Below are 57,671 nucleotides of genomic sequence, written 5' to 3'. Positions count from 1 at the left end.
AGACAGTCGATTCATTGTTGATTGAAAGCAACACTATTATATCTCCAAGCAGGAAAATGTTGTCATTTTATAGAATATGATTGATGAACAATATTATTTCATTCAAGAAGGAGATGGATTCTTGTCCCAGACCTATGTTGACATGAGTTACGGCAGTTTGTATGTAAGCGACTTACAGAACGCGATTAAGTGGTATTACCGAGCGTTTGGTTTTCGTTTATTATCTATCAATCCGAGCTTTGCCACCTTGCAGATTGCACCAGGTCGAATCATCTTTATAAGCACGGACCCCAATTCCCCACGAAGTATTGGATTTGTAAGTCACAATATATTAGCTTTGCGGCGTCAACTTGTTCAAGCTCAGGCTGTTATAGAAGATAATGAGGGAGATATGAATACTTGGTTTTTGGTCCGAGATCCGGATGGGAACGCGATCGATGTGTGGACAGGCGGTTTTGGGATGGAAGTCATGAATCATGTAGTTCCTGACACTTTGGTGCCATTTACGATCTGGTGTAGCTTGGAAAGTAAAGATGAAATGCATATTATCGCTCGAAAAATATCCGATCAAAGTGAGTTCAATCCCCTATCTGACGAGCTGATCTCATGGTGTCGCGAGCAAGGAATACAAACGGAGGGCGTTGCATTCACCATCTCTAAGTATTCCCAGCAAGTAGATGCTCTATATGCTTGTATCCGTCTCACAGAAGCACCAAGCCGGCAACTACCCGATGGAGCGGAATACCTTCATATCCCTGCTCTGGATTATGCTGTGTTCCACAAAGAATACGCGTACGATCCACCCTATCCCCCTGCAGAGGAAATACGGATGAGAACTATTCACCCGTTGGCGGACAACTTTAGAGATGCCTATCAACATCGAAGCAATTGGATGAAAGGTTGTTTTTCCAAAGCAAGCAGCTATTATATCCTTGAATATTATGGTGAGGCATCCATCCAATCGTATTTCCCTTATTCCTGGTGCAGAGAGAACGGGTAAAATGAAAACATAATGGAAAAAGGATCGCCAACGGGGATTACCCCACATTGCGATCCTTTTTGCTACTATTCACTATTCCACTTGCACAGCTTGCTTCTGCGCGATCAAGCATAGTTCGGCCGCCTTGAATACATGAGCTTGTGTCATCGCATTCTCTGTCCGATTCAGACAATCCAGCACCAGCTGCCCGAAGTAGGGGAAGCCTGCCAATAGGCGATTCCGAGGGATCCATGTAGATTGTACATATTATAAGTGCTAGTTCTCCTTACGAAACTCAGGAGGTATTCGCCGAGCTACATTCGTATCAATTGCCGCTTGAATGACCGCTTTACGAACAGCTGGAACGACTTTATCGTTGAATATACTCGGTATGATATACTGGTCGTTCAATTCTTGATCAGTGACTACGGATGCAATCGCCCAAGCTGCTTGCAGCTTCATTTCCTCATTAATCGTGGAAGCTCGGCAATCCAACGCCCCGCGGAATATACCAGGGAAGCAGAGCACATTATTGATCTGGTTCGGATAATCACTGCGCCCTGTGGCGATGACCCGTACATAAGGCTCAGCCAACTCCGGCTCGATCTCCGGCTCAGGGTTAGCCATAGCGAATACAATCGGGTCGCTGGCCATCCGCTGAATATCTTCGATCTTCAGCACCCCTTTCCGGGAAACGCCGATGAATACGTCAGCACCTGAGATCACCTCAGACAGTTGCCCTTGTTTCAATTCCGGGTTGGTTCTCTCTGCGATCCAGGACCACATCGAATTCGAATAGGTGTGGGTCCGGCATAAGGCACCTTCTCGATCCACCGCGATCAGATCCCTTACACCTGCAGCCAACAGCATTTTGACAATAGACACCCCTGCGGCCCCTATACCCGTAACGACTACGCGGATTTGGGCGGTCGACTTGCCAACGATCTTCAACGCGTTAAGAATCCCCGCGAGAACGACGACGGCGGTACCATGCTGATCATCGTGGAACACGGGAATATCGAGCTCGCGCTTCAGACGCTCCTCAATCTCGAAGCAGCGCGGGGATGAAATATCCTCCAGATTGATGCCGCCGAAGGCCGGAGACAGCATTTTCACCGTTCGAATGATTTCCTCCGTGTCCTTAGATGCCAGACATAAGGGGAATGCATCGACTCCGGCAAGCTGCTTGAAGAGCATCGCCTTTCCTTCCATGACCGGCATGGCCGCCTCGGGTCCAATATCTCCTAGCCCGAGTACGGCCGTTCCATCAGAGATGACGGCTACGGTATTGCGCTTGATCGTAAGCGAGAACGCACTGGCCGGATTTTCATGGATCGCCATGCATACTTTCGCTACACCCGGCGTATACACTTTGGACAGATCTTCACGTGTTTTAATCGGCAGTTTGGGCTGCATCTCAATTTTCCCGCCGAGATGAGCGAGAAATGTAGGGTCGGATACGTTGATCAACGTTACACCGGACAAAGTCCGGATCGTATCTGTAATGTCCTTGGCCGGAACCCCCATCACATTCACTGTAATATCCCTTGTGGTGAATTCTTTGCCGGCGTGAATCATATCAACCGCGATAATATCACCGCCGGCTTGGCCGATTGCTCCAGCAATTTCTGCAAAAGAACTTGGCGCTTTGGCCAGCTCGAGTCGAATCACGATACTTGTATTAGAGGCCAAATCGCTCATTCCCTTCAATTGGTTCCAGCACTGTCTCTACAATTTGATGCTGATTAGTTTTAACTCCGTCATTTCCTCTACCGCATATTTGATGCCTTCACGACCGAATCCGCTTTCCTTCACACCCCCGTAAGGCATGTTATCGACGCGGAAGGTTGGAAAATCGTTGATCATCACGCCGCCGACCTCAAGCTGCTCCGCAGCGCGCATCGCGGCTTTGATATTATTGGTGTAAATCCCGGCCTGCAAGCCATAGCGGGAATCATTAACGGCATGAATGGCTTCGTCCAACGTATCAAAACTGGACAGCGTAACAAGCGGACCGAACACTTCCTGACAAGATACCGGTTCCTGCGAGGGCACATTCGTCAATATGGTCGGTGGAAAAACACCGGGCGAAATGGTAGTCCCCCCTGTAAGTACAACAGAACCTTGGGCAACGGCGCTGTGAACCCACTCCTGCATACGCTCGGCTTCCTTGATCGAGATCATCGCGGACATATCGGTATGTTCCGATAGTGGATTACCGACAATGAGCTTCTCGGTTGCCTCCTTGAAGCGCACGGCAAATTCGTTATATCGACTCGCGTGCACGAGAATGCGCTGGATTGATATACAAACTTGTCCGCTGAATGAGAAAGCGCCTTGAACACAGCGGTTGATCAGCTCTTGCGTAATCTCCACCGTCTCATCGATAATCAAGCCGGAGTTGGAGCCAAGCTCAAGGGTAATACGTTTTAAGCCTGCCTTGTTCTTCATGGCAATCCCGACTTCCGGGCTGCCTGTGAACGTAATCGCGGCAACACGGGGATCCTTGACGAGCTTCTCTCCTACAATGGAGCCTTTGCCAGGAATAATATTGAGTGCCCCAGCGGGAAGTCCCGCTTCCGCGAATAGATCAGCGAGAGCAAGAGCGGAAAGCGGCGTTTGGCTGGCTGGCTTCAGCACCACCGTATTCCCCGCCGCAATGGCTGGACCGACCTTGTGAGCCACAAGGTTAAATGGGAAGTTGAACGGTGTAATCGCTCCAACTACACCGATTGGCTTACGCAAAGTAAAAGCGATTCGCCCTTCCCCACCGGGCGCTGCGTCCAAGGGTACAGTCTCTCCATGAATTCGGCACGCTTCCATAGCGGCGAATTTATACGTTTGGATCGTTCGGGCAATTTCCCCCCGAGCGGTTGTAATCGGCTTAGCCGCTTCCGATGCAAGAATGTACGCCATGGCTTCTGCACGTTCTTCCAGCAATGAGGCAGCCTTCTCCAAAATAGCGGAACGTTGATGAGCCGGCATGGCAGCCATTACTTCTGCTGCCGCCTTGGCAGCCTGAATGGCTTCATCTGTGTCCGATTCATCAGCTTGCGCGACCTCAGCAATCACTTCACCCGTATACGGAGAGAGGAGCTTTATATAAGTAGCGGCCTCTTTCCATTGACCGTTGATGTACAAATGTTGTTTCACAGGTCTCCCCCGTTCCTTAATCAGCCGAAGCCATCGATTTGGTAAGATTGCCAATGATAGCAAGCCCTTCGTGCAAATGTTCATCTGTAATGACCAGCGGAGTCAGGAAGCGAATAATATTGCCGTGAACCCCGGCAGATAATAGCACGACACCGGACTGGTAACAAGCTTTCGTTAATTGAGCAACGAACTCTTTGGCCGGCAGCTTCGTATCTGGATGAATGAACTCCACCGCGCACATGGCCCCGAGTCCGCGGACGTCAGCAATGAGGGGAACTTCTTGTTGCAAGGAATGGAAGAAAGTCTGAATCGTTTCTCCGATCACGCGGGAACGCGCCACCAGACCGTCCCGTTCCATCACCTCGAGAACCGCGAGCGCCGCCGCGCATCCGAGAGGACTGCCGCCATAGGTGCCGCCAATTTCACCGGGATTCGGAGCGTCCATCACGTCTGCTCTTCCGACGACCGCACTGATCGGCAATCCGGCTGCAATCGATTTGGACATCGTGATCAAGTCCGGCTCGATCCCGAAATGAGTGGAGGCGAACATCTCGCCCGTTCGGCCGAACCCGGTCTGAATCTCATCGGCGATAAACAAGATGCCATGTTGCTTACATATGTTATAGACTCCGTCAACAAACAGCTTAGGAGGAACGATAAATCCGCCTTCCCCTTGTACAGGCTCCATAATGACTGCGGCAATTTCTTCCGGTGCCACCTCCGTGAGTAGGAAGTCTTCGAACTGACGTACGCAGAACAGCGCATAGTCGGTTTCGGTCATCCCTTCTGGACGATGCAGCGGGTAAGGAAATTGCGCTTTATACGTGGCCGGAGCAAACGGGCCCATTTCGAATTTATAAGGTTTCACTTTACTCGTTAGGGACATACCAAGGAGCGTACGCCCATGAAACCCGCGGGAGAACGAAACGATTCCGGATCGGCCCGTGAATTTGCGGGCGATCTTGACCGCATTCTCCACCGCTTCCGCACCGCTGTTAAGGAACATCGCTTTCTTGGGGAACTGCCCCGGCGTTAGCTGGGCCAGCTTCTCTGCTAATTCCACGTAAGGCTCATACATCGCTACATGGAAGCAAGTATGAATATACTGCTCCGCTTGTTTCTGAATCGCTTGCACCACTTCCGGAGGGCAATGACCTGCGTTAATCGTACCGATCGCCCCGGCAAAATCCAGAAATACGTTGCCATCGACATCGTACAGCAGCGCGCCTTCGGCTTTTTCGACGAAAATCGGAGTGTTATTGCCTACTCCTTTCGGCACGACCTTAGTCCTTCTTTCCAGCAAACTGGCCGATTTCGGACCCGGAACAGAAGTTTGTACAGAAACGAATCTTGGCTGCTTGTCCATTCTCCTACTCCCCTCTACCTTTGTAGAACCCCAAGGGCTTCAGTTCCATATTGACGTTGATTTGCTTCACTTCCGTATACTCGTCCAAGCCGAATGTTCCTAGTTCCCGGCCGAGTCCGCTCTGTTTGAAGCCGCCCCATGGCGCTTCATTATAGGTGGGATGGTACGTATTCACCCAGAGAATGCCGGAACGTACTTTTCTCGCAACGCGCATCGAGCGGCTGGCATCGTTGGTAAATACCGCGCCCGCCAAGCCGAATACCGTACCGTTGGCTAAACGAATCGCTTCTTCCTCGTCTTTGAACCGCTGTACGACAAGCACAGGTCCGAAAATTTCCTCCTGCACGACACGCATGTCGGGTGTTGTATCGGTAAGGATCGTCGGTTCCACAAAGTTGCCTTTTGCGTAATCCCCATCCATCATCCGCCTGCCTCCGGCTGCAACAGTCGCCCCTTCCTGACGGCCGATTTCGATATACGATAATACCTTGTCCATATGCGACCGCGAGGCGAGGGGGCCCATTTCTGTACCGCTATCCATCCCGTTGCCCACTCGAATCAGGTTCGTTCGTTCCACTAACTCTTTCATAAAAGCATCATAGATTTCGTCCTGGATCAATAAGCGGGAACCCGAAGAGCATACTTGACCCGAACCGATATAGATGCCATACATCACATACTCCGCTACAATGGCAGGGTCCGCATCGGCAAACACAATATTCGGCGATTTGCCGCCCAGTTCCAAAGATACCTTCTTGATGTTGCCCGCAGCCGCCCTCATCACACTGCGCCCGGTGTCTGTCCCCCCGGTAAAGGCAACTTTATCCACCAAATGGCTGGCTGCGAGTTCCGAGCCGACCGTCTTCCCGTCGCCAAGCACAAGGTTGGCCACTCCTTTGGGGAAGCCGACCTCCTCGATAAGCTGGAACAACCGAATAGCGGTTAACGGGGTCAGCTCCGAAGGTTTGAATACCGTTACGTTCCCGGCTCCGAGGCAAGGAGCTATTTTCCAGGCCGCCATCATAAGCGGGAAATTCCACGGTACGATTTGACCGCACACCCCAACCGGTTCTCTTACGACCATCGCTTGGATCGGGTAAGGAACTTCATAGGTTTGTCCGTGGGGTTTAGTAATCAATCCGGCATAATAACGGAAGCAGCTGACTGCACTGGATACGTCGGATTCCGCTTCGCCAAGCGGCTTTCCGTTATTCAGCGTCTCTAGTCTGGCAAGTTCATCCGCATTCTCTTCGATTCGATCGGCCAAGGCAAATAACAGTCTTGCTCTTTCGCGGGACGAAGTATCTCTCCAACCTGTCTCGTCAAACGTATGCCGGGCCACTTGAATCGCACGCTGTACGTCTTCCAACCCGCCTTCCGTAACGACGGCAATCCGTTCACCCGTAGCCGGGTTCACAATCTCCCGGGTTTGGCCCGATGCGGCTTCTACCCATTCACCGCCAATGTACATCTTTCCGATATCCTGAGTTGCTGCTGCCATAATGTTTCCCTCCAATGGATTATTCGGCTGCTGTCACGTCGCAGACGTAGATGTATTCGTCCATTCGAGCTTGCCAATTCCACTTTTTGCTTAACCCGTATAGGTCAAATTGCTGGAATAACGGAATCCAAGGCAGCTCGTCGCGGAAGATGAGACAGGCCATACGGTACAATTCTTGCCGGCGTTGCTTATCCAGAATATTGCTGGCTTCCATAACCAAGGTTGCCAGATCGTCATGATGGAAGTCTGTCGGATTCCATGGGTTCGGTGCGATATACGCATTACGGTATACTTCATCGGGATCGAAGGTCGAATTGCCCCACCCTACATAATACATTTGATCGTATTGATGATGGCGGAACCGGCTGATGAATTGCGGCCAAGCTTGAATATCCACATGCAATCGAATGCCGATTTTAGCTAATTGCTCTCCAATCAGCAGACCGATTTCCTTGTCTTGCGTGAACCGACCGTCTGGAACTTCCAACTTCACGTCTACCCCATCCGGGTAGCCGGCTTCTATCATGAGTTGCTTCGCCCGTTCCAAATCATAGGCGATAGGTGCAATACTAGGGTCTACGCCAAAAGCTTGCGGATACACCGGACCGGCCAGAGGAGCGCCGCAACCGCTGAGTTCTTTTTGAATCAACTCGCGAACATTAATGGCATGAGCCATAGCCTTTCTCAACTTCTTATTGCTCAAGATCGGGTGATGGGTATTGATTCCCATGTAAATGACGCCTACACTTGGCGTTCCGACAACCGTAAGTCCCGGATCGGCTTCCACCTGGGCACGCTTCAGCGGAGGGAAGTTGGCGGCCAAATGAATCGTACCGTCGTGTAACCCTTGTACACGGTCGTTTCCTTCAGGTACGGCTCGAAAGGTCAACTTCTGCACGGACGGACTGCCATGCCAATATTCATTGTTTGCCGTCATTTCTACAATGCCATTGGGCTTGTCCCAGCTAACGAACTTGAACGGTCCTGTTCCATTCGGCACGCGGCTGAAATGCTCTTCCCCATGCTCGGCCATATAGTTCGGCGGGATCATCATCAACCCGGTAAGCTGCGCGAGCAGGTTAGGATCCGGACGATTCGTCACTACACGCACTGTCAACTCATCAACAATATCGACATGATCGATGGAATTAAATCGGCCATACGGAGGGAATTTGGGCTCCCGACTAGGATCGACCATCCGTTCCAGTGAGAACTTTACCGTATCCGCATTGAATTGTTCGCCATTATGGAACGTAACACCTGAACGCAAACGGAACTCGATAACCGTATCGGTAAGCACTTCCCAGCTTGTCGCCAACCAGGGCTCGATTTCCATGGAAGGACTGCGTCGGACAAGACCGTCATACACTTGCAGCAATATATTTGCGGTTGTTGTTTCCGAATGCGCGTAAGGATCCATTGTTGAAGCATCTGTTCCTTGTGCGATAACCATTGCTTTGTGATCAGCCATATTATGTTGCCTCCTAAAGTTTTGTGGAACACAACCTGCATCGTAAGGTTGGGACTAAAACACGAGTGTGGAACTAATCTGCCACACAGCATGAACACGATCGCTTTCACGTACTTGAAGATTCGCTTCTCCGTGCATCGGCGTTTTTACAAGAAACGGTTTGTCATACCCTTCTACCTGCAACCCGATCAAATAGGAAGAACCCGTATAGTGGATATATAGTACAGTGCCCGCTATTTGATTGAGATTGTCCCGATCGATCTGCACGCTTGCCGGTTCATCGGCGGCGAATAGCCGAACGGCCTCCGGACGAATCATCGCCGTTGCCTTTTCCGTTGTAGTCACAGTATGTGCAGCTTTAATGCGCTGCCYCCCCGCTAACGTAATAGCCGTGTGATCGCTCTCCGTATGAAGTTCTTTCACCTCAAGTAGATTCGAGTCCCCGACAAAGTCGGCTACAAAGGTATCATGCGGACGGCCGTACACCCGCTCAGGGGTATCCAACTGCACGATATGTCCTTTATTCATGACGGCGATTCTATCGGATAATACCATCGCTTCCTCTTGGTCATGGGTGACGAAGATGGCGGTGAATCCGATCTGCTTTTGCAACTGGCGAATCTCGACACGCAGCAATTGGCGTAATTTCGCATCCAGATTACTGAGCGGCTCGTCGAATAGGACAAGCGGCGGACGCAGGACAAGCGTGCGGGCAAGTGCAACCCGCTGCTGCTGGCCGCCCGATAGCTGAGCAGGCATCCGCTTCTCCAGGCCTCCCAAATGAACCGATTGTAAGGCTTGCAGCACACGGTCCTTGATTTCATGCTTCGGCGTACCATGACGTCGCAGCCCGAACGCCACGTTGTCGAATATGTTCAAGTGCGGGAATAAGGCATAGTTCTGGAATACCAAGCCGACATTGCGTTTGTATGGCGCTAGTCGTGTCAATTCTCGCTCCGCCAAATGAATAGTCCCGCTAGTCGGCTCCAGAAGTCCGGCAATCATCCGCAGCGTAGTCGTCTTTCCGCATCCGCTTGGACCTAAGAGGGACACCATTTCCCCGCTGTGAACGGTCAAATCCAAATTTTCTACAATGACATTGCTGCCATATTGTTTTCTAAGTTCACGCAATCGCAATTCGCTCATAAAGGGACCTCCCTACTATAAAATCTTATTACGCTTAAGCATGCTCATCCCTATCAGCCCAATGCATACGGTACCGAGAATGATGATAGAAGATACGGCAGCAATCGCCGGAGTCATGTTAAACTGAATGTCCGAGTAAATGAGCATCGGCAACGTAACCATTCCTGGTCCGGTTAAGAATAGAGCCATGACCAGCTCATCGAACGACATGATGAAGGCGAAGAAAGCGCTCGCCATTAGTGCAGGGCGTACAAGCGGAATCGTAACGAGCCGAAGCGTCTGCCACGGAGTAGCCCCGAGAATCAAGGAGGCTTCTTCCACCGAACGATCCAGACGGGCGAATCCCGCACTCATCGTCCTTACCACATAAGGAATTGTAAGAATAATATGCGCCAGGACCAAGCGGACGAAATAAGCGCTGATTCCCAAGTTACTATAGAAAATCAACAAACCAATCCCGAACAGCAGCGTTGGTACAGTTAGCGGGGACAAAAATAACGAACGCATAAATTCTTTGGAACGGAACTCGTATTTCTTAAAAGCCAAAGCGATGAACGTACCGATTGGCAGTGCAATAGCAGTTGTCGTCACGGCGATCCATATGCTGTTCCAGAAAGGCTTGACATAACGTCCCCCGGTCAGCACTTCATTGTACCAGTGCAACGTAAATCCTTTTGGAGGAAACACCAGATACGCACTTTCGCCAAATGAAGTAATGACTACTACAACGAGAGGGGCCACAATAAACAGATAGATCAAGAGGTTAACTACATTCAGAAAGGAAAAACGTTTCTTCATCATATACCAGCTCCCTGCGTAGAACTGCGGCTGAGCGCCCGGTTGTACAAGCTAGTAATCACGAACACGGTAACAAGCAGAATAACGGCAAGTGCGGAAGCATACGGCCAATTCATCAAATGAATCGTTTGATTGTAGATCTCCGTTGCCATCACTTGAACCCTCGGACCGCCAATCAAAGCCGGTGTGATATAGAAGCTGATGGAAATCGAGAATACGAGAAGCGTGCCTGCTGCAATACCCGGTAAAGAAAGCGGCAGTGTCACGAACCAGAATACTCTGGAAGGAGACGCTCCTATGTTGGCCGCTGCAGCTTCCAAATTCCGATCCATGCCTTCCAATACGCTGTACAACACTAGAACCATGAACGGCAGCAGTACATGAACCATGGCAATAACGACACCTGTAGAGGTGTATAGCAAGTCAATCGGTTTATCGATCAAACCAATGTTTATTAACAATTGGTTGATTAGTCCTTTTCGGCCTAAAATGACGATCCATCCAAAATTTCTGATCACCGCGCTTGTCAGTAAAGGCAATGCGATGAGAAGCAGTAGCAAATACTTGTGTTTGGGTTCGGAACGTGCTACCCCATAAGCAAGACAATAACCAAGAATCAAGCAGATGACACTGACGAAGAAGCCCATAACTAAGGTGCGCCAAAGAACTTGCAAATAATGAGGGTCCTTAAAAAAAGCAAAATATTGCTCTAATACGAAGGTCTTTTCCATCATTCCTTCTGCAGTGGTATGAAAGAAGCTGAAAAGCAGCAATTGTCCCACTGGCAGTACGAAGAAAAAGAATAGAATCAGCAAGCCGGGCGCCATCAATATCCACTGTGGAGGCAAGCGTCGAAACATAAGGATACGTCCTTCCCCTAGTTTTAGAAAAAGAGATAACGAGTATCGGCAAACAGTACCGTTATCTCTTTCTGGTCCAACTGGATTATTTGCTGATCAGTTTGTTCCATGTCGCTGTCCAAGCGGCTCGGTTCGCGCCGACTACTTCCCAGTCAAGTGGCACTAGGCTGTTTACGGCCGTTTCGCCATAAGGCATGACAGCTGCTAGATCGTCGGAAAGCTTAACGTTTTTATTCGACGGGGCAAATCCGGTTTGCTCCGCAAACGCTTTTTGCACTTCCGGTCTTAGAGCATAGTTGACGAATTGTTGAGCCAAGTCGGCGTTTTTCGTTCCTTTGACAACCTGTGCATTAATGAAGGTGGCCATTGCTCCTTCTTTAGGGACTACGAATTTGATCGGCTGGCCTTTCTTGCGGAAGTTGAAAGCGTATCCGGAATCATAGGCGGCAATCCAAGCTTCTTCCTGGGCGAATAGATTCCCTACGTCTGGCGTAGAGGCTACAATGGCTGCCACGTTGGGCAGAAGCGTTTTGATTTTGTCAAAACCCGGATCCATGTTGCTTTCGTTACTGCCGGCAAGCTTCGCGTTCATCACCGCAAATTGCAGGCCAAACGTATTCGTGAGGTCGACCAGTCCGACGTGTCCTTTGTATTCCGGTTTCCACAAGTCATTCCACGAAGTAGGTGCTGTCGTAATTTTTTTCTCGTTGTAAATAATGCCTAATGCGTCAAACGCGATGCTCGGGCCGTAGCCGCTTTTGTTTAATGCGGTTTTGTATAGATCCTTTGTATTCGTGAGGATTTTCTCATCGGCCGGCAGGATCAACCCTTCCTTGGCAGCTTGTACTTCCTGACCACCGGAGAATTGCACGACATCCAATGTAGGCGCATTCTTCTCTGCGCGCATACGGACCAGAGCATCAGCCGAATATAGCGTAACCACTTCCACTTTGGCATTAAATTCTTTTTCGAAAGGCTTAATTAAGATTTCCTTCTGAGCGGTTTCATAATCCCCGCCGAATGAGGTTACGATCAATTTTTTTGGCGCTTCGGCAGGTTTGTTGTCTGCTGCCTTAGTGTCAGGTGCTTTCGTAGTTGTTGAGCCGCAGCCGGTGATAACCAGCATACTGGAAATAATTGTTGCAGCGGAGATTTTGATCCATGATTTTTTAGCCAACATGTAGACCCCTCCTAGTGTTTGAACAGCTAAATGATTAGTTTTGCCTTACTGTTGCTTCTTTCTGCTTATTCTTTGCTGTGCTGGCCAATTGATTCAGCCACTTGAACGGACGCAGTCCTTCATCATCTTGCTTGGCGATCATTTCTGGATGCCACTGCAGAGCTAGTACGTTACCCCTGTCTTTCATGGCGATCACTTCCACAATATGATCCTCCGATTGACCTACTATTTCCAGCCCATCGCCTAATCGTTTAACTGATTGATGATGAATACTGTTGACCCCAATATGTGTTCCTCCCAAGATAGCGCTTGCAAAATGGTCATCTTTCAATTGTACCGGGTGCACCGATCTCCAAGGTTCTTTAGTCTCCCAATGGTTCAACATATCGTCCGCTATTTCCCCAATATCGGCATGCAACGTTCCCCCGCAAAATACGTTCAGAAGCTGCATCCCTCGACAAATGCACAGAATCGGGATATTTCTCTCCAACGCTAGTTCCATCAATTCCATTTCGTATTTGTCACGGACAGGATCAATCCGATGTGAGCTTGGCTGTAAGGCTTCCCCGTACAACCGCGGGTCCACATCTTCGCCTCCTGAAAAAACAAGTCCATCTATAGTATCCAGTTGTTGACCAATTTTATCCTTATCTACTACAGGGAGCGGGATTGGAGTGGCTCCAGATTGAAATACCGCTCGAATCATATCATAGCTGAACAATGAAAAGGCTTGTCTTGGAATGCCGCGAATCTTCCCGCCAACCGCCTCCTCCTCCGAAATGTAGTACCCTACCACACCTATTAGGGGTATTCGCTCTGCTGATTTCATGTTGTCACCTCCCTTACTGTCTCTCTATTCCACGAACTTACTAAGTGCTGCCAACGTTTTATTGACATGCATCTTCATCGTATGGCTTGCTTTCTCTCCATCACGTACAGCAAGAGCTTCAAGCAGCATTTGATGCAATTCGCAGCTGGCTAACTGTGTTTGCCGATTGTAAGGCATCAAATCGAGCCCGGGATTAATCTTGGTGCGAACCAGTCTAACAGCGCTTTCAAAATAAGAATTACCAGATGCATGGGCAATTTCCAGATGAAACTTCACGTCTAGCGAGCGAAACATTTCCCTGGTGCAATCTTCCCCGCTGCTTTTCTCAACAAGTTCACGAATATAGGCAAGATGCTCCGGCGTGATCCGTGCTGCAGCCAGTCTAGCGGCTTCCGGCTCGATAATCGAACGATACTCCAGCATTTCTTTCGTTTGCGCCCAATTCTCAGCAATTTGCTGTTTGGTTCGCTGATGAATTTTGGCTGTAAGCGGTAACACGAATGTTCCGCCTTTTGCTCCAAGACGTCTTTCAATCAGTCCTTTTTGCTCGAGTTCAGCAATCGCTTCTCGAACCGCAAGCCGACTTGCTTTGAATAAGATTGCCAGTTCTCTTTCGGGGGGTAATTGCTCTTCCGGCAACACCTCTTTAAGAATGATCGCTTCTTCGAGTTGTTCGAGGATAAAATCACTCACTCGTTTAGGAGTTACCTGTGTGAAGCGAGCAAAATAAGAAGATACCATCTGCCTTGCCTCCAGATTTCATTTTACAATTTCTAATGGTATAAAGTTCGAACCTTAAACCAATAGTAGCAGGCGCATGGTTGGTTGGCAAGTTGTATATTATGGAAATAGAAAAAGGACCGCCCGCGAGCCTCTCCGCTCGTGCGATCCTTCTTTCGTTATAGCAACTATTCCACTTGCACAGCTTGCTTCTGCGCGATCAAGCAAAGCTCGGCCGCCTTGAACGCGTGAGCTTGTGTCATCGCATTCTCTGTCCGATTCAGACAATCCAGCACCAGCTGCCCGAAGTAGGGGAAGCCTACTTTTCCAGCCAACTCAAGATGCTGCTCGCCCTCATTGTTCACCAGATACAGATGGTCGGACTGGCCGCTGCGGGCTATGTCGATATACTTGCGAAGTTCGATGTAGCCATTCGTGCCCATAATGACGGTACGCCCGTCGCCCCATGTACCCAGGCCTGCCGGAGTGAACCAATCCACGCGAAAATAATTCGTAGCCCCGTTGTCGCCAATCAACGTAGCATCCCCGAAATCCTGCAGCTCCGGATAAGCCTTATTGTTATAGTTCGCCACCTTACTCGACACCACTTGCGCATCTTTACATCCGGCGAATGACAAATACTGCTCAATCTGGTGGCTGCCGATGTCGCACAGAATACCGCCATACTTCTCCATCTGGAAGAACCATTCCGGCCGCGATGGAGCGTTCAATCGGTGTGGTCCCAAGCCGATAACTTGCAGCACTCGGCCGATTGCACCATCCTGGATCAACGCACCTGCATGAACTGCGCTCTCCACATGCAGTCGTTCACTGTAATACACCGCATACTTCTTGCCCGTCTGCTCCGTCTTGGCTTTGGCAGCCGCCAACTGATCGAGCGTCGTGAACGGTGCTTTGTCGACGAAATAATCTTTCCCGTGATCCATGACTTGGAGGCCAAGCTCACAACGCTCGGATGGGATACCAGCTGCTGCCACTAAGCGGACTTCCGGGTCCTGCAAGATTTGTGCCAGGTCTGTGGCTGCTTCCGCTTGTGGAAACTTCTTGAGAAAGTTCGCTACTTTCTCGGGATCCGCATCGTACACCCACTTCAAGGTAGCTCCTGCTTCTACCAGTCCATTGCACATCCCATATATATGCCCATGCTCGAGAGCGGCTGCTGCGAATACGAATTCGCCGTTCTTCACGACCGGGCTCGGCTTCCCTACCGGTGCATAGTTCATTCCGTCTGCTTTTTGCATTATCGTCAGTCCTCTCTATCTATCTCTACTGAAATCGACTTCACTTCTTCTATGGTACAATAGCCCGCTTGTCTGCGATTGCTTCCTGTTAGGGAACTTAGCCCCCTTATTTATATGTGGTTGTTCTATTGGCGTCTTCTGGCTCATTGATGCAGCTTAGGAATACAAGTCTGGCGTGTGGAGTTCTGTTAGCGCGTGGTGGGAGTGGTCAGGAGGTTCCACCCGCTGTTGAAATCGATTCCTCTGATTGAACTATTAGGAGTGGTTAGGAATCGATTTCAAAGGCGGCCGCTTCGCTTCTCCACTCTCCTGTCCACTCCCTCTTCTGTTCTACTTTTCCATTAAGGAGATACGTCTTCCGAACGCCCATCTCATCCAGTCTGGCGGATCGGGATTACGGCTGTCTGCATCGCTCTAAGGCCGGAAATGAAGCTGTCGATTAACTGTTGATAGAAGCTAAGACGGCCGTTCCAAGTGAAAAAAGACCCTTCTGCTCAAACATCTTGTTTGAACCTCCCTTGATTGTATAAGGGATTCAGCGGTGGGAGGTTCAAGCCAAAACTCGCCAGGGTCCTCTTTTTCACTCTCCACTCCTTTTGTTCACAGTTAATCGACAGCCTTAAAATCGGCCTTACAGCGCCAGCGGAGTGACAAACTTGGGCTGTAAGACGATTTTTTCGTCTTGCAGCTCCTTCGGCCTGCCAATCTTGGGCTCTAAGACGATTTTTTCGTCTTGCAGCTCCTTCGACCTGCTAATCTTGGGTTGTAAGACGATTTTTTCGTCTTGCAGCTCCTTCGGCCTGCCAATCTTGGGCTGTAAGACGATTTTTGCGTCTTTTCAGCTCCTTCGGCATGCCAATCTTGGGCTGTAAGACGATTTTTGGTCTTACAGCTCCTTCAGCATGCCAATCTGGGCTGTAAGACGGTTTTTGAGACTGTCGATTCAGTGTGCGCACAGGAGTGGAAGGTGAAAAAGAGGACCCCGGCGAGTTTTGGCTTGAACCTCCCACCGCTGAATCYCTTATACAATSAAGGGAGGTTCAAACAAGATGTTTGAGCTAAAGGGGTCCTTTTTTACTTGGAACGGCCGTTTTTGCATCAACAATGAATTTAAAAAGACAGCCCCTGAATAAGGCTGTCTCCCTCAACTTACGTCCCAAGCTATTTCCCGAAAATGGCTTGCCATACAGGAGCCGTCGTACTACCTGGATACTTGATATAGAGCAAGTAATAGACGGTTACACCGGTAATCGCGGTAAGAAACCAGATGATGGAAGTCCAAGGCCCGATCTTACGGTGCTTGTCCAACTGATTCTTGTAGCCCCATCTAAGGGTAATGATCCCCATCACACCTCCGACGGTAGCAAGCGTAATATGAAACAGCAAGAAGATCAGATAAAATATCTTCGTATGTTCCGGTCCATCGAACAGCGTATTGCCTACAAACACGGTCCGAGACACGTAGACGATAAAGAACAAGGAGGCGAAAACCCCGGCTGTGGTCATAACTTTTTTGTGTGCTTCTATTTTCCGCTGCGCAATCAGCACCCAGCCAATCGCCACGAATATAGCACTGATGACAATAAATGTAGTGCTAATGGTAGGCATCAATTTGAACATTCTTCAATTCAACCCCCTTTCAAATTCTACCCCACAAAGTGATGTATGACTTCGAAGCCGATTCCGATTACTTTGCGGGGGCCCCGACTCTCTACCCACAAAGCAATCTAGGCCGTACCAGGCTCCATAGGATCATCTGCACGCTCACGACCATACCAAGTAAAGAATACGTAAGCCAGAGCGGCACCGTAGGTAATCTCCTGAACGACCTTCATGATGACACCACCGAGTTGCTGGTCTTCCTGCGCATCAAGCAGCAAGAAGAATTGGGGACCATTCGCGAAGTTCTGTAGCAGCTCTTGAGCATTTGCTGACACGCAATAACCCATTGCATTAGCCCAGGCGACCGGGTCGCTATAAGTAGCGAATATGGCCGAATCGGCGAATATAAGCAAGGCGCAAGCCGGCGTAATGAGAACCCCATTCGCGAATATATACGCCATCTTTTTCAATTCAGACATTTCATAAAGTTCGGGCAACGGTGATACGATCGGCCACCACATCATAAAGGCGGTAAAAAGCAATACAAAAAAGAAAAGACTATGGACCGTGAAGTGTGTCATCACGTAGTCGTGAATTTTCGGCATATGGTAGAACGAGAATAAGATATTAAACACGAATACCGTAATCATAGGATGCGTTATCGTGGTCAACACTTTCTTAACCCCGCGGAATTTCAACAACGGTCGGAGCATCCAGCCCGGGATCCCAATAAGCATAAGCGGCGGTGCAATGAGATACGCAAGTGACATCGCGGTCATATGGGCGCTGAACATAAGATGACCCAATAGATCGATCGGGCCTCCATGGGCCATGTAATAGATGAACAATCCGAGCAAGAATGAAACCATTTTCCCGACTGGCACCGGTTCCGATTCCGCGAACAACTTGGTTCGGTAAGGCCCCACTATGCCCAAATACGCAACGGCAATCAATATGATGACGATCAAGGTGACCGGACTCCAAAGTTCGCTGAATGTGAAATATTGCAAACCTAGCATTACAGCAACCTCCTTTTTCCTATCAAACAAACAAATCTTACAGTCTTTATACTTACAAAAAAAGGGGGGCTAACCTGCAAGCCCCCCGACGTGTTACCACCAAATCCAATATACGACTGCTGCTACCCCGGTAAGTGCGGTAATAAAGCCGAACGCGATTCCTACCGTTGCGTAAAAGTGTCCGCGGTCTTTCAAGTGCATCCAGAACGTTAATTGGAATACAGCCTGAATGATCGCAAGCAGGACGATGAACAATAATGTGAACGTTCGTCCCATCTGAGCATTCACAACGACGAACGCCAGAATGGTTAGCAGAATGGATAAGCCAAAGGCCAAGAAATGATTCTTCGGACCTTCGTGCACGTGACGACGATTCCCTTGCTCTGATGAGGATGGATGATTGGATGCCATCGACCTAGACCACCTTTCCCATCAAGTAAACGATTGTGAAGATGAACACCCACACGACGTCGACAAAGTGCCAATACAAGCTTGCATTGTACAACTTAGGCGCCGTAACGACGGTTAGCCCTTTTCGTTTCAACTGAAGCATCAAGAGCGAAATCCAGGAGACCCCGAAAAGAACGTGAGCTCCATGGAACCCGACCAACGTATAGAAGGCAGAACTGAATGCACTGGTCGAGAATTTATGACCTTCATGTACATATTCGTAGAACTCATAAATCTCAAGCCCCAGGAACGCCAAACCCAAAATTACAGTGATCCCGAACCACAGCTGCATGGCTCCAACTGCCTTGCGATGCATAGCCTGAACCGCCAGCACGCTCGTCATACTACTCGTTAGCAAAAGGAATGTAGCCAGGGCAACTGTAGCCAGCTTGAAAATCTCATGTCCCGGAGGGCCATCGGCAATCTGGTTGCGCAACCCGATGTAGGTAGCGAACAAGCATCCGAACAATACCGTCTCCGCACCTAGGAATAACCAGAAGCCAAGTATTTTATTGCGTCCTTCCAGTGTTGCTTTCTCTGGTTCTGCAGGAAGGTTATGACCCGTTAAGTCAGCGTGGTTCATGCTCTAACCTCCTTATCCTGCAGTTCTTCAACTTCAATATGGTAACCATGATCGTCATAAACCGAACGAAGCAGCATGCAGATCAGTGTAATGGCGATACCGCCGATGGAAACCCAATTGTGATGATACATGAACCCGTACCCGGCGATGAACAATCCAATTGACATCACAAGTGGCAGTATGGATGGTGAAGGCATATGAATCGGCCCAAGCGGTTCAGCCGGAGTCATCTCCTTCTTACCTTCCATCTTCTCCTTGAACAGTGGATCCAAGCCGCGAACGAGCGGAAGCTGCTTGAAGTTATATTCTGGAGCTGGAGATGGAATCGCCCATTCCAACGTCCGTCCATCCCAAGGATCGGCAGGTGCATTCTTAGGTTTCATGAACGTGATAACTATGTTAACGAGGAGAAGAATGGTACCTACTCCCATACTGAATGCTCCGAGCGTACTGATTAAGTTCATCGTGTCCCAACCCTGATTCGGCAAATACGTGAAGACACGTCTTGGCATACCCATCAGACCTAGGAAATGCTGGATGAAGAACGTCAAGTGGAATCCGATGAAGAAGAACCAGAATATCCATTTGCCGAGTGTTTCGTTCAGCATTCGACCGAACATCTTAGGCCACCAGTAGAACAATCCGGAGAACAAGCCGAACACCAAACCGCCGACGATTACGTAATGGAAGTGAGCGACAACGAAGTAGCTGTCATGGTACTGAAAGTCTGCTGCAGGCGCTGCCAGCATAACTCCAGTCATACCGCCCATAACGAACGTCGGGATGAAGCCGACTGCGAACAAGTTCGCGGTTGTGAAGCGGATGTGTCCACCCCACAGTGTGAACAGCCAGTTGAATATCTTGATCCCTGTCGGAACCGCAATCAACATTGTTGCGATAGAGAACAAGGCATTACCTACAGGTCCAATACCTGCTGTGAACATATGGTGAACCCAAACCATGAAGCCCAGGAACCCGATAATGACGGTTGCGAATACCATCGCGCTGTAGCCGAACAAACGCTTGTTCGAAAACGTACTGATGACTTCCGAGATAATCCCGAACGCTGGAAGAATCAGAATGTATACTTCGGGATGCCCGAAAATCCAGAATAGATGCTGCCATAGGACGACGTTCCCGCCTGCCGCCACATCGAAGAAATTAGCTTCGAAGAGCCGTTCGAACATTAAGAGTACAAGTCCTACTGTAATCGCCGGGAAGGCGAAGAGGATAAGTGCCGATGTTACGAAGGATGCCCAAGTGAAGAGCGGCATTCTCATAAAGGACATGCCAGGTGCCCGCATATTGATAATCGTGACGAGGAAGTTGATCCCTCCGATTAGCGTCCCAATCCCGGCAATCTGCAAGCCCAGAACGTAGAAGTCTGTCCCCTTACCGGAATATTCTGGTGATGATAGCGGTACATACCCCGTCCAACCTGCATCTGGTGCTCCTCCGAGCAACCAGCTTGTGTTCATCAGTATGCCTCCGGAGACGAACAGCCAGAAACCCAACGAGTTAACGAATGGGAATGCTACGTCGCGCGCCCCAATCTGGAGCGGGATAACAGCGTTCATAAAGGCGAATATGAGTGGCATCGCCGCGAAGAAAATCATTGTCGTCCCGTGCATCGTTAACAATTGATTGAACATCGCTGCGTCAACCGCGTCGTTCATCGGCTTGATTAACTGTACTCGGATCAAGACAGCTTCCAGACCGCCGACCAGGAAGAACAGTCCGCCTGCCAGCAAGTACAGAATGCCGATCTTTTTATGGTCAACGGTCGTGAGCCAATCCATTATACCGCTGTATCGTTTGACCTTATGGTGAGCATGAGCATGTGCCAACGTATAAACCCCCTTCTTCAGTAGTCGTTACTTCTGCTTCTGCGCGGCCAAATACTCCACGAGAGCATCGATTTGCTTGTCGGTAAGTCCAAGGCTGGCTTCCATCTTGCTGCCCGGAACATCTTGCGGATTCGGCATCAAGTTACCCGGTTTCACTTCTTGAGGATCTTTTAACCACTTATGTAGGTTATTCTTCAAGTCCTCCGGATTCCTATTGTCCAAAATACCTGCAACTGTCATCCTGTTCGCATAGTTCACAAGACTCGGAGCGACCTTACCGCCCACAACCTGCTTCTGCTGGGGATCCGACACCGCATGGCAACCGATACAGCTCTTCTTGAAGATCTGCTCGCCTTCCTGAGCAAGCGAAGTAGTCGTAGCCGTTAATGGAGCTTTCATGCTGGCTATCCATCGTTCGAACTCATCAGGTGTGACTGCTTTTACTTTAAAGTCCATTAAAGCATGCGAAGTTCCGCATAACTCGGCACATTTCCCGAAGTATACCCCTGGCTTAGCTGCTACCAAGTAATGCATGTTGGTCATACCTGGGTTATTATCCTTCTTACCGCCTAATGTCGGTACCCAGAAGGAATGGTTCACGTCAGCTGATTCCAAGTGAAAGGAGATCGTACGGTCAGTAGGAATGACCAAATCCTGAGCGGTAATAATCTTCTCATTCATATACTCGAATTCCCACCAGAACTGATGTCCGGTAACCTTGACCTGAAGCGCATTCGGATCCTTCGAATAATCTTTGTCCAGCTCGAATGTGTACTTGACAGTCGGGATCGCGATGATGATCAGCAGAATAAAAGGAATCACGGTCCAAATAATCTCGAGCTTGTGATTGCCTTCCACTTGCTTCGGTACTCCGGTTTGTCCAGGACGCTTGCGAAAGCGAACGAGCACATACACGTAAATCACGGCCACGACGATGAATACCCCAATCATGACAGCCAAAGAAATAAGGATCAGCCATAATTGCTTCTCAGCTACAGGCCCTTTCGGATTTAACGTGGTAAGTTCATCGATCCCACACCCCGAAAGTATGAACGTCATCATCGCCAATAAAGGGACTAAACGCCATACAAATTGCCACCGTTTCATTCACTCATCAACCCCAATTCTCTGTTATAAATAGATCAATCGAGCAAAGAAGACCAATCTATTCTTGCTATCTGAATCAGAACTTAATCCGGTTAAATTCACCGAAAATTCTGATCATGGATGGCCATATCTTGTCAACTAACCTAATCACTTTATTAACTATAATTTCGTACTCAATGTTTGTCAATCTTCCTGGCAAAGTTCACAAAATGTTCTAATATCAAGGTTTCCCAGCTTTTTCGAGTCATTCCTGATAACTTGGAACCGTTTAATTTTCTTACTGTCGACCAAGGATATAAACGCGCCTAACGGCGTCCTTTTACGCCGTGCGTTTGCCGAGACAATGAACTATCAGCGAAGTTTTACTTTCTGAATCGTTCATAAAGGGTATTTCCTTTTTACAGCAGTTTTATGCAATCTCTAGCGGAGAATCCGCACTAAAAATGTAATGTATAAATTGAAGCGTTAAACAAAAACTATGCTTAATCGTATGGTCCACTCTCCATCTAAAACCCGGTCAGGAGGTTCTTATGTTAAACATAAACATGCAGCTGCTGATCAAATGGATGGCTTGCCTCTCCCTTACAGCCGGACTTTCGGCTTGTTCGTATCAGCAACATTTCGAGAACAGCTCTTCCGATTACGGCAGCCGGACAAGCATGAATGAAGCAACCGGATTCCGCACATACAACACGCAGTTAAAAGCAGCCGATCACAACAACCATACGATGGCATTCAGCCAAGCTACTTCAGACGTTATCGACGATATGAAAGGCATCCGTACATCCTTCGTCATCATAACCGATAAGAATGCCTATGTCGCCATCCTTTTGGACGGTACTGCTACAGGTATGAAGGGCAAGGGAACGAGCAACCGCAGCGACCGAACGATCGCCCAATCCGGGATAGACCACCACTCGGATGTCACACAATCACTCAAGCCAGGCGATATTGTGATGGACAAGTACTCATTCCCGACCATTCCGAATCCACAGGACTTATCGAGTGAGCTGCAGACCGAATTGACTCAGACTGTGCGAAAAATGCATCCGAACATTACGAATGTGTTCATATCTGCCAACCAGCAATTCATCAACCAGTTCAGTCAATATGCTCATGAAGCTTGGCGCGGGGTATCGCTATCCCCATATGTCCCGGATTTGAATAACTTGGTTAAGAACCATTTTGGGGATCATGGCATAATTGAGCTGACACCTTAATCGCGTTTCTTCATCTTATAAAGCAAATTTTCATTATCATAATAAACCGTGTGACTACTCGTCTTGCGGTTTTTTTGTTTGCAAATATGTTCAAGTCTGTGAAGGATTTGATTGTCTCTAATCGAATCCATACTCTATGCCGATATAAAAGGGGTATAGACTAAATCGTGAGGTGTCACAATGGAGAAATCTTCAGTACTAGGTATTATTCTTGCTTTTATTTCAGTTGGTGTCGGGATGGTGCTGAAGGGTGCGCATCTCAGTTCACTTTTGAATTATGCTGCCATCCTGATCATCATAGGAGGAACAGCCGCCTCTATTCTAATTGCCTTCCCCATGTCCGAATTGACCAAGATTCCCAAGCTGTTCAAGATTGTCTTCGTTAAACAACAGCTCGTCCCTAAGAAAGAATTGATTCAACTGTTCATTGAGTGGGTTACCATTACTCGTCGTGAAGGTCTGCTTGCTCTGGAGAGCAAGGTTGAAGAAATTAACGATCCATTCCTGCGAAATGGGATGCGGATGATTATTGACGGCAACGATCAAGAGTTCATACATGACGTATTAATGGAAGAAGTAAATGCTATGGAGGATCGTCATCGGGCTGGAGCGCTTATCTTCACTCAAGCCGGCACATACGCACCTACTCTTGGGGTGTTGGGGGCGGTCGTAGGCCTCATCGCAGCATTGAGCAACCTAAGCCAAGTGGACAAGCTGGGACACTTGATCTCAGCCGCATTCGTTGCTACCTTACTCGGTATATTCACCGGTTATGTGCTATGGCATCCAATCGCAACGAAGCTTAAGCGCATCTCTCACAAAGAAGTAGAGATCAAGCTGATGATGGTAGAAGGGCTGCTCTCCATTCAGTCTGGCATTTCGGCCATCGCCATTGAACAGAAGCTATCCGTATTCCTGACTCCTTCCGAACGATATGGTCCACAAAATCAAGAGGAGGACTCCGATCGTGAGCAAAAGGCGAAAGCAGCATCATGAAGACCATATGGATGAAGGCTGGCTTATCCCTTATGCCGACTTACTTACGTTACTTCTCGCTTTATTCATCATCTTGTTCGCCTCCAGCGAGGTAGACTCCAAGAAATACGATCAAATCATGCGAAGCCTGAATTCGGCCTTCAATGGCGGAACTAATATATTCGAAGCAACGTCCGTCGTGCCGATTACCAAAGATCCAACCGACCAGGTCAATAAGAAGGCCGAAGACTTCAAGACGGAGCAGCCAACGTTACAGCAATCCAAGGAACAGCAAGCACAGATGGAGAAGGAAATGGCTGATCTGAAGGAACTGAAGCAAAAGCTAGATCAATTCATCCAGGACAACGGACTTACGACTCAACTCGAAACCCGTCTGACAAATGAGCTGCTTATGATCACTATCCGTGACAACGCGCTGTATGCTTCGGGAAGTGCCGAAGTGAAGCCAGATGCACGGAAGCTCGCTCAATCGATATCGAACATGCTGACTCAATATCCGAACTACCAGGTCGAAGTGGCGGGTCATACCGATGATATTCCGATCAACACGAAGGAATTCGAAACCAACTGGGACTTGAGCTCCAAGCGGGCGTTGAACTTCATGAAGATATTGCTGCAGAATGACAAGATCGGTCAATCACGCTTCAGCGCAATCGGCTACGGCGAATATCATCCGATCGACGATAACAGAACCGCTGATGGCCGTGCCAAAAACCGCAGGGTTGAAGTTTCCATTCTGCGCAATGCTAAGACCGGCACTGTCGTTTCAGCTCAATAGCCGCATACGGATCATACACAAGAAGATGCTTATTTATCACTAAACAAGCATCTTCTTGTGTTATAATTTGGTCATAGGAGGCATATCCTGCAGGAAGTGCCGAATACAATGTGACAACTATCAAAACATAGGGAAGGGTGTGCGGTCCATGAAAGGCACTACAGGGAATGCGCGTATATTCGTATTTACCGGACCCGACGGTTCCGGACGGAAGACAGTGGCTGATATGGTGGGTTCAACGTTAGAACTGGAGAAGGTGCTTTCCTACACGACACGTGCACGACGCCCGAGTGAGCAAGAGGGGCAGGATTATTATTTCATTTCCCCTGAGCAATTCCAGGAAGATGAGCAGGCTGGCGCATTTATTGAGAGTGTATCTATTAACGGGCATCAATATGGCATCAAGCATGTGGATATTGAAAAACTGCTCGCAGCGGACAAATTCATATATATAATATTGAACCCTAAGGGAGCCAACATTCTGAAGGCGGTGTACCCGGATCAAGTAACCGAGCTGTTCATCTATGCGGACCGGACATCAGTCGTGGATCGGCAGCAGGAACGCGGTGACGATGAAGCTGTGATCCAGGGGCATATGTTGCACTATGATGATGCGATGTCCTACATGCTGGAATGCGAATTCGTCTTCGAGAACCTTGATCTGGCACATACCGTATTCGCCATAACGAACTTGTTGGAACCCTATTTGGACCGTCAACTACTGAATCTGGATTGATGACTATGCACACCAACCTCGCCTTCTAATGAAGCGGGGTTTTTTCTTTGGTCCGAATGTGACACAATAGGAGGAGAACGTGATTGTCAGGTCAGGAGGATGAACCTATGCGTATAGTATCGATCGAACCTACACCAAGTCCGAATACGATGAAGATCAATGTGGATCAATCGCTCCCCAAAGGGGACAAGCGGACTTATGATAAGCATAACAAGCATACAGCTCCCGCCAACATACAACGACTACTCGCTATCGATGGCGTCACTTCCGTGTTCTGGACAGCTGATTTCATCGCCATCGATCGGAAGCCCAAGTCGGATTGGCAGCCGATTCTAGCTGAAGCCGAGCGTGTATGGGGAGCGGATGGGCGTGCAGTTACCGGCTCTACTGCTGAACCTGGAGGATCTAGCAGTGAGGGAACTAGCAATAGTACAACGCTCAATCCAGAGGAGCACGCCTCCTTCGGCGAAGCCCAAGTGTGGATTCAAGTATTCCGCGGTATTCCGATGCAGATTCGGGTGCGCAGCGGAACCGAAGAATTCCGGGCGGCACTTCCTACCCGCTTCACCGACGCAGCGATTCAAGCTGGGACGGCATCCCCCAACCTGATTCGCGAACGCACGCTGAAGGATGCGGGCATACGCTATGGCGAGCTTGCTGAGATCGGAGCGCAGATAGCGGCTGAGCTGGATGCCTCCTATGACGAGGAGCGGTTGAAGGAGCTCGTTCGCAAGTCGCTTGAAACCGGTACGGAAGGCGAGATGCCTCCCGAAGAGCTAAGCGACTTGACAGTCGAGGAGCTTGCGGCGCGAATGACGCATGAGGATTGGAAAGTGCGGTACGCGGCATTACAGCGGGTGAAGCCCTCGCTCGAAACGATGCCGCTGCTCGTTCAGGCTCTGCGCGATCCGCAATCATCGGTACGGAGATTGGCTACGGTCTACTTGGGCGATATTCGTGAGCCGCAAGCCCTGCCCTACTTATTAGAAGCGTTGCAGGACAGCTCCGTCTCGGTTCGGCGTACGGCGGGCGACACGCTATCCGATCTCGGTAACCCAGAGGCCATCGGACCGATGATCGTGGCGCTCGGCGACCCGAACAAGCTTGTTCGGTGGCGGGCGGCCCGCTTCTTGTACGAAGTCGGCGACGCGTCCGCCGTACCTTCGTTACAAGGCGCGATCGACGACCCGGAGTTCGAGGTTCGCCTGCAGGCGAAGCTGGCCCTCGCTCGCATCGAAGGCGGCTCCGCTGCGGAAGGGTCGGTCTGGCAGCAGATGACACGGCGCAACGAATAGATTGTGCATGAAGGATAACCTCTGGAGCAGATCACTCCAGAGGTCCTTGGTGGTTGAGCAACGTTTGCGCGTGGGAAGGGCGCTTCTCCACTCCCTCTGCCCCTTTTGTTCCTCTTCCTTCAAGGCTTTACGTCTTGCGGGGGAAGTTGATCATCCTCTGATCCTCCTATCAGCATTTTTACTTCTTAGCCAGATTCAGCTCCGCGATCCGCTTCTTGGCATCCTCTTCCGCCTGACGCAGAGCCGTATTCATGTCGAGGCTTCCGATCTGCACTTTCGTTCCATAGCTGGCATAAATTCCAGCGATATCCGCTTCATAAGAAGCTTTGGGAGGGATTACCGCGAATTTGTTGTAAAAGACGGATTTCCAGTTTTTATCCTTATAGATGGACTTTTTACCAAGCTCCTTCTGGATCGCTTCACTCTTCAATACAGGCATTGTGCCGATCCGGGCCAATTCCGTCTGGAACTCATCCGATACCATGTAGTTGAGCACATCCATCGCAGCATCCTTGTTCTTCGCCATCTTGGTGATACCGAAGTAACTCGGGTACGACTGTGAGCCAACACCTGGAAGCTCATTGAAAGTCGGCATCGATACGATATCCCAATCCATCGATTTGAATTGCTCTTCCCATACCGTAATGAGGCTGGACACATAATTAATCATGGCAATGTTCTTCGTCTTCACGAAATCATCGATAATCGGAATTTTATTCGTCGATTGCATTAAATTTAGCAGGCTTGGTTCCTGAGAAGGTGCGACGAACACCGTTTGGAAGTAGCGCTTCCATCTGTCGTCGGTATTAATCGTCGGTGTATTCGCTTTCAAATCAGCCGAAGGCACGGAAAGCTGCATCATCCGGACCGAATGAGACGGTGAATGAGTGAATCCCACGTATTGGGTCCCGCCATCGTTCCGAGTGAGCTTCTTGGATATTTCCGCAATTTGATCCCATGTCATCCCGTCCCTCGGGTACTCCACGCCGAATTTATCGAAGAGAGACTTGTTATAGTATAAGACCAGATTGTTATTGAAGATCGGCAGTGCATAGAGTTTCCCTCCGGACGCCTGCTTGACCGCGTCGATCAAGGTAGGCTCGAAACGGGATAGATCAACCTTATGCTTCTGCACCAAGTCGGACATATCGAATTGAATGTCGCTGGCGAAGGCAAAGTTCTCGAAGTTCCCAATCGTTTGGAAGAAAATATCAAACCGTGTCCCTGATGCAATCAATTCCGGTAAGTTCGTACCTGGACCTTTCATGATGTATTTGATTGTGTAGTTCGGAAACTTCTTGCGCAGCAAATTGCCGAATCGCAGATCGAAGCTTTCTACTGGGTCCCCGTTATTCGAATAAAATACGACCTCAGCCGGCTCACCCGACGGTTGCGGGGTATTGGCCGCGGAACTTGGACTCGAACTAGGCCCCGGTTTCTGCGCCGTCGTTTCCCCACCGCTGCCCGAACATGCCGACAACACAACACTTACTACCATGACCAGCATCAACAATATACACAAGCTTTTGCTCTTTCTCATGGAATAGCTCCTCTCGAAATATGTACAATTATCCCCTTGCTCACCGCGACTCCACTTTCTAATGTGTCAATCCAGTTCCTCTCACCGTCGCCACCTGAATCTGATTCCTGCTAGCTCACGGAAGACTCTCACCCCTTTCGCTATAATCTGGAACCAATTGATAGTAATCGATTTCTATATACTTAAAAAAACTTAAAGCTATTGTCATTGCTGCTAGCCTTGCCACGGAATCGTGGAGCCTCTCACAGTCACTGTACAAGCTACTTCCTCTTCCACCCACTCGTTCTTGGCCTTCAAATCGGCATTCCTTGTCAAAATATCCAATGTGCGCTTCGCTAAGTACTCGACAGAAGGTCCGGCAGTCGTAAGCGGCACATCAAAAGCTTCAAGCTCCGGTATATCATCATATACAACGAGCGACAATTGCTCCGGTACCTTCAGATTCAACTCACGTACCAGCCGGGCTGTCGGGAACCAGCTACCTTGGCTGTCGATGACGAGTGCACTTGGTCTGTCGATCAGGCTCATCATGTCCACAAACTTTTGCTTGAAGGACGGATGAGACGGGTCCATTATTAAGTCGTGACGATAGTCCAGCTTGCATTCCGCTACACCTTGCATATATCCGTTAAATTTGTGCAGATCGTTCTCACCGATATAGGCCACTCTGCGATGACCCAATTGTGCCAAATGACTGATCGCATTCCGAAGAGCGCCGATTCTGTCAATCGATAGACTATGGGTTCGTTCGCTCTTCCAGCCGCCTAATAAGAGCATCTCACCGCGGAACTTCTCCTTCTCCTGCAAAAATTCCAACGTTGGGTTCCAATCTGACCGCCAGTACACGATATAATCGACGAAATATCGGTTGAACATGCGCATCGCTTCTTCCGCTCCTGCCATAGAGAAGATGACTTGCAGCCCGCGCTTCGCCGCTTCCTTCTGGATCTCGAAGCTCAAGTCATAGAAGAACAGCCCCTTCTTGCTAGGCCATATCAACCCGAGCATACTCGGCTGCTTCTGAGCCAGCTTCTTGGCCGCCAGGCTCGGCACGTAATTCATCTGTTCAGCGATCTTCTTAATGACTTTCCGCTTCTCTTCACTCACACCCGGTTCGTCGTTCAACGCCCGGGACACGGTTACGAACGTAACTCCAGCCTCTCGTGCAATATCTTTGATCGTAACCATGCCGTCGCGTCTCCCTTGATCTCATTCTACGTCCAGTATAGTATCTTAGGTTTAATTTTACAATACTTAATTAAATATAAACAAAAATAAAGCTCTTTGAGTAAACGTTTAAGTTGTGGACATAAAAATACGCCAGCCGTGGTCCCTACTAGGATGTCCTTGTCAGGGTCATCCTAGCGAGGTACAGCTGTTTACGGGAAGCGCTTGGCGAATGAGCGGCTCTCCACCTAATGTCAACGTATATTCACACTCTATCTCGCAGTATAGCTCGAATGCACCCTTCTCCATATCGTACTCTAGGGTGGCTACCTTATCGATTGAATCGAGTACGACGGAGAACAGTCGAGTAAATACATAACCGGCTACCGTCAACTTACCCTTGTCAGGCAAGTGTACAAGCGAACGATGCGCGCATCGGTTTTCTTCGCTCTCAGCAGCGATTAGTACCATCATCTCCTCTGTCGCGTTCCCCCAATGTCCCTTTGCTCCTACACCTGGCAGTTCTCGGTAACGTACGAGGCCGTTCTTGCCGACTTCAGCGGCCTTGGTAACGAACCGTCTCGAATGCACAGATGGAACGCGAGCGTCGGTATCCCCGTGGACCACATAGATCGGAGTGCATAGATTGTCGACAGTCGTAAGCCCGCTGCGAGACCGGTAAGCCATTGGATTCGCATCCGGGCTGCAGCCAATCCAGACGTCCAGTTCATCGCGGAACTCGCCGACCTGATCTTGCTCGTACCAGAGTGCGTAATCGGACATGCCGCATAAGGAAGTAGCTGCCGCGAATGCGTCGGGAAATTTGCCTACGATAGCAAATGCATTGCCTCCGCCTCCACTTCCGGCCTCGAAGTACACAACATCCGGATCCGCAATATAGTCTGCATAATGGAGGCGGGCATACACTATGGCGTCCATGACGTCATACAGCTCCCAGCCGTTGCAGTCCGCTTCGCCTTCGGAATGGGGCCGCCCACGCATATCGACTTCGATCCGCAAATAGGCGTTATCGACTAGAGGCTGCTCCATCGGCTTAAAGCCTGTAATGCCCATATGCCAGCCGTGTGTACTCGCTAAGATATAGCCCGGTTTATCCGGCTTCACTATACGAGCGGCCAGCTGAATGCCCGGCGTTCGGGAAGATTCGTAAAAGATGAAATCACAATAAGGCGACGTCTGATTCACCTTCTTGTTCGTTTGTTTCTCTAGACGAATCCGATCCTCATATTGCTCGTACGCCATCGATAGTCCTCACTGCAGGTTCAGCCAACAATTCCGCGATGCTCACGGGATTGCCTGAGGCAATAGAGACGTTGGCGGCGGCTCCGATCAGAAGTGACATGGCGCCCGCCAAACTTCCTGCTTGCTGGCCAAGCGGGTCTTCCTTGTCTCCGACGAATAACATCCGACGCAACCGCTCGTCACTGCCGCCATGCCCCCCGGAAGAAACAGGTATACGGTGCTCCACCGTTTCGCCATTTGGTTTAGTTATCCGAATCTTATAGGCGTTATCCTGTTTATGGGAGTGGTCGCTGATTTCCATACGGCCTTCGCTGCCTTGAAGGGTAGCTTTCCAGCCTTCAACCGGACTGTACGCCACCAGCGAATACGTCAGCATGGGACCGTCTTGGTACTGCACATGAGCAGACATCGTATCGTAAATATTGATCCGCTCGCCGAAGACGCACTGATCGCGGAAATAACCGTCTTCCTGTTCCGCTTGCAAATAATAGCGGTTAACAATTTCATTCTTGGTTATATCGAAGTAAAACTCACAGGACTCCTTGTGCTCGCATGTCAGGCAACGCTCCCCTCGTTTCTCACGAGTCGGTCCATAAAACACCCGCTTGCCGAAGGCATGCACTTTCTCTGGATGACGGTCCAGCAGCCAATTGATCATGTCAAAGTGATGCGTTGATTTGTGTACAAGCAGACCACCGCTGTATTCCATCTGCGCATGCCATCTGCGGAAGTAATCCGCGCCGTGCGACCGATCCAGGAACCATTCCAACGCAACATGATGAACATCTCCAATTACTCGCTGCAGCAGCAGTTCCTTGATCTTGGCCACATAGGGAACGAATCGCATATTGAACGTGACCATGAGTTTCCGGCCTGTTCTTCGCTCGGTCTCAAGAATGTCCCGGCACTTCTCGGCGTCAATCGTCATTGGCTTCTCGGAAATGACATCGCAGCCCGCCTCCATAGCTGCAATGATGTAAGTATGGTGAGTGGAATCGGAACTGGCTATAACAACTGTGTCCGGTCGGACGCTCTGCAGCATCGTGTCGAAATCATCATAGATTGGCACCCCTCCGCATTCCTCGCTGAGCGCTTGCGCCCGGACGGAATTCGGGTCATAGATTCCTCCGAACAAGATGAAATCCTTCAGTTCTTTCACAAAGGGAAGAGCAAACATAGCTCGCGCTCGTCCACCTGCCCCGACTAAAACGACTGTTTTCATGCTTGACTCCTTTCAAAAACAGATAGTAAAATTAGGATAGTAATCGATTTCTGTTTCAGTTTATCACAGCCCTCATTTTTTGCCAACGCCCTTTTTACAGAACTGAACTCTTTATCTGAACGGAGTGATTATGCCGTGGAACAACCTCAGTCAGAATTCACGTTGGGACGATTACTCGATTGCACATTCGCTCAAGCATTGATGCTGCAAAATCGCGGCTTCGAGGGCTACTACTCATACAAGCCGACCACAATGGAGAAATTGCTAGCTAAGTTCACCACTCATGGGATTCGTCCTGAATTGTCCGTAGTGGCGTTCGATGGGGCGCTTCCCATCGGCTTCGTATGGATTGCTACCAAGCAGATTGGTGGCATGCAGATCGGGCGGAACGGCGGAACGGGCGTTATTTCCGAATATCGGGGTAAAGGTGTCGCCAAGGCGATGATGCAGGAAGTACGACGAATCATAGACGACTCCAACATGGACCAAGTTACATTGGAGGTCGTGACGAAGAACGCCTAAGCGTTGACTGCTTATCAGAAAGCAGGCTTCGTCATCGTGGACCAACTAATTGGCATGATTCGATCCGATGCCTTTCCTGCCGATTTCGGGTCTGGTCCACCTGCTGCCTATCGGATTCACTTGGATGAACCTAAGGCGATTATGGAAATTCCATTTGCCACTCCGAGGGTCGCTTGGGAATGCATGTGGCACAATGTACGGAATGGAACGACGGCGATCGCGAGAGACTCCGCAGGGAATGCGGTCGGGTACGCCTTGTACAAACGAGAAACGGACAACAACGGAGTTGTCTCGCATATCAACCTGCTGCAGTGTGCTGTAGCCCCGGATCGTTCGGATCGGGATTCCTTGTATCGCGCCCTGCTCTCTCAAGTGTTCGGGCCCCTTGATGTGGCCTGCGTCCGCCGTACCAGCGATTTGTCCATGTCGGACCACGTCCTGATCGATCTCTTGAAGGAGCTTGGATTCGAGACTATTTATGAGCAGTATCTGATGGTCGTGGACAAGAATAGATTAGAATCGTCGGGAGAAAGGTAGGGGAATACGTGATGAAACCTAGCGAAGAGGTAGTCCGGGGGCTACATTATCGAGCTATACCTAAAAATGTGGCACTTTTTGCAACATTTCAGAGGAAACCGTTGACTGAAGACTGAAATGTGGCACAAAATGCAACATTTTTGAGTGAACTTCGAATTTCTGTGTTGAAATGTTGCATTTTGTGCCACATTTTGACCTTGGAGGGGCCTAGAATGGAATGAATGTTGCATTTTATGCCACATTTATTGGTTGAGGAAATAAAGAAAGCAGCCGTGCAATTACCGGCTGCTTTCTCTGATATGTGCCTTAACGCCCTCGCGAAGGTCCACGTCCCGAGCCGCGTTCGCTGTTGCCCTGCGGACGTCCGCTTCCACGGCGGTCGCTACCTCTACCTGCATTGCCTCCGCGTTGTCCACCTGCGCCGCTGGCCTCTGGCCGGCTACCGCTACGGCCGCCTGCGTCACCCGCTGATGCGGGGCGGCCACCGGCTCTTGCACCGCCGCTGCGGCGCTCCGCTCCTTCGCTTGCTCCCACGCGACTGTCGCCGCGGCGACCGCCTGCGCGTGCTCCGCTATCGCGTCGCTCGCCGCCTGCCGCACCGCCGCGACGCGGCGCGCCTGCTCCGGCGCGTCCGCTGCGGCCATCTCGCGCCTCGCCTCCCTCGCGAACACCGCCGCTGTCGCGTCGAGCGCCGCGCTTCTCGGCGCCTTCGCCCGCGATGCCTCGCGCGCCGTAGCGCGGCTCGACCTCGCCGCCCGCATCGCGGCCGCTCGCTCTCGCGCCGAAGCCAGTCGCGCTAGCTCCCGCGCGTGCGTTGCGCCCGCCGCCTGCGGCCGCGCTTCCGCGCCGTGCCCCGCCACGCGCGCCACGCTTGTCGGCGCCCTCGCTTGCTCCGCCTCGCCCAGCCCCGCGACGCGGGCCTCGCGACTCGCTGCTCGCTGCACGACTGCCACGCCCGGCCAGCTTCACAGCGGCTGTACGCTTCGTGCCGCTCGCCAACAAGCTGCCTTCGGCGTTACGACGCTCCAGCGTCTTGCCTATGCCTTTCTCCAACTGCAGCACGGAGAGTCGGTCACGCGGCGTCACGAACAACAGCGCCATTCCGGTCTCACCAGCACGACCTGTTCGCCCAATTCGGTGAATATAGCTCTCCGTATCATGAGGGAGATCGAAATTATACACATGCGTGACACCTTCAATGTCCAATCCTCTGGCTGCCACATCCGTAGCTACCAACACCTGCAGCTTCGCCGCCCGGAACCGCTTGAGCACTTGCTCCCGCTTCGCCTGGGATAAGTCGCCGTGAAGCTCATCGGCTTCTACACCGTTCTCCTGCAGCTTTTTAGTTAAAAAGCCGGCACCCTTCTTCGTCCGACAAAACACGATAGCCAAGTAAGGCTTATGCTCTTCCAGCAAACGCACCAAAGCATCCGGCTTATCCGCATCTGTTGTTTCAATAATAGACTGGCGAATCTCATCCAACGTGACGTGCTTGCTCTGAATTTTCACTTCTTCCGGCTTCTTCATATAACGAGTAGCCAGAGCGCGCACTTGCTGGGGCATCGTGGCCGAGAACAGCATCGTCTGCCGCTTCTCCGACGTTTCAGCCAGGAGGGCTTCGGTATCGTCCAGAAACCCCATCCGCATAATTTCGTCAGCTTCATCCAGCACGAGCATTTTCACACCGGACAGCACGATAGTTCCTCTTTTTACGTGGTCGAGCAACCGTCCCGGCGTCCCTACTACAAGATGGGTTACCCCTTCGAGTTTCTTAATCTGCCTGTCAAGATCCTGTCCACCATAGGCTGACAAGACACTCACGCCTACCACATCAGATAATCGCTGCAGCTCTTTTGTAATCTGCAAAGCGAGTTCCCTAGTCGGCGTAATGATCAATCCTTGCAGAAACGGTCGATTCGGTTCAATTAGTTCCAGCATAGGCAACAGAAATGCCAGTGTTTTCCCTGTACCCGTCTGCGCTTGAGCTATTATATCTTTTCCCTCTAAGAGGAGGGGAATCGCCTGGGCTTGAATCGGAGTCGGTTCGGACACACCATACTCCTTCATCTTCTGCGTCAATTGTTTCCGTATCCCTAGTCTTTCAAAATCTGTAACCATGTTAGGCCACCACCGCTTTCTCACACTTTATCCTTCAAACTATACCATACCCACTTGGTTCCTACAAAAAAATGACTTTCGCTTCAAACCAGTCAGTGTAGTTCGGCACAATAACCCTTTGCGGAATAAACCAAACCGACGGCTAAGAAGGAACGCTAGCACTGTCAGAATGCCGTGAACATCGCTCGTGCGTGAGGCAGGCAGATGATTGGAGCACATATAAAAATTTTGTTTATGAATGGGTTGATGAGGTGCGGATAGATTCGAATGGGGATAGGAATGGGGGGGATGAAAGTGCAAGATGTGTTTTCATCGTAACTACAAAAGTCTTTACTCTGTTGCAAATCAATGCAGGCGATTAACGCGGAAAATCCGCGCTACAGCCCTCCCAGCGCGCTTGCTGTCGCAGCGCATCGCACACAAAAACGGTTCGAATGCATACATTCGAACCGTCATCCATCACACAGCTTAAGTTCGCTTCGTCCGACTAACCGCAAGCCGCGTTTTTTCCAACAGCGGGATGACCTTCTCGTGCTGACGGCTCGCAATCGTAATGAACAGGATGTCCACCACATTCAACTGGGCGATCCGGGAAGCCATGGCACCGCTGCGAATACTCTGCTCTACTGAGCTGGTGAACAGCCGAATGTCACCCAACTCCGCTACAGGCGTCGTCCCGAACTTCGTCAGCGTAATGATGGTAGCCCCTTGCTTCTTGGCCTCACTCAACGATTGAATGATGTCTTCGGTCTGCCCTGAATGAGAGATGCCGAACGCCACATCTTTTCCCGTCAAGCTGCCGGCCGAAGTAAGCTGCGCATGATAATCCGTATATGCCTGGCACCACCAGTTAATGCGGCTGAACTTCTGATATATGTCGGCGGCTATGACAGCGGAAGCGCCCACTCCGTATATATCGATTTTGCGAGCCGAGGATAAGGCAATGGCCGCCCGCTCCACTTCTGTAGCTGATAGTACGGTTTGCGTATCTTGAATCGATTGCTTGTTATTATTGCTAACAGCCTGCATGATGGATTCGATCGAGCCGCCCATCTTGATCTCTTCGTATGTTCCAGTTGGGACGTTCGACGTTAAGTCCCCAGCTACACGCAGCTTCAAATCCTGATAGCCCGTCATATTCAATGTTTTGGACAGCCGAATGATGGTCGCTTCCGATACGCCACTAAGCTCGGCCAGCTTTTGTACCGAATATTTAACAATTTCCTTGGGATTCTCCAAGATGTATTCGGCCACTTTTCGTTCCGATGGCTTTAATTGATCCAGAATAGCCCTTAAGGCCACTAATCCTCCGTTAAGCATATGCACCACCTCTTTTTCATCCAGAGTATCCGTTAGGTTATAAAGTAAGCTTATACGAAAGAACATATAAGTGTAAATACAGGCTCCCCAAAATAACCACACAAAGTGACGTAGGCTTTCGAAGCAAATACCATGGCGAAGCCCCTTTACGGGGACCCCGGATCTTATACATTTTATCATGTCAAAAAAAGTAACCCTTGTTCCTTCTATAATGTACGATCAACCCCGTGAGCGGAAGGAAATTCCGTTTCCCCGTTGAACTATTGTAGTGGAGCACATCACAACAAGGACGGTACAAACCGAGGTGTCGCACAATGGAACATAAATGGTTACAGAACGCATCCATCCTCATTATGGATGACCAAACGTTCAACATTGAATTATTGGAACGGATTCTCCGAAGAGCCGGGTTCCTCAACCTGACGAGTTCCACGGATCCTACTCAATTGGAGTCGCTCTTCCAGCAGCAGCGGCCGGACATCGTCTTGCTCGATCTTCATATGCCGGTAATCGATGGGTTCGCCGCACTCGCTCAGATCAATCAAGATGTTGCGGAAGATGATTACTTACCTGTGCTGATCCTTACGGCGGACGTTACACCGGAAGCGAAGCAAAGAGCGCTGCGCGAAGGGGCTCATGACTTCCTGACGAAACCATTCGATCGAAGCGAGGTCGTCCTTCGTATTACGAACTTGTTGAAAACCCGATTTCTACACCTTCAACTGCAACAGCACAATCAGCATTTGGAGCGAAAAGTATCGGAGCGGACTGCCGAGCTGGAGAAAGCTCAGTTCGAAATATTACGGATATTAGCACGATCAGCGGAGTATCGAGATGATGTTACAGGTGAGCATACGCACCGGGTCGGTCGATTGTCTGGTCTGACGGCACAAGCCTTGGGCATGAGCGAGGATGAATGTCTACAGATTGAATTCGCTGCAACCTTGCACGATATAGGGAAGATAGGGATTCCGGACATGATCCTGCTGAAGCCTGGTAAGTTCACCGAAGAAGAATTCGAGAAGATGAAGACCCATACGACGATTGGCGCCGGCATTATTGGCGATGCTTCCTTTCCCATCCTGCGGAAGGCTGCTGAGATTGCCGAATGCCATCATGAGAAGTGGGACGGTTCTGGGTACCCGAATGGCTTGAGCGAGGAACAAATTCCACTTTCCGGACGGATAGTTGCCATTGCCGATTTCTTCGATGCACTAAGTCACGAACGCCCTTATAAGGCCGCCTGGCCCCGTGAGCAAGTGATCGCCGAAATTTTGAAGCAAAAAGGAGCGCATTTCGACCCCGTTGTGACCGATGCCTTCTTATCCGTTATTATCTCGAAGTAACTAGCATGATCAAATTGGAGGAGAAGTACGCATGAAGGGCATGGTATTCACAACGTTTTTGGAAATGGTAGAGGAAAAGTTCTCGCTGGAGTTGGCCGACAAAATTATCGCTGCGTCCAATGTTCCTTCCGGGGGAGCGTACACATCGCTCGGCACCTACTCACACCAGGAAATCATCAGTCTGGTCAATCAGCTTAGCAAAGAAACAGGAATCGACGTATCCGTACTGGTCAAAGCATTCGGTGAATACTTATTCACACAGTTGGCCGCAGGACATCCCCAATTGGTCAATACCAATGAGCCTGTCTTCGACTTCCTCAGCCACGTAGATACTTATATTCACGTAGAGGTGCGTAAGCTGTATCCGGATGCCGAGCTACCTACATTTACTTATGAAACACCTGCCCCTAACGTACTGGTCATGATCTATCGTTCGTCCCGTCCGTTCGCGGATTTGGCTGAAGGCTTGATTAACGGCGCCGTTCAGCATTTCGGCGAACCTATTGCGCTTGAGAGAGTGGATCTGGTGGACGAGCAAGGCAGCGCAACCCGGTTCACAATGACGAAACAGGAGCTGGAATAACCGATGGAGGAACTCGATCTGCTGCGTCGTCAACTGGAGAGGGAGAAACGTGCACGCAAAGCGGCTGAAGAGATCGCCGAGCAAAAGACGAGAGAGCTCTACTCCACCAATAATGAACTGAAGGATATGAACAATCATCTCGAGGAGCTGGTCAAGGAACGTACGGCCGACTTGATCGCAGCCCGGGATGAAGCGATCGAAGCAAGCAAGATCAAGAGTCAATTTCTAGCCAACATGAGTCATGAACTCCGCACCCCTCTTAATGCCATTATCGGCTACAGCGAAATGCTGGAGGAGGAAGCGAGCGACTTGGGAGAACCTGCGTTTGCCGAGGATCTCAAAAAAATACATGCGTCCGGTAAACACCTGCTCTCCCTCATTAACGACATTCTCGACTTGTCCAAGATCGAGGCCGGGAAGATGGACCTGTACCTTGAAGTGTGCGAGCTGGAAGGCTTCATCCGTGATGTGGCGGCCACTGTGGAGCCTCTCGTCAACAAGAATGGAAACCAGCTGACGATCAGTGGAGTTCCCGGCTTCTTCCGTACCGACGTGACGAAGCTGCGTCAGATTATTCTGAATCTGCTCAGCAATGCCTCCAAATTCACGGAGAACGGTCTCATTCGACTGGAAGTGTCACAGGCATCGGATATGAACAAATCCGGTTTCCTGTTCCGCGTCACCGATGAGGGGATCGGCATGACACCTGAACAAATCGATAGGCTGTTCGCAGCATTCACCCAAGCCGATCTCTCCACGACACGCAAATACGGCGGTACCGGTCTTGGACTCGCCATCAGTCAACGATTCGCCGGCATGCTCGGAGGCTATATTCAGGCCGAGAGCACAATCGGCGAAGGCAGCACGTTCACCGTCTGGTTGCCGAACATCGACGAAATGGACCTCAACGGCGCGGATAATCTGGATAAGTCGAACAATCAGCAGGAAACGATTGAAGGAGAATCGCGGCTGACCGTACTGATCATCGACGACGATATGGACATGCTGAAGCTGCTGCAGCGCCATCTGCAGCGAGAACGAATATCCGCCTTGCTCGCACTGAACGGCAAGGATGGTCTGCAGCTCGCTCGCGAGCATAAGCCGGACGCCATTCTGCTCGACGTCATGATGCCAGGCATGGACGGCTGGTCCGTGCTCACGACACTGAAGAAGGAAACCGATCCGGAGGTTGCGGCAATCCCCGTCATCCTGCTGTCCATTACCGACGATCGTAAGCTCGGATTCGCGCTGGGTGCAGCGGAATACTTGGTGAAGCCAGTGCAGCGTGACCGGTTGATGTCCATCATCAATCAATATGTAACGAAGCATGATGCTGGGAATGTACTCGTCATCGAAGATGATGTTCCTACCTCGGAGATGATGACGAAGATGCTGAAGCGAGAAGGCTATGAAGTGTCACGAGCCGGCAATGGTCGCATCGCACTGGAACAGCTGTCGAAGTCGATCCCCCAGTTGATCTTGTTGGACTTGATGATGCCGGAGATGGATGGCTTCCAGTTCGTAGCTGAACTGCGGAAGCACCCGGAGTGGTATTCCGTTCCGGTTGTAGTCATTACCGCGAAGACGATTACGAAGGAAGACAAGGACCGGTTGAATGGCCGCGTGGCGAACATTCTCCAGAAGGGGCAATCGTCTACAAGTGACCTGCTGCAAGAGGTGCAACGATTAATTAAGCAATCCTCTCGTACCAACAGCGAAGGAGAAGGAGAGTCTGCCCATGACTAAAGTACTCATCATCGAAGATAATGAAATGAACCGCGACATGCTCTCGAGGCGCTTGCAGCGCAAAGGCTATGAAATAGAGGTCGCGGTGGATGGCGAAGAAGGGATTCGCAAAGCAACCGAGCTTCTTCCCGATCTGATCTTGATGGACATGAGCCTACCGGTCCGGGACGGTTGGTCGGCGACCCGCTACCTGAAGGACAACCCCACCACACGCGGCATTCCGGTCATCGCCTTGACTGCACATGCCATGAGCAGCGACCGCGAGAAAGCGATGGAAGCCGGTTGCGACGACTACGACACGAAGCCGGTCGACTTGAACCGGCTGTTGTCGAAGATGGAAGCTTTTCTCGGCTAGCCTGCTGCATTAGTCAGAACCGTTAATCCAATATCAAGCCACTGGTCAGGTTCGCTACCGTTCCAGTCATAGCTGCGGCATGATCGGAAGCCATGAAGGACGCTGTGTTCGCAACCTCAGCAAGCGTCGGAAGCCGCTTCAGCAGTGTACCGCCCGCTGCGCCCTTCAGCATCTCCTCGATCGTGACGCCAGCGCGCTCCGCGACAGGGCGGAACACATCCCGACAGTGGGAGCCAATCGCCGCCGCTTCAGGAATCGCATGGGACCGGATGCAGATTACGCGGATGCCGTCAGGTGCGAGCTCGCCTGCGAGATGGCGGGTGAATGCTTCGATCCCAGCACACGTGACACTATGTCCCATGTACCCAGGTCCCGGCATTCGCGACACTGGCGTTGAGAGCGTGAGGATTACGCCTGATCCCTTCTTCGCCATATGCCGGGCCGTTGCCTTCGCCGTGATGAAGTTGGTCCGCGTGTAACCGGCGATCGGGTACGCGTAGTCCTCCAGGGACAGTTCCGCGAAAGGCGTACCCTGAACGTGAACGATCCCGACAGCATTCAAGGTAATGTCGATGCCACCCGCCTTCTCGGCCACAGCATCAGCATGCTTCTCGACCGACCGTTCGTCATGGGCATCGACTTGCGCGATCTCGGCCATTCCTCCTGCGGCGACGATCTCACTTGCGACCGCGTCGAGGGTGGCAAGCGTCCGACCGGCGAGGAACACCTTCGCTCCTTCGCGGGCGAATGCGCGGGCAACTGCACCCCCGATCGCTCCTCCTCCTCCGTAAATCACGGCATTCTTGTGCTTAAGCAACATATTTATCTAGCCTCCTTTCCTACTATCATAACTTGTACCGTGAGTTGCGGTTTCTTCTCGATTGCTATAATGCAAAACGAACAACCAGCCTCGATCTTCCATAGAGGCTGGTTGTTCGTTTTGTTCAGGTAGTTAAGCTTTTCTTCATCGCCAACAGCTCAGCGAACCGAGCCTCCAGCTCTGTCTTGCTGTCGTGCTTGCTCGGTGTGGACAGCCTGCCCAACAGTTCGGTCAATTCCATATTGACGCGCATAAGCTGCTCATTCTGGAGGGTGTTGTCCATTCCGCTGCTCTCCGCCTGTCGACGATGCTCCATATACTCCGAATAGCTGCCCTGAAACCACCGCCATCGCTTATCCTCGATGAGGAGGAGATGGGTCGCTACCTCGTCAACGAGTGCCCGATCATGCGTACTGAAGAGCAGTGTCCCGGGATATTCCTTCAGCACTTGCCCCAGCTCTTCACGTGCGAACAAGTCCAAGAAATTGTTCGGTTCATCGAGCAGCAACACATTCGAATCGCTCATGAACAGCTTGGCCAGCGCGACCTTGACCTTCTCGCCTCCGCTCAGATCGCCGATGCGCTTGAACACGTCCTCGCGCCTCAGCAGCATACGGGCGAGCAGAGTTCGAATTCGCTCCTCATCGTATGCAGAGATACTCTTCACCTCGTCCAGTATCGTCCGATCTGCTTGAAGCCCCTCCAACTGTTGGTCATAGTAGCCCAGCTTGCAGGCTGGCGATCGGGTAATGCCATCCTGAGGCTCCTGATCCAGCAGCATCCGCAGCAGCGTCGTCTTGCCCGCCCCGTTCGCGCCGATCAAGGCTACTCGCATGCCGGGGCGAATGCTGGCATTCAGCGGCTCGAACAACAGACGGGTCCCGAACTGCTTACCCACCTGCTCCACCCGGAATACTTCCTTGCTGCGAATAGGTGCATGAACTTGCATGTCGAAGAGAGGACGATCCACCACACGCGGCTTCTCCTTCACTTCGAGCAATTCAATTCGCTTGTGGATGGCCTGTACCGCGCTGTCCACCTTCGCTTGTCTGCTGTTCGCTCGCTCCTTACCCAAGTTGGCTTCCTTGTAGCTCATCCGCGACGGTTTCTTCTTCATTTGGCGGGATGACTCCGCCTTCTGGATTGCAGCGCGTTCCAGCCGTCGTTTCTCCTGCGCATAATGCTCATATTCGACCATCGCTCGGTCGGTCCTGGCCTGCTTCTGTACACGATAATCGCTGAAGTTGCCTTTGTATTGGCGTATATGTCCTTCCTCCACTTCAATGATTCGGGTGCATACCGCATCGAGCAACGCTCGATCATGAGAGATCAATACGATTGCCCCGGTATATTCGGCGAGCGCTCTCTCCAACGCTGCAATGCCATCCATATCCAGGTGACTTGTCGGTTCGTCCGCGAGCAACAGATCCGCTTGCTGCTGTAGTGCCCGTTGAATACGCTCACGGGTTCGCTCACCCCCGCTAAGCCTGTTCGCCGAGTCTTGAAGCATCCCCGCCTCTTCTTCCTGGCGAATCTCAGCGAGAGTGCCTATCCGGCGAACCGTCCCGCCATCCGGCTGAAGCCGCCCGGCTAATACAGCCATCAGCGTCGATTTGCCTGCTCCATTCACGCCGACGATCCCGACACGCTCTTGTCGGTGAATGCGAAGCGCCTCCTCCAACCGGAATAGACATCTCTCCCCAATGTGACATTCCAGTTGCATAGCTTCCATAATTAACATAGAAAAACCTCCCTAGCGATCTAGAGAGGCCTTAGTATCCACATGTATACAAGCGTTCAACAAAGCATACACCAAATAACAACTTACCCGACATTCGTACAGTCGGAAAGCGTATTAAGGATAATGTTGTACACCGCATAATGAGCAGACTAATCCTATCTCTAGATCGAAACATTCATTTTGAGTTTTCGATTTGAGCATACGATTAGTTATCCATCAGCCGCGTACCTTACCCTTTCTTCCTTAATACCCCCAGTATAAGCTCACATCCAGACTCGAGTCAATGCTGGGCCGCTTGTTGTATGCCGTCCCAGCCGTAACTGACATGCTCCGACTTGTGCGAGTCCGAACCGTAGACGCAAGGGACGCCCGCTTCGATAGCCTGTTGCATGAACCAGTCCGGCACGTACACTTGGCCGCAAGTAGCTACGCGCAGACCTGCCGTATTAATGTCGAGTCCAACACCCGTCTTCACCAGCATCGGCAAGATCCGTTCCAGCCTGTCCCGAATCTGAGCTTCATCAATCGGCGGCAGCGCCAGTCGGAACTTCTCAATCAAGTTGATATGCCCGATCCGCTTGTCACACGGAAGACCGGCTGCGAACTGAATAGCTCGTTCTACATGATTGTAGTATTCGTCGACAACCTGCTCCATCGTGCCATAATGGCTCAATAGATTCGTTTCGAAGTCAGAAGGCTTATAATCGATACAGCGCATTCCCCCTTTGCCAGGCAAGTAATGCACAGATACGATCAGATCCTCTAACTGGGACAAGTAAGGGGCCAGGAAATCTCGGGTAAACGAAGTCGCCCCGTCCAAATAATCCAGCTCAAGACCAAGCCTTACGTCAAGCTTGCCTTCATACCGCTGCTTATGTTCCAGTACGTACTCTACATACGCCGGCAGTTCGCTCTGATCCATCGCCAGCTCCGCCATCAACACATCGTCATCCACCCATCGATCTGGCAATGGCGGGTGTTCCGTTACACTATATCGCGAAAATCCTTGTTCTACAGCCCGATCCAAATACAAACTCAACTCGTCCGGATTGCCATGCTTGCAAAACTTCGTATGTGTATGTCCATCCCATTTGATCATGGTTGCTCTGCCCCTCTCTCCACTGTGGCATTCCATTTTCTTAAGTTCCATTATAACACAGCAAAAGTGCTATAATGGGAACGAACATACGAACAGAAGGAGCACGCAATGAACAGTCTATTAACATTCGATGCCATCCTGCGTGTTTGCGGGAAGTCATCCTGTACGCATGGAACTGATTTCTACAAACAAGGGAAAGTAAGGCGTCTCTCCTTCGCCAAGTCCGAACAAAAATTCCACGCCATCGTATTAGGGACTTCCCAATATGAGGTCACAGCATCTATCGATGATAACGAGATTTGGGCGACTTGCACCTGTCCGATCTATGACAGCAACAACTATGTCGATGACTACTGCAAGCATATCGCCGCTGTATTAATAAGTATATTGAATACGGACCAGACCACGCTAACCCAATCTTCATCGTCAGATGTAACCTCTAGAGACAAGCAATTCGCTCAGAGCGTGCTTACAATCTTCAATCGGTCGACTCCATCCTTTTCGAACGCCCTTCCTACACTGAATAGGGCCGAAGGGAAGCAGCCGCTAGACGTGGAATATATTTGCCAAGCAACTGTGCACTCTTCACATGCCCATATGATCACACTTGATATGAAGCTGGGGCCGAAACGCCTCTATGTGCTGCAGAAAATTAAGGATTTCCTGCATACCGTGGAGAGAGGAGCACCTTTTACCTTCTCCAAAAACTTCACATATGACCCCCAAGATCACGTGTTCAAACAGCCCGATTGGGCCATTATACAACTGCTCCTGGAGGCGATACGCAATGAGAACGCCTACCGGGAAGCATTCGGTAATTCCTTCCCGACCAGCTACTCCGTGCGTAACGACCGCCTCCTCTATATCCCGCCCCATATGTGGGACAGGTTAGTACCTTTGCTGGGCGAGGAAGTGAACGTCACGTTCCAACACGGACTCTATTCGCACCCGAAGGTGGAGATCATTCAAGGCGAACCGCCGCTTCGCGCCGAATTGAGCAAGCCTGCCAGCACTTACTATCAGCTCGATTTTCATAATCTGGACCGGATTGAAGTGATGGAAAAGTACGGTTATGCGCTGGCCGAGGGCAAGCTGCACCAGATGAAACCTGCACAGTTGAAACGGCTTGCAGAGTTGAAGACAAGCCTCCACTATGCGCCGAACAAGCAGGTTCGGATGGAAGCGGAGGAGTTCGAGCCCCAGCTGAATACGATGATCCGGGGCCTCAAGAGTGTCGGCAGCGTCAGTATCGCCAGGCAAATCACGGAACGTATCGTCGACGTCCCGCTGCGAGCCAAGCTGTATCTGGACCGAATCCACGATACGCTGATAGCCGGACTTGAATTCGTGTACGATGATATGTCGATCAATCCGCTGGATTCGCATAAGGTAGTTGCCGAACCGAACCGGATTCTGATGAGAGATATAGAGCAAGAGGAGCGGCTGATGGGATACTTGGAGAAGGCTGGATTCCGTCGGGACGAGGGTCGGCTATGGCTTGAAGATGAGGATGCGGTGTATGAGTTTCTGTATCAGACACTGCCGGAGCTGGAGAAGCTAATGACCGTATACGCAACTTCGGAATTCAAGCCCCTCATTAACCGCTCAGTCACTACGCCCAAAGTATCGGTAGATTGGGATGAGAAGCTGCAGTGGCTGGAGGTGAAATTCGATCTGCCCGGCATGGCTGAGCCGGACATCCGCCATATCTTACGCAATGTCGTGGAGAAAAGGAAGTATGTTCGACTTCCGGACGGATCGTTCTTGTCTTTACAGAATGATGGATTCCGCGAACTTGAGCGGGTTATGCGAGATATGGACATTCGCAAAACCGAGATCAAGGGAAGCCGCATGCAGCTCTCGGTTGCTCGCGGGTTGCAATTGCTTGCTGGAAGTGAAAGCTCGCGCAGTCTGAAGCTTGGGAAATCGTTCCGCCAGTTACTGGCCAATCTAAGCAATCCGGATCATCTCGATTTCAATATTCCAGCTGAGCCAGGCGACATGATGAGAGACTATCAGAAATACGGCTTCCAGTGGATGAAGACACTCTCGCATTATCGGTTCGGAGGCATACTCGCTGACGATATGGGGCTGGGTAAGACCGTACAAGCGATTGCCTACATCGTATCGGAGCTGCCCAACATTCATTCCACTGGTGCCCCAGTCCTGATCGTATGCCCGGCTTCCTTGATCTATAACTGGCGCAACGAGATCATCAAGTTCGCCCCTAAGCTGCGGGCTGAAGTTGTCGCGGGTGCCAAGCAGGAGCGGACCGAGTTGCTTAACTCGCTGGCAGAGAAAGATGTGATTATCACGTCCTATCCGTTGCTTCGACGGGACATGGATCTCTACTCAGACGTAACGTTCCATACGTTGATTCTGGACGAAGCCCAAGCGATCAAGAACCATGCGACCCAAACCGCTCAGACCGTCAAGGAAATCCAGGCTGCGCAGCGATTCGCCCTAACAGGAACACCTGTAGAAAATTCGTTGGAAGAGCTGTGGTCGATCTTCGATGCCGTCTTCCCGGAACTGTTCACCGGGCGCAAGGCGTTCAATGAGCTTAGACGTGATGAGGTTGCCCGACGCGTGCGTCCGTTCATTCTGCGTCGCATGAAGCAAGATGTGTTGAAGGAACTGCCTGACAAGATCGAGACGCTGCAGACTTCCGAGCTCACTATCGAGCAGAAGAAGCTGTACATGGCCTATCTAGCCAAGCTGCAGAAGGAAACGAGCGAGCAGTTAAGCCGGGAAGGCTTCCAGAAAAGTCGGATGCGCATTCTCGCCGGCTTGACCCGGCTTCGCCAGCTGTGCTGCCACCCTTCCCTCTTTATCGAAGACTACACGGGCGATTCCGGCAAGCTTGAACAGCTGATGGACATAGTCGAGGAAGCCTTGAGCAGCGGCAAGCGAATCTTGCTGTTCTCACAGTTCACCAGCATGCTCAGTATCATCCGTAAGGAGCTGGAGAAGCGCGGCGAATCTTGCTTCTACTTGGACGGGCAGACCCCGGCTGCCGAGCGGGTCGAGCTGTGCCGCCGATTCAACGAAGGCGAGCAAGATCTATTCCTGATCTCGCTCAAGGCCGGCGGCACAGGGCTGAACCTGACCGGAGCCGATACGGTCATTCTGTATGATCTGTGGTGGAATCCTGCCGTGGAACAGCAGGCGACCGACCGAGCGCACCGGATCGGGCAGACGAATGTCGTGCAAGTGATTCGGTTGATCACTCAAGGTACGGTGGAGGAGAAGATGTACGAGCTGCAGCAGAAGAAGAAGGATCTGATCGACCAAGTTATCCAGCCGGGTGACGAGGCGCTGTCCTCCTTGTCGGAAGCGGACCTGAGGGAGATCCTGAGCATCTAGGAGGCTGTCCGACAAGCCGGACGAACACGACCCTAAGGCCGCCTTCGAGTTCATCTAGTGTTAGTCCGTAGGAAGAACAAGCTCGCTTCGGATGGAAATGTGTCGACTAATTGGAAAAGGAGCATAGCCAAGCAGCCGACTTGCCGGCTGCAGCTATGCTCCATCGTTTTTTCACCAGGTATTACATTCTAGGCAAGTGTACTCAGCTGCTCCTCGAGAACTTCGCCCTGAAGCGGCTCTCCTGCCACTAGCCGTTTCAATTCATCGATCGCGAACTGACCAACCCTCTTCACCCCGTTATTCACCGCCCCCGCTATATGCGGGATCAGGATACAATTCGGCAAAGTTCGAAACGGATGGCCCTGCGCAGGCGGCTCCGGATCGGTCACATCGAGACAGGCGAACAGCCGGCCTCGCTCCAGCTCCGCCACCAGCGCAGCCTCATCCACGATCGAGCCACGGGCCGTGTTGATCAATATCGCGTCGTCCTTCATAACGGCAAGCCGTTCCCGGTTGATCATCTTGTAGGTCGCCGGAAGCGACGGGGCGTGAATCGATACGACGTCGCTCGCGGCCAGAAGCTCCTCGAGCTCCGCTTTCTTAGCTCCCATAGCCGCCGCTTGTTCTGCCGTCACGATCGGGTCGTAGACGAGAATGTCTACGTCGAAATTACGTAGTAGACGAATGTAATGGCTGCCCGCTTTCCCGGTTCCGATGACACCTATGGTCACCTCGTACAGCTCGCGGATCTTCTCTCTGCCGGCGGCCCATCCGCCGCCTCGGGCCGACTGTGACAGCCGCCACATAGATTTAAGCGACGTGATCGTCAGGCCGAGCGCCGTCTCAGCAACACCTATGCCGAGCGGACCATTGGCGCTCGAGACACGGATACCCCGCTCCCATACGGCGGGCGTCACGATTCCTTTCACCGTGCCGGCGGCATGCAAGATCGCCCTGAGCCCCGGAGCGCATGCTAGCAGCTCCTCTGTCATGGCAGGACAACCCCAGGAAGTAATCGCCACGTCGGCTCCCTCCAGTATGCTCTTGTAGCCTTCTATCTCCAGCTTCCCATTCTCCAGGTTGCGGGTCACGGTGCCATACGTTTCCAGTTGGCTCCACTGGGAATCCCCGAATATCTTGTTTTGTATGACTGGCTGCGGCAATACCGCTATTTTCAATCCCATAGTCTCTCTCCATCACCCTTATTTAACAACCTTAACGATCAGCTTCGTGCTGGATGTCACGCCCGCCGCGTTCACGAGCTCGGCCCGGTATTCGTACGTGCCCGGCGGCTTATTCCTCACCGCCGTTACGGCGGATTGCGCTTGCGGCGTCCGGACAGCCATCGTCTGCGTATCGATCAGAGTGCCGTTCTCATATAATCGGTACGTTGTACCGTTCGTGCCCCACCACATGTTCATCTCGATCTGATAATTGCCGTCCCCGTCCCAGTTATTATGGGCAATGACCGGCTGGGCGGGAGCCGCCTGCGTGACAACGACGGTCAGGACGTCGCTTCGCGTCGTGCCATAAGCATTGCTGAGCTCCGCGTAATACCGGTATGTGCCGTTGTCCCTGTAGGTGACTGATGTTACGGTCGATTGGGCGTTCGGCCCGCGGTCGGCCAAACTTTTCGTATCGAACAGCACATCGTTTTCATACAGCTTGTAAGTAGTTCCGTTGTTGCCCCACCACATGTTCATCGTGACCGTATAAGTGCCGTCCCGTATTCCCATATCGCGCCCGTTGTCGTCCGACAAAACGGGTTTGCCGGGTGCTCCGGTGCTGCTCGCTACGATGTTGCTTACGGTAGCGGTTACGGTTCCGACGCGACCTGCCGAATCCGTAAATTCGAAAGTAAAGCTGCCGTTAGCGGTGAAGGTGTAGCGGTCCGAGCCACCGTTATTCTTAATCGTTACCTTCTCGCTGGGCGTTAAAATCGCCGTCACCGGCTCGCGGGTCGGTACTGTGCTGCTGTAAGCGATCGTCGCGGTCGGTGGCGATTTGTCGATCCCGACGATTAGCTGCTTCGGCGTCTCCACATTACCTGCACGGTCGACAGAACGGTAGTCCAGTACGTGCACCCCGTCCGTCTGCAGATAGACCGAACCGGTTACCGTCGTCCAGGCGCCTCCGTTCAGCCGGTACTCCGTCCGGTCTACCCCGGACAGCAGGTCATACACGTCGAACGTAACCGTCACATTACGGTTGTTAAAGGTACCTGGCCCGGTCACGCCGTCTGCCGCTGCCTTCGTAACTGGAGGCGCCAGGTCAGCGCTGCCCATATAGGTCAGCGTATACGTGCCCGCTTCCCCAGTAAAGTACAGGACTCCCCCGTCCTTGCTCACCTCTCCATACGTATCTCCGCTTCCGCCTGAGATTTTCCACGTACCGCTCGCGAGGTCCGTCACTACATACTGCCGCTCTCCTCCTCCGTATACGGCGAACGATACGGTTCCTTGCTCACGTACGCCGGACTTGCTGAACAATACCGCATAATCGGCGATCTCAGCTCCGACCATCTTCTCGGAGTCGATCGCTCCCGCCCGCAGCGGAGCAGTACCATCATTGTCCATCACCTGCAGCACGTTCAGGAAGCGGTCCGTCTCCCTTGGCACCGCCGGCGATATTTGCACCCGCCATGCTCCTGCCTCGATCGTATGCTTGCCTGGCGCTGACCGCGTCGCTTGCGGGTAATTCGTGCCGAACACGTCAAACTCGTGCCCCGGACCACCGATTTTCTCTATGTTTACGCCGCCCGGGCCCGGCAGAAGCGTCTCGTTCACCAGCTTCCCTTCGTACCCGTCTTCGCTGCGTACGATCGTCGTCGTGCTGCCGTTCACCTGCGGCTCCTCCATGCTATGCAGCAGCCAATACTTCTTGAAATTCGGATCGGACGCCTTCACCTTGTCGTACACGATCATCGCCGCCGGGTGATCGGCTTCTTTCAAGTTCAGGAAGACGAAGGAGCGCTCATACTGCTGCACCTTATCGGTATAAGCGGCGGTCAAGTCCCCTTTGATATAGCTAAAATTCGGCGATACCGGATCTGGTCCGAACTGCTGTCCGACGACCGGACTCATGTAGTAGTTTTTGCCGAGCAAATCTTCGAACTTGCCTGCTTCGGGCAGATGTCGCTGACCGCCGTCGTTCGCCCAGTCGCTGAACTGCGGATCCGCCGGATCGTAGACGAGCATCGCGTTATGTGCGATCGTCCGCTTGTAATAATGCCGGTCGTGATCGCTGCCGTATTGGCCGTTCGTACCGCCGTACATACCGGAATCGATCGCCAGACCACCCTTGTAATACAACTGGAATCCGCCAGCGTCGAGATGCTGATGGTTGCCGAACTGGTAGCTGCCGATTTTCATCTCGGCGACAACGTCGGGAGAACGGCCGCCTTGTCCGTCAGCCTCCCAGCCCGTTCGCGCAATCATCGTGCCATAAGGGAAGCCGAAGTAACGGGTAAGCGGCAGCTCGCCGGACGGCTTCGTCGGCAAGCTGGGATCGACGAACAAAATTTCCATCAACAAATCCGCCCCCGGCGTATATTGCCGCATGAATTCGTCCTGCAAATACGGATCCTTGTAATACGAAGCGGCAAGCATAAGCGCAGGCGTATATTTCCAATATACCCCAGGAGCGTTATTATGCCCATTGCCCGTATCGCCGTCGACGAGCATCTGGCCGTCCGGACGGCGCATGTAGATGCCGCGATAGATGACGTCTCCTTGCTCGGGAACGAAGACGCTGCCGTGCCCCATCCTATCGAACAGCCACTGCGCCCACAATTCCGGAACGTAACGGACGCCGAAGCCGTAAGAAGCCCCTTGATGATTCATGCCAGACAAATACCAGAAATTGCGCGCCGGCACATATTCTTCGAAAAACCGTTTGGCCGACAAATCATACATTTCCGGATCCTCGTCGTAAATCGCCGCTCCGGCGGTCAGGAAATCTTTCAGAAGCTGATTTTCCGAATTGTGCCCGGTAATCGTGCCGTACCGGATATTCGGATAGCCGATCTCCATCTTGCCGGCCAGCTGCTTCAAGCTTGCTATAATAGCTGTCTTCTCGCCTTCCTCCAGCAGCGCATAACACCAGTCGTAGACGAGCGCCGCCGCGAATATCGTGTCACCGATCGGCCGGAACGTATCGAGTCCGCCGTAGACGGCGGTATCCATGAAGTTTTGGATCGCCTCGATGGCCAGCCGTCCACTCGCCGTATCGCCCTGCAGCAAATATTTCATCGCGTTAAATTCAATAGCCTGCTTCGTACTGGCGGAGTAGTTGATGCCTCCCGGCGGAGGCGGATCGAGCCAGCCTGGCGGCTTGCCCATACCGAGATCGACGAGCTTCCAGCTCTGCCCGTCCGGTGAGACGTAAATGTCGAAATACGATACCCTCGTGTTGCCGCTGTACCAGGCGATGTCGATCTCGCTGACCGCATGGGCGGAGCCAAGGTCGTACACGATCCATTCTTCGGTCCCTTCGGCCGACCAGCGGGATTCGGCGTCCAGATTGCCGTCGATCGTGTTGTTGCCGTCATACTGCCGGTCTTGGCTGCTCCAGGAGGCGTTCTGCACCGGCAGCTTCACCTTCTCGCCCGCGGCGCCCTGCGAGTAAATTTCCGTTTCGGTGATCGAGTTCCATTGGTTGACCGCGTTGCCCCTGCCGATAAGCTTGACGTATCGGGCCTGTTCGGCGGCCGGGAACGGATAATTTTCGAATGCGAGCGTTGCGCCGCTGCTTACCCCTGTATAATCCGGAATGAGGCTGCCCTTAACAAGCTTCGTCCAGATCGGCTGGAAGTGCGGCGTGGCAATCTTGGCCTGCAGCTGCGTTACAAGCTCCGGCGTTACGTACAGCCGCGGATGTGCTGCCGGAGGCTTCGGTATACTTGCCTCCGTGACGTTGTCCTTGACCGGCATTTGCAGGTCGACTGACGTAAAACTGCCGCCGTTTACCGCTACGGGGAACGTCGTGGTGTAGAAGCCCGGCTTCACGGCGCGAGCCAAGTACCGTCCGTCCACTACCGGGCGATCGAGCGTAAACGTGCCGTCCGCCCCCGATACGGCGGCGCTGAGCGAGGCCGTGAAGCCCGCATCGCTATCGTCGTACAGCGAGACTGAGGCTCCGGCCACCGGTGTTCCCGCGCCGGGCACCCTAACTTTGCCGCCTACCGTATAGCGCGGTGCAGTGGTATCTTTCGCGAGCGCCAGATCGGCGCTGGCTGGATTCGTGCCCACTTCCACAGCGACCGTACCAGCGACGTATCCGTCCTTGGATAGCCTCACGACATAACTGCCGTCCTGAATACCCTTGCCAAACGTATACTTGCCGGCAGCGTTCGTCACCGCTTTATCAATCGGCTGCATAAAGCCCGTATCGGCCGCCATGTACAGGTAGGCGTTCACCCACGGTACCGGAGCCGCGTCTGCTGCATCGGTAACGATCCCTTGCAGCATCGTCTTGTCCGATAAGCTAACATCATCAAAGTACATGACCCCTACGCTGACAGACGAGGAGTACAAGATGACGGTCGCCTTCACGGCGCCCGGCGGCGCGACCATCGTCGCCGTTACCGTCTGCCATAAGCCTTGGGTAACGCCCTGCCCTTTGCTCACCTGATCAAGCTGTATGCCCGCCGCATTGTAGAAGCGCAAATAGACCGCAGCAGAGCCGCTGTCCACCCGCACTCTCGTCTCTACCGTGTAGCTTTTGCCGGGAACGACTGGGAACTTGTCGCTTTCCATGCCGAACGAGCTCTGGGCGCTGTTGTCATCAATCTTCAAGCTGCTTGCACCCGAAAATTTCGGATCGGCGACTACCGTCATCCGCTGGGCGCTGCCATAAGCGGGATTCCAATGCTGAAGCCCCGACTCGAAGCCTCCGTTCGCGATTAGGCTCACTGCACTCAGACTGACATTATCAAAATAGACACGGCCTACGTTGACCATGCTGGTAGCCAGCACGACGGCCACTTCCGTCGCCCCCGCAGGCGGCTCCGAAGATATCATAATGTCGCTCCAGGCGCCTAAGGGTGTCGACTTCGACGACGATATGCTTTTGATCATCGTCCCGGCAGCGTCGTAAAAATACAAATAGATCATGCCGTTTCCGCTAATGATGTTAACTTTGGCTGACGCCATGTACTGCTTTCCCGGCGTGACCGGCTGCCGTCCGCTGATAACGGCGTACCCGGAGGTGGCTTCCTTGTCCTCGATTCTCAGACTAAAGCCCCCGGACTGATAATGCTCGCTTGTGACCACCATATTGGCGGCATTGCCATACAGGGGGCTCCAGCCCACAAGTCCTGACTCGAAGCCCCCGTTCGTTAGTGGCATCGCTTCGGCCTGGACTTGCGCCGACAGCGGCGGCAGCATACCGAGGGACAGCAGCAGCACAAGCATCCATAACGTTACTTTTCTCTTCATCATCTAAACTCCTCTCGATTTCAGATTTTAGATTTCAAATGAGCTGGTCTTGGATAACGGCACAAGCAGAGGAACTTAAGCAGTCCCCCGGCTATGCCTAATTTATTACGCTAAGAGCGACTTATCCGGTATTACCGGCTATTTCTGGCTCTTAAGCTTCCCGATCTCGGCCTTCAGACGCTCGTCGAACTCGCGCAGAGCCGTGTTCATATCGGCCCCTCCGTTTGCTACTTTCAGGAAAGTTTCCGCCAGCCAGTTCTGCTGATTAAGGCCCGCTATGTCGACTAAGTCGGCTTTCCGCTTCGGTGTAAACGTAACTGGCGGGTAAAAGTTAATGGCATTCATGTTTTTCTTGTTATAAATCGGGTGATCTTTGCCAAGCGCGTCCTTGACTTCCTTCTTAGCAAGCGTCGTAGGCAGCCCTCTCTTGGAATCTTCCATCTGCATCTCGTCGGTCAGCATCGCTGTAATAATCTCGAACGCCTCCTCCTTGTGCGGGGTCGCATTCGTAAGCGACCAGTAAGCCGGACCACGCTGCGGCATCAGCTTCGGCGCCCCTGTCTGCAGCGGATAAGACACGATGTCCCAGTTTACTTCAGGCGGAATGGTAAGGTACACGCTGTGCTGGTTAATCATCATCGCGACGTTGCCTTTGCTGAACGCCGTACTTTCCGCCGCAGCCGTCTTCTCGATTGCATTGTTCGGAATTTCGTAAAACCGTTTGAGATTCGCAAACATCGTCTTCCATTTCTCCATATCCGCCAGCTGGTCGGCGTTCGGATCCAGGATCGGATGGGAGAACGGATTGTCCCTAAGCATGGCCGTCGTGTTGGCGCTGAATCCACGATAAGTCGTGCCGCCGTCGGTCCGCGACATTTTTTTGGCGAGCTCGTATACTTCATCCCATGTCATGCCGTCCTTCGGATAAGGCATCCCGAACTTGTCGAACAGATCCCTGTTGTAATAAAGCGCTTGCGGAAAATAAGGCGGAACCGGCAATCCGTACAAAGCGCCTGTACGGCCGACCGTAAGGATTTCATCGATGAATACTTTGTTGAACCGAGTCATATCGTATTTGTTCTTCTTAACTAATTCGTTCAGATCAAATCCGATCTTCAAATCCAAATATTCGCTATACAGCGACGGAATGTCGGTCCGGATAATATCCGGTATATTGTTTTGGGCGACCAGGTCGGTGATTGTCGATCCTTTCGCTGATTGAATATATTCGATCGTGACATGCGGAAACTTCTCCTTCAACATGCCTCTGAACCGTTCGTCGAACTCCTTCGCCGTTACGCCGTTTGTAAATATAGTGAGCGTAATCGGTTTTTTCGTCTTTACTTCCGCCTGCTCCCCGGCTTTGCCGCATGCCGAGACCAACACGGTCCCGATTAGTGCAAGCACGACCCCAACATTTTTTATGTTCGTTTTCATGTTTTCGTTAAACCTCCGTAATCTTGATTTGAACAATAGACTGAATATTCAAACATTAATTGATATGGAAAGCGCTTACACTGTGCCGCATTCAAGTATTCCTTATCCTTTGTCCCGGCCCCGTACCGGAGGAGGAGGCCTGCCAATCGGCATAACTCTCCTCTTTCCAGCTTCAAGTGTCCCGCCTACCCCCACAGCTCCTCAAGCCGATTGCAAAATTGCTCCTCGTCGTCGAAACCGGCCATGTACATGCGCAATTCCCAAGCAAGCTTCTGAATCTCCGCCTCCCCGATCATGAGAACGTTGCAGGTACGTAGCGACGGTAAGATCTCGCGAAACAGCGAGAACCGTGACGGCCTGGGCAGCGTCTCCTCCCCTACCCATTCCGCCGCCGGCTTCGAAGCAGGAATCGAGTATGTATGGCGGCGAATAGCGAGCTGAGTGTCATAGGACGTCAAGTAATTAACCAGCGTTCGAGCAGCGTCGTGCACTTGCGTATTCCGATTTATTGCAAGACCGATGTTGACGAGCAGCGTCTTCGGATCGCCCGTGTGCGGAATTGGCGATATATCGAACGAAAGCTCCGAATTCCGATACATATTGAGTCGAAAATAAGAGGTTAGGATCATGGACACCTTATTCTGGAGAAACAGCTGCTCCGTATCGTAATCCCTTGTTATGCTGCCATCGAACAAAATCGGGCACCGTTCCTTCAGCGTCCTCCCCAGCCGGAGCAACTCGCTCATGCTCCGTCGATCGATGCACAGCTTGCCGTCTTCTCCCCGGTTGAACGAGATGCCGTGCTGCAGAAACAGCAGCGGGAACCGATTCAGCGAGTAGAACAAATAAGCAAGGCCGACTCTTTCCTTCGGCACCTCGAGCCTGGACGCCGCTTCGATCAGATGCTGCCAGGTCCACAAGCTGTCCGGCTCCGGCAGGTTGATCTCGAGAAAGTGATTGCGGTTGTAACACAGGACGACCGGCGAGAAGACGAACGGCTGTACGAGTACTTCTTCCCCGACCCGGAAACCCTCGGTCAAAAACGGGTACGCATCACTACTTGGTACCTGCGGCTGCAAGTAGCCCAACCCGTCCGTCTCCTCAAGCTCCCGGAACATACTGTGATTGAATGTAACGACATCAAGCATCCCGTTATCCATATATTGCTTGATGACATTCAAGCCGCTTCCCGGCAGCACCACCTCCTGAACGTTGATGTGCGGATATTCCGCCCGGAATCTTGCCAGCAGCTCCGGCAAATCGGTTTCGTCAACGATCGTATTGTGATAGCCAAACTTGACCGTAACGTTCTCAGATTGCGCAGGGGCTGTAATTTTATTGCCGACCCGTGGTATTTTCTCGATCAATCCTTCGGCTACCAACACTTCCAGTCCTTTGCGCACCGATTGGTTGCTTAACTGGTACTGGGTCGCCATGTCTTTCTCCGGGGGCAAAAACTCCCCGTCAACTCGTTTGCCGCTTCTAATCTCGTTTCGCAAGATGCCGACCATTTCATCCAACCGTGATTGAAACGTTAATCTACTTGGACGTTTCCCCATTCAATTCCCCACCATTCCGACTGGCCGGCTGTCTGAACCCTAGTTATGGTGCTCGGCGCAGCTCGCCCTATTACCTAGATCGTAATGTACGCGTAATATGCTGTCAATTGCAGTCGGACGGTTCGGCTTGCTGCCTTACGACTATGGTCTATGTCATAGCGCCGACTTCACGTGATCGTAAGCGCTTTAGATTTTGAATCAGATGTACAAAAACAGTCATTATTCTTATGAAATTGGTATCTGTATGTATGACTTGATGTATACATGGCGAGGTCAGGTAGCCGAGGTGTTACTATACAAATTACAATTCCATGATCTGATGTGTTTCCGATTAATGAATCAATCTTCCGATCAATAAACTCTTATCATGTAATGTATATGAGGTTTGTTAATTCGAATGATACAGCCATTTCTTCGGTACGTCAATACAAAAATGATGAATTTCGGCCCGTTTTTTCCCTATATCTTGGAATAAATCTTTCCATATTCGAATATCTATGAATGATATAAACATTAAAGGAGTTAAAAATCAACCAAACCAATCCATATTAATAACCATATACAAATCACAAAATTCACTTTCATTACTATTCCC

44 protein-coding genes and 1 pseudogene are annotated in these 57,671 nt (G+C 51.4%); 13 read left to right on the top strand and 32 right to left on the bottom strand.

What is annotated here, in order from left to right:
• Positions 1-76 precede the first annotated feature (76 nt).
• Positions 77-1,000, top strand: coding sequence for a VOC family protein (locus AC1DWB_RS13315; protein WP_477541557.1), 924 nt, complete (start codon positions 77-79; stop codon positions 998-1,000).
• Between the two features lie 72 nt (positions 1,001-1,072).
• Here the strand turns inward: AC1DWB_RS13315 and AC1DWB_RS13310 are convergent.
• The 19 genes and pseudogenes from AC1DWB_RS13310 to coxB all read right to left on the bottom strand — a co-directional run.
• Positions 1,073-1,204: pseudogene (locus AC1DWB_RS13310) on the bottom strand (Gfo/Idh/MocA family protein); the annotation flags it as partial.
• A 51-nt stretch (positions 1,205-1,255) separates the two neighbouring features.
• On the bottom strand, positions 1,256-2,680 hold the full coding sequence (locus AC1DWB_RS13305; RefSeq protein WP_477541556.1) for an NAD-dependent malic enzyme: 1,425 nt from the start codon (positions 2,678-2,680) through the stop codon (positions 1,256-1,258).
• Positions 2,681-2,707: 27 nt separating this feature from the next.
• Positions 2,708-4,132, bottom strand: a complete 1,425-nt coding sequence (locus AC1DWB_RS13300) for an aldehyde dehydrogenase family protein (RefSeq protein ID WP_477541555.1) — start codon at positions 4,130-4,132, stop codon at positions 2,708-2,710.
• 16 nt (positions 4,133-4,148) lie between these two features.
• Entirely contained in the window at positions 4,149-5,498 is a 1,350-nt protein-coding gene (gabT, locus tag AC1DWB_RS13295; RefSeq protein ID WP_477541554.1) for a 4-aminobutyrate--2-oxoglutarate transaminase, read from the bottom strand.
• Between the two features lie 4 nt (positions 5,499-5,502).
• Positions 5,503-6,999: an aldehyde dehydrogenase family protein gene (locus AC1DWB_RS13290; protein WP_477541553.1), complete on the bottom strand. Its 1,497-nt coding sequence runs from the start codon at positions 6,997-6,999 to the stop codon at positions 5,503-5,505.
• 19 nt (positions 7,000-7,018) lie between these two features.
• The gene (locus tag AC1DWB_RS13285; protein ID WP_477541552.1) at positions 7,019-8,470 is read right to left on the bottom strand and encodes an ABC transporter substrate-binding protein; all 1,452 of its coding nucleotides are present in this window, start codon (positions 8,468-8,470) and stop codon (positions 7,019-7,021) included.
• 54 nt (positions 8,471-8,524) lie between these two features.
• Complete coding sequence (locus AC1DWB_RS13280; protein WP_477541551.1) at positions 8,525-9,616, bottom strand: ABC transporter ATP-binding protein; 1,092 nt, start codon at positions 9,614-9,616, stop codon at positions 8,525-8,527.
• Positions 9,617-9,631: 15 nt separating this feature from the next.
• Complete coding sequence (locus AC1DWB_RS13275; protein ID WP_477541550.1) at positions 9,632-10,417, bottom strand: ABC transporter permease; 786 nt, start codon at positions 10,415-10,417, stop codon at positions 9,632-9,634.
• Positions 10,414-11,274, bottom strand: coding sequence for an ABC transporter permease (locus tag AC1DWB_RS13270; RefSeq protein WP_477541549.1), 861 nt, complete (start codon positions 11,272-11,274; stop codon positions 10,414-10,416). The genes AC1DWB_RS13275 and AC1DWB_RS13270 overlap by 4 nt, the downstream gene beginning before the upstream one ends.
• Positions 11,275-11,359: 85 nt before the next feature.
• Positions 11,360-12,454, bottom strand: a complete 1,095-nt coding sequence (locus AC1DWB_RS13265) for an ABC transporter substrate-binding protein (protein WP_477541548.1) — start codon at positions 12,452-12,454, stop codon at positions 11,360-11,362.
• A 34-nt stretch (positions 12,455-12,488) separates the two neighbouring features.
• The gene (locus AC1DWB_RS13260; protein ID WP_477541547.1) at positions 12,489-13,283 is read right to left on the bottom strand and encodes a gamma-glutamyl-gamma-aminobutyrate hydrolase family protein; all 795 of its coding nucleotides are present in this window, start codon (positions 13,281-13,283) and stop codon (positions 12,489-12,491) included.
• 24 nt (positions 13,284-13,307) lie between these two features.
• Positions 13,308-14,024, bottom strand: coding sequence for a FadR/GntR family transcriptional regulator (locus AC1DWB_RS13255; RefSeq protein WP_477541546.1), 717 nt, complete (start codon positions 14,022-14,024; stop codon positions 13,308-13,310).
• 167 nt (positions 14,025-14,191) lie between these two features.
• Positions 14,192-15,265: a Gfo/Idh/MocA family protein gene (locus AC1DWB_RS13250; protein WP_477541545.1), complete on the bottom strand. Its 1,074-nt coding sequence runs from the start codon at positions 15,263-15,265 to the stop codon at positions 14,192-14,194.
• A gap of 1,161 nt (positions 15,266-16,426) precedes the next feature.
• The gene (locus AC1DWB_RS13245) at positions 16,427-16,885 is read right to left on the bottom strand and encodes a DUF420 domain-containing protein (protein WP_477541544.1); all 459 of its coding nucleotides are present in this window, start codon (positions 16,883-16,885) and stop codon (positions 16,427-16,429) included.
• A gap of 107 nt (positions 16,886-16,992) precedes the next feature.
• Positions 16,993-17,886, bottom strand: coding sequence for a cytochrome c oxidase assembly factor CtaG (gene ctaG / locus AC1DWB_RS13240; RefSeq protein ID WP_477541543.1), 894 nt, complete (start codon positions 17,884-17,886; stop codon positions 16,993-16,995).
• 93 nt (positions 17,887-17,979) lie between these two features.
• A complete protein-coding gene (locus AC1DWB_RS13235) occupies positions 17,980-18,297 on the bottom strand; it encodes a cytochrome C oxidase subunit IV family protein (RefSeq protein WP_477541542.1) in 318 nt (105 codons plus the stop codon).
• 4 nt (positions 18,298-18,301) lie between these two features.
• Complete coding sequence (locus AC1DWB_RS13230) at positions 18,302-18,919, bottom strand: cytochrome (ubi)quinol oxidase subunit III (RefSeq protein WP_477541541.1); 618 nt, start codon at positions 18,917-18,919, stop codon at positions 18,302-18,304.
• Positions 18,916-20,766 carry a cytochrome c oxidase subunit I gene (gene ctaD / locus AC1DWB_RS13225; RefSeq protein ID WP_477541540.1) on the bottom strand — a complete coding sequence of 617 codons (1,851 nt, stop codon included), beginning with the start codon at positions 20,764-20,766 and terminating at the stop codon, positions 18,916-18,918. The genes AC1DWB_RS13230 and ctaD overlap by 4 nt, the downstream gene beginning before the upstream one ends.
• A gap of 27 nt (positions 20,767-20,793) precedes the next feature.
• Entirely contained in the window at positions 20,794-21,873 is a 1,080-nt protein-coding gene (gene coxB / locus AC1DWB_RS13220) for a cytochrome c oxidase subunit II (RefSeq protein WP_477541539.1), read from the bottom strand.
• A 530-nt stretch (positions 21,874-22,403) separates the two neighbouring features.
• On the opposite strand from coxB, the gene AC1DWB_RS13215 reads away from it, so the two are divergent.
• From AC1DWB_RS13215 to AC1DWB_RS13195, 5 genes are all read left to right on the top strand, one after another.
• Positions 22,404-23,093, top strand: coding sequence for a hypothetical protein (locus tag AC1DWB_RS13215; RefSeq protein ID WP_477541538.1), 690 nt, complete (start codon positions 22,404-22,406; stop codon positions 23,091-23,093).
• 180 nt (positions 23,094-23,273) lie between these two features.
• Entirely contained in the window at positions 23,274-24,089 is an 816-nt protein-coding gene (motA, locus tag AC1DWB_RS13210; RefSeq protein WP_477541537.1) for a flagellar motor stator protein MotA, read from the top strand.
• Positions 24,061-24,867, top strand: coding sequence for a flagellar motor protein MotB (gene motB, locus AC1DWB_RS13205; protein WP_477541536.1), 807 nt, complete (start codon positions 24,061-24,063; stop codon positions 24,865-24,867). The genes motA and motB overlap by 29 nt, the downstream gene beginning before the upstream one ends.
• 148 nt (positions 24,868-25,015) lie before the next feature.
• Positions 25,016-25,603: a guanylate kinase gene (locus tag AC1DWB_RS13200; RefSeq protein WP_477541535.1), complete on the top strand. Its 588-nt coding sequence runs from the start codon at positions 25,016-25,018 to the stop codon at positions 25,601-25,603.
• A gap of 107 nt (positions 25,604-25,710) precedes the next feature.
• Positions 25,711-26,898, top strand: coding sequence for a virulence factor (locus AC1DWB_RS13195; RefSeq protein ID WP_477541534.1), 1,188 nt, complete (start codon positions 25,711-25,713; stop codon positions 26,896-26,898).
• 178 nt (positions 26,899-27,076) lie between these two features.
• Here the strand turns inward: AC1DWB_RS13195 and AC1DWB_RS13190 are convergent, their stop codons facing one another.
• The 4 genes from AC1DWB_RS13190 to AC1DWB_RS13175 form a co-directional block, all read right to left on the bottom strand.
• Positions 27,077-28,438 carry an ABC transporter substrate-binding protein gene (locus tag AC1DWB_RS13190; RefSeq protein WP_477541533.1) on the bottom strand — a complete coding sequence of 454 codons (1,362 nt, stop codon included), beginning with the start codon at positions 28,436-28,438 and terminating at the stop codon, positions 27,077-27,079.
• A 213-nt stretch (positions 28,439-28,651) separates the two neighbouring features.
• Positions 28,652-29,626 (bottom strand): LacI family DNA-binding transcriptional regulator, encoded by a 975-nt coding sequence (locus AC1DWB_RS13185; RefSeq protein WP_477541532.1) that lies wholly within the window; start codon positions 29,624-29,626, stop codon positions 28,652-28,654.
• A gap of 168 nt (positions 29,627-29,794) precedes the next feature.
• Positions 29,795-30,868: an alpha/beta hydrolase family protein gene (locus AC1DWB_RS13180; RefSeq protein WP_477541531.1), complete on the bottom strand. Its 1,074-nt coding sequence runs from the start codon at positions 30,866-30,868 to the stop codon at positions 29,795-29,797.
• A complete protein-coding gene (locus AC1DWB_RS13175; protein ID WP_477541530.1) occupies positions 30,849-32,090 on the bottom strand; it encodes a Gfo/Idh/MocA family protein in 1,242 nt (413 codons plus the stop codon). The genes AC1DWB_RS13180 and AC1DWB_RS13175 overlap by 20 nt, the downstream gene beginning before the upstream one ends.
• A 135-nt stretch (positions 32,091-32,225) precedes the next feature.
• On the opposite strand from AC1DWB_RS13175, the gene AC1DWB_RS13170 reads away from it, so the two are divergent.
• Complete coding sequence (locus tag AC1DWB_RS13170) at positions 32,226-32,612, top strand: GNAT family N-acetyltransferase (RefSeq protein ID WP_477541529.1); 387 nt, start codon at positions 32,226-32,228, stop codon at positions 32,610-32,612.
• A 3-nt stretch (positions 32,613-32,615) separates the two neighbouring features.
• Positions 32,616-33,149, top strand: a complete 534-nt coding sequence (locus AC1DWB_RS13165) for a GNAT family N-acetyltransferase (RefSeq protein ID WP_477541528.1) — start codon at positions 32,616-32,618, stop codon at positions 33,147-33,149.
• 306 nt (positions 33,150-33,455) lie between these two features.
• Here AC1DWB_RS13165 and AC1DWB_RS13160 read toward each other — a convergent pair whose 3' ends face one another.
• Complete coding sequence (locus tag AC1DWB_RS13160; protein WP_477541527.1) at positions 33,456-35,267, bottom strand: DEAD/DEAH box helicase; 1,812 nt, start codon at positions 35,265-35,267, stop codon at positions 33,456-33,458.
• A 468-nt stretch (positions 35,268-35,735) separates the two neighbouring features.
• Positions 35,736-36,587 (bottom strand): MurR/RpiR family transcriptional regulator, encoded by an 852-nt coding sequence (locus AC1DWB_RS13155; RefSeq protein ID WP_477541526.1) that lies wholly within the window; start codon positions 36,585-36,587, stop codon positions 35,736-35,738.
• Positions 36,588-36,901: 314 nt separating this feature from the next.
• Here AC1DWB_RS13155 and AC1DWB_RS13150 point away from each other — a divergent pair, with 314 nt between their 5' ends.
• From AC1DWB_RS13150 to AC1DWB_RS13135, 4 genes are read left to right on the top strand one after another with little or no spacing between them, the layout of a single operon-like run.
• Entirely contained in the window at positions 36,902-37,933 is a 1,032-nt protein-coding gene (locus AC1DWB_RS13150) for an HD domain-containing phosphohydrolase (protein ID WP_477541525.1), read from the top strand.
• A gap of 31 nt (positions 37,934-37,964) precedes the next feature.
• Entirely contained in the window at positions 37,965-38,516 is a 552-nt protein-coding gene (locus AC1DWB_RS13145) for a heme NO-binding domain-containing protein (protein ID WP_477541524.1), read from the top strand.
• Positions 38,517-38,519: 3 nt separating this feature from the next.
• Positions 38,520-40,262 carry a hybrid sensor histidine kinase/response regulator gene (locus tag AC1DWB_RS13140; protein WP_477541523.1) on the top strand — a complete coding sequence of 581 codons (1,743 nt, stop codon included), beginning with the start codon at positions 38,520-38,522 and terminating at the stop codon, positions 40,260-40,262.
• Positions 40,255-40,617, top strand: a complete 363-nt coding sequence (locus AC1DWB_RS13135; protein ID WP_477541522.1) for a response regulator — start codon at positions 40,255-40,257, stop codon at positions 40,615-40,617. Before AC1DWB_RS13140 ends, AC1DWB_RS13135 begins: the two co-directional genes overlap by 8 nt.
• Before the next feature lie 22 nt (positions 40,618-40,639).
• On the opposite strand, the gene AC1DWB_RS13130 is transcribed toward AC1DWB_RS13135, so the two are convergent.
• From AC1DWB_RS13130 to hisJ, 3 genes are all read right to left on the bottom strand, one after another.
• Positions 40,640-41,437: an SDR family NAD(P)-dependent oxidoreductase gene (locus AC1DWB_RS13130; RefSeq protein WP_477541521.1), complete on the bottom strand. Its 798-nt coding sequence runs from the start codon at positions 41,435-41,437 to the stop codon at positions 40,640-40,642.
• A gap of 124 nt (positions 41,438-41,561) precedes the next feature.
• Positions 41,562-43,178 carry a ribosomal protection-like ABC-F family protein gene (abc-f, locus tag AC1DWB_RS13125; RefSeq protein ID WP_477541520.1) on the bottom strand — a complete coding sequence of 539 codons (1,617 nt, stop codon included), beginning with the start codon at positions 43,176-43,178 and terminating at the stop codon, positions 41,562-41,564.
• A gap of 280 nt (positions 43,179-43,458) precedes the next feature.
• Complete coding sequence (hisJ, locus tag AC1DWB_RS13120; RefSeq protein ID WP_477541519.1) at positions 43,459-44,277, bottom strand: histidinol-phosphatase HisJ; 819 nt, start codon at positions 44,275-44,277, stop codon at positions 43,459-43,461.
• 108 nt (positions 44,278-44,385) lie between these two features.
• On the opposite strand from hisJ, the gene AC1DWB_RS13115 reads away from it, so the two are divergent.
• Positions 44,386-47,643, top strand: coding sequence for a DEAD/DEAH box helicase (locus tag AC1DWB_RS13115; protein WP_477541518.1), 3,258 nt, complete (start codon positions 44,386-44,388; stop codon positions 47,641-47,643).
• Between the two features lie 188 nt (positions 47,644-47,831).
• On the opposite strand, the gene AC1DWB_RS13110 is transcribed toward AC1DWB_RS13115, so the two are convergent.
• From AC1DWB_RS13110 to AC1DWB_RS13095, 4 genes are all read right to left on the bottom strand, one after another.
• Positions 47,832-48,827: a hydroxyacid dehydrogenase gene (locus tag AC1DWB_RS13110; RefSeq protein ID WP_477541517.1), complete on the bottom strand. Its 996-nt coding sequence runs from the start codon at positions 48,825-48,827 to the stop codon at positions 47,832-47,834.
• An 18-nt stretch (positions 48,828-48,845) separates the two neighbouring features.
• A complete protein-coding gene (gene hepB, locus AC1DWB_RS13105; protein ID WP_477541516.1) occupies positions 48,846-54,083 on the bottom strand; it encodes a heparin/heparin-sulfate lyase HepB in 5,238 nt (1,745 codons plus the stop codon).
• A gap of 135 nt (positions 54,084-54,218) precedes the next feature.
• The gene (locus tag AC1DWB_RS13100; RefSeq protein ID WP_477541515.1) at positions 54,219-55,517 is read right to left on the bottom strand and encodes an ABC transporter substrate-binding protein; all 1,299 of its coding nucleotides are present in this window, start codon (positions 55,515-55,517) and stop codon (positions 54,219-54,221) included.
• A 185-nt stretch (positions 55,518-55,702) separates the two neighbouring features.
• Entirely contained in the window at positions 55,703-57,076 is a 1,374-nt protein-coding gene (locus AC1DWB_RS13095; protein ID WP_477541514.1) for an ABC transporter substrate-binding protein, read from the bottom strand.
• Between the last annotated feature and the right edge of the window lie 595 nt (positions 57,077-57,671).

The organism is Paenibacillus sp. P4_E11 (genome assembly GCF_056401635.1).
Note: the sequence above shows the minus strand (reverse complement) of the source record. Positions and strands in the feature narration are given on the sequence as shown.

Excerpts from the sequence above, each read along its gene's own strand:
- AC1DWB_RS13315 (WP_477541557.1), top strand. The coding sequence starts at position 77 with ATGATTGATGAACAATATTATTTCATTCAAGAAGGAGATGGATTCTTG.
- AC1DWB_RS13305 (WP_477541556.1), bottom strand. The coding sequence starts at position 2,680 with ATGAGCGATTTGGCCTCTAATACAAGTATCGTGATTCGACTCGAGCTG.
- gabT (WP_477541554.1), bottom strand. The coding sequence starts at position 5,498 with ATGGACAAGCAGCCAAGATTCGTTTCTGTACAAACTTCTGTTCCGGGT.
- AC1DWB_RS13290 (WP_477541553.1), bottom strand. The coding sequence starts at position 6,999 with ATGGCAGCAGCAACTCAGGATATCGGAAAGATGTACATTGGCGGTGAA.
- AC1DWB_RS13285 (WP_477541552.1), bottom strand. The coding sequence starts at position 8,470 with ATGGCTGATCACAAAGCAATGGTTATCGCACAAGGAACAGATGCTTCA.
- AC1DWB_RS13275 (WP_477541550.1), bottom strand. The coding sequence starts at position 10,417 with ATGATGAAGAAACGTTTTTCCTTTCTGAATGTAGTTAACCTCTTGATC.
- AC1DWB_RS13270 (WP_477541549.1), bottom strand. The coding sequence starts at position 11,274 with ATGTTTCGACGCTTGCCTCCACAGTGGATATTGATGGCGCCCGGCTTG.
- AC1DWB_RS13265 (WP_477541548.1), bottom strand. The coding sequence starts at position 12,454 with ATGTTGGCTAAAAAATCATGGATCAAAATCTCCGCTGCAACAATTATT.
- AC1DWB_RS13260 (WP_477541547.1), bottom strand. The coding sequence starts at position 13,283 with ATGAAATCAGCAGAGCGAATACCCCTAATAGGTGTGGTAGGGTACTAC.
- AC1DWB_RS13255 (WP_477541546.1), bottom strand. The coding sequence starts at position 14,024 with ATGGTATCTTCTTATTTTGCTCGCTTCACACAGGTAACTCCTAAACGA.
- AC1DWB_RS13250 (WP_477541545.1), bottom strand. The coding sequence starts at position 15,265 with ATGCAAAAAGCAGACGGAATGAACTATGCACCGGTAGGGAAGCCGAGC.
- AC1DWB_RS13245 (WP_477541544.1), bottom strand. The coding sequence starts at position 16,885 with ATGTTCAAATTGATGCCTACCATTAGCACTACATTTATTGTCATCAGT.
- ctaG (WP_477541543.1), bottom strand. The coding sequence starts at position 17,886 with ATGCTAGGTTTGCAATATTTCACATTCAGCGAACTTTGGAGTCCGGTC.
- AC1DWB_RS13235 (WP_477541542.1), bottom strand. The coding sequence starts at position 18,297 with ATGGCATCCAATCATCCATCCTCATCAGAGCAAGGGAATCGTCGTCAC.
- AC1DWB_RS13230 (WP_477541541.1), bottom strand. The coding sequence starts at position 18,919 with ATGAACCACGCTGACTTAACGGGTCATAACCTTCCTGCAGAACCAGAG.
- coxB (WP_477541539.1), bottom strand. The coding sequence starts at position 21,873 with ATGAAACGGTGGCAATTTGTATGGCGTTTAGTCCCTTTATTGGCGATG.
- AC1DWB_RS13215 (WP_477541538.1), top strand. The coding sequence starts at position 22,404 with ATGTTAAACATAAACATGCAGCTGCTGATCAAATGGATGGCTTGCCTC.
- motA (WP_477541537.1), top strand. The coding sequence starts at position 23,274 with ATGGAGAAATCTTCAGTACTAGGTATTATTCTTGCTTTTATTTCAGTT.
- AC1DWB_RS13200 (WP_477541535.1), top strand. The coding sequence starts at position 25,016 with ATGAAAGGCACTACAGGGAATGCGCGTATATTCGTATTTACCGGACCC.
- AC1DWB_RS13195 (WP_477541534.1), top strand. The coding sequence starts at position 25,711 with ATGCGTATAGTATCGATCGAACCTACACCAAGTCCGAATACGATGAAG.
- AC1DWB_RS13190 (WP_477541533.1), bottom strand. The coding sequence starts at position 28,438 with ATGAGAAAGAGCAAAAGCTTGTGTATATTGTTGATGCTGGTCATGGTA.
- AC1DWB_RS13185 (WP_477541532.1), bottom strand. The coding sequence starts at position 29,626 with ATGGTTACGATCAAAGATATTGCACGAGAGGCTGGAGTTACGTTCGTA.
- AC1DWB_RS13180 (WP_477541531.1), bottom strand. The coding sequence starts at position 30,868 with ATGGCGTACGAGCAATATGAGGATCGGATTCGTCTAGAGAAACAAACG.
- AC1DWB_RS13175 (WP_477541530.1), bottom strand. The coding sequence starts at position 32,090 with ATGAAAACAGTCGTTTTAGTCGGGGCAGGTGGACGAGCGCGAGCTATG.
- AC1DWB_RS13160 (WP_477541527.1), bottom strand. The coding sequence starts at position 35,267 with ATGGTTACAGATTTTGAAAGACTAGGGATACGGAAACAATTGACGCAG.
- AC1DWB_RS13155 (WP_477541526.1), bottom strand. The coding sequence starts at position 36,587 with ATGCTTAACGGAGGATTAGTGGCCTTAAGGGCTATTCTGGATCAATTA.
- AC1DWB_RS13150 (WP_477541525.1), top strand. The coding sequence starts at position 36,902 with ATGGAACATAAATGGTTACAGAACGCATCCATCCTCATTATGGATGAC.
- AC1DWB_RS13145 (WP_477541524.1), top strand. The coding sequence starts at position 37,965 with ATGAAGGGCATGGTATTCACAACGTTTTTGGAAATGGTAGAGGAAAAG.
- AC1DWB_RS13140 (WP_477541523.1), top strand. The coding sequence starts at position 38,520 with ATGGAGGAACTCGATCTGCTGCGTCGTCAACTGGAGAGGGAGAAACGT.
- AC1DWB_RS13135 (WP_477541522.1), top strand. The coding sequence starts at position 40,255 with ATGACTAAAGTACTCATCATCGAAGATAATGAAATGAACCGCGACATG.
- AC1DWB_RS13130 (WP_477541521.1), bottom strand. The coding sequence starts at position 41,437 with ATGTTGCTTAAGCACAAGAATGCCGTGATTTACGGAGGAGGAGGAGCG.
- abc-f (WP_477541520.1), bottom strand. The coding sequence starts at position 43,178 with ATGTTAATTATGGAAGCTATGCAACTGGAATGTCACATTGGGGAGAGA.
- hisJ (WP_477541519.1), bottom strand. The coding sequence starts at position 44,277 with ATGATCAAATGGGATGGACATACACATACGAAGTTTTGCAAGCATGGC.
- AC1DWB_RS13115 (WP_477541518.1), top strand. The coding sequence starts at position 44,386 with ATGAACAGTCTATTAACATTCGATGCCATCCTGCGTGTTTGCGGGAAG.
- AC1DWB_RS13110 (WP_477541517.1), bottom strand. The coding sequence starts at position 48,827 with ATGGGATTGAAAATAGCGGTATTGCCGCAGCCAGTCATACAAAACAAG.
- hepB (WP_477541516.1), bottom strand. The coding sequence starts at position 54,083 with ATGATGAAGAGAAAAGTAACGTTATGGATGCTTGTGCTGCTGCTGTCC.
- AC1DWB_RS13100 (WP_477541515.1), bottom strand. The coding sequence starts at position 55,517 with ATGAAAACGAACATAAAAAATGTTGGGGTCGTGCTTGCACTAATCGGG.
- AC1DWB_RS13095 (WP_477541514.1), bottom strand. The coding sequence starts at position 57,076 with ATGGGGAAACGTCCAAGTAGATTAACGTTTCAATCACGGTTGGATGAA.